This window comes from Aliiglaciecola lipolytica (assembly GCF_018860635.1).
GTDB classification, from domain to species: Bacteria; Pseudomonadota; Gammaproteobacteria; order Enterobacterales; family Alteromonadaceae; genus Aliiglaciecola; species Aliiglaciecola lipolytica_A.
Window position 1 is genome coordinate 26,515 of the sequence record NZ_JAHKPT010000021.1, and the last position, 57,671, is coordinate 84,185.

The window sequence follows — 57,671 nt, forward strand, 5'->3', positions numbered from 1 at the left end:
TTCTCGGGATTGTAGCATGGTCTTTAGGCCATGGGTTTGGCTCGGGGCTAAAGCCACCGACTACAGGATGTATTTCTCGGGATTGTAGCATGGCCTTTAGGCCATGGATTTTCGTCCAGAGATAAACCAATATCGGGGTTTTTCCAACCTATCTCGGGGCTGAAGCCACCGACTACAGGGATGGATTTCTCAAGGTTGTAGCATGGCCTTCAGGCCATGGATTTTCACCATCTCGGGGCTAAAGCCACCGACTACAGGGAAGGTATTTCTCGGAATTGTAGCATGGCCTTCAGGCCATGGATTTTCACCATCTCGGGGCTAAAGCCACCGACTACAGGATGTGTTTCTCGGGGTTGTAGCATGGCCTTCAGGCCATGGAGTGTCCCAAGCCCTATACCTCTTGGGGAAAGCCACCGATATATAAGGCGAGGTCTTTATTTCGCGCAAAAAAATGGGGCTAAAAAGCCCCATTTTTGGTTTTTACTAGCGGTTATGACTTGCCGTGAACACTGATTACAGAGCGTCCTGATGGATCAGCCATATTCTTAAAGCTTTCATCCCACTCTAAGGCTTCTACGGTACTACAAGCGATAGATTTTCCACCGGGTACGCAGTTCGCCGCGCTTTCTTGAGGGAAGTAACCTTCAAAAATGGTGCGATAGAAATAACCTTCTTTGGTATCTGGTGTATTGTGTGGGAAACGAAATTCAGCGGTAGCGAGTTGCTGTTCTGTCACTTCGTTATCAACATAGTCTTTGATGGAATCAATCCAAGAATAACCTACACCGTCACCAAACTGTTCTTTTTGACGCCACAGTACTTCAGGTGGTAAATATTCGCCATTATCAAAGGCTTTACGAAGAATCCATTTTTCCATTTTTCCGTCAAGACACATTTTGTCTTTTGGATTAAGACGCATAGCCACATCAAGGAACTCTTTATCCAAGAATGGAACGCGGGCTTCTACACCCCAAGCTGCTGTTGCTTTGTTTGCTCTTGCACAATCAAACATATGCAGACGGTCTAATTTACGCACTGTCTCTTCATGGAATTCTTTTGCATTTGGTGCTTTATGGAAATACAAGTAACCGCCGAATATCTCATCAGCACCTTCACCAGATAGGACCATTTTGATACCCATAGCCTTAATTTTACGACTCATTAAGTACATTGGTGTAGCAGCACGGATGGTTGTAGTATCGTAAGTTTCAAGATAGTAAATAACGTCACGAATGGCATCAATACCTTCTTGAATAGTAAAGTGAATCTCGTGATGCACAGTGCCTATCATGTCAGCTACTTTCTTAGCCGCCACTAAATCTGGCGCACCTTCAAGACCTACTGCAAATGAGTGTAGGCGAGGCCACCAAGCGTCTGACTTATCTTCGTCTTCTATGCGCTTGGCTACATATTTAGCCGCAATTGCCGAAACCAAAGATGAATCCAATCCGCCTGATAACAATACAGCGTAAGGCACATCTGACATCATGTGAGACTTCACTGATTTTTCAAAAGCCGTTTTTAATTCGTCTAAATCTGTGGTGTTGTCTTTGACTGCGTCATAAGACATCCAATCTCGTTGATAATATTTTTTCAACTCACCGGTTTTGCTCCACAGGTAATGCCCTGGTGGAAATTCTGAAACGGTTTTACATACTGGTACCAATGCTTTCATTTCTGAAGCAACATAGAAGTTTCCATGTTCATCAAAGCCAGTATATAGAGGGATGATGCCAATATGGTCACGAGCGATTAAATACGCATCTTGCTCTTCATCATACAAAATGAAAGCGAACATGCCTTGTAGCTCATCTATAAATTCAATTCCTTTTTGTTGGTACAAAGGAAGAATTACTTCACAGTCTGACTTGGTTTTGAAGTCATAAGGTTGCGCAAGATCTTTTTCTAACGCTTTGTGGTTATAGATTTCACCGTTGACAGCCAGAACGTGATTATTATTTCGGCTAATTAAAGGTTGCGCTCCAGTATCCACGTCTACGATCGCCAAGCGTTCGTGACTCAAGATTGCGCTATTATTATTCCAAATACCTGACCAGTCAGGGCCACGATGGCGTAGCAATTTGGAAAGCTCTAACGCTTGCGTCCTAAGTTCTGATACATCAGTTTTGATGTCCAGAATGCCGAATATTCCACACATAAAGGTTTATCTCTCTTATTTCCAAGTTTAAGGTAAGGGAAAAGTATCGCAAGAATAAGGCTGATAAAGGAAATAACTTTTTCGAACAGCTCAGATTTTTATGACGTATGTCCTTTTCCAACGGGTGAATTTGCCAGTATGAGCAAAAATTGCAAGGATAATATGTAATTTATTTTCAATTAATTAAATTAAGTACGCAAGTTTACAATTAATTCATTGAATTCGATGAAAATAACACCCATATGTAACTTAAGCGTAACAAAACTAATTAACTATCTATCAGTAAACTATTTTGGCAGGCAACTTATATTTTTTCGATTGAAAAGCTGCTCAATAACCCTTTAATCTGTTTTATAGATTACCATGATTTGTTTTAATCATTATTATTAAAAGTGTAAAGGCTGTATTATTTACCCAACTAGCCGGAATTATTAATTAATTGGAGATTTACATGACACAAACTAATCCAAACTTTGAAGACAAAACGGGTCAAAAGGTCCCTTCTGTTACTTTTCGCACTCGCCAAAATGACGAATGGGTTGATGTTACAAGCGACGAGCTTTTTGCTGGCAAAACAGTTGTTGTTTTCTCGCTTCCTGGTGCATTTACACCAACTTGTTCATCTACTCACTTGCCTCGTTACAATGAATTGGCAAAAACATTTAAAGAAAATGGCGTAGATGACATTGTTTGTATGTCTGTAAACGATACTTTTGTAATGAATGCTTGGGCAGCCGACCAAGAAAGCGACAATGTTACTTTAATCCCAGACGGTAATGGCGAATTTACTGACGGCATGGGTTTGTTGGTTGATAAAAACGACCTTGGTTTTGGCAAGCGCAGCTGGCGTTATTCAATGTTGGTAAAAGACGGTGTGGTAGACAAAATGTTTATCGAACCTGATTTACCAGGCGACCCGTTTGAAGTATCTGACGCAGACACTATGTTGGATTACGTCGCACCTGGCGCATTGAAGCCTCAAGCCGTAAGTATTTTCACCAAACCTGGCTGCCCTTTCTGCTCAAAAGCAAAAGCGTTGCTTAAAGACAAAGGTTATTCTTACGAAGAAATCGTTATGGGAGCGGGCGCTACTTTAACTTCGCTTAAAGCCATCACCGGTCGTGATACTGTTCCACAAGTATTTATTGGTGGAAAACACATTGGTGGTAGCGAAGAATTGGAAGCTTATTTCAAATCATAAGTAATGAGCATCGAAGAATAAATTGAAAAACGGGCGTTAGCCCGTTTTTTTTGCATCCGTCCCCGTAGCATTGCCTTTAGGCCATGGGGGGTTCGCTCGCCAATCTCGGTGTTGAAACGATCCATCTCGGGGCTAAAGCCACCGACTACAGATTGTAGCATGGCCTTTAGGCCATGGGATTTTCTCTCGTCAATCTCGGTGTTGAAACGATCTATCTCGGGGCTAAAGCCACCGACTACAGGTGTAGCATGGCCTTTAGGCCATGGGATTTTCTCTCGTCAATCTCGGTGTTGAAACGATCCATCTCGGGGTTAAAGCCACCGACTACAGGTCGTAACATGGCCTTCAGGCCATGGATTTCTTGCTCGCCAATCTCGGTGTTGAAACGATCCATCTCGGGGCTAAAGCCACCGACTACAGGTTGTAGCATGGTCTTTAGGCCATGGGTTCCTCTCAGGGTTTAACCTATCCATCTCGGGGCTAAAGCCACCGACTACAGGTGTAGCATGGTCTTTAGGCCGTGGGGTTTTCGCTCGTCAATCTCGGTGTTGAAACTATCCATCTCGGGGCTAAAGCCACCGACTACAGGTGTAGCATGGTCTTTAGGCCATGGGGTTTATAATGTTAAATAAACGTAGCAATGGGGGATTGGGCTGTTTATAGTATTTTAACTACAGTGTTTATGGCCCATTTCTATGTCAAAATTATCCTTAATTGTCCTCGGACTGTCGCTATTTGTTGTTCAAATTAGCCATGCTAAAAGTCCTGATTGGCTAATTCCGTTCAAAACCTTTTATGCCGAAGAGCTTGGTACAACCGCGGATTGTAAAAGTCCTAAGCCCTTTGTCTACAAAATCTGCTCTTCTGCTCTTAAAAACGACGGCAACGCGGCATACGTTTACCATCACAATCAACCCACAGATACAACAGTGGTGTTATTCCATGGTTTGAGTGATTCACCTTTCTTTTTTGAATCCATTGCTCCTGCTATTCATCAACTTGGTTACACTGTGATTGTCCCGTTGTTACCTGGGCACGGCAAATTAGATGCAGATGATGATATGGAGGACGGCGATTTAGCAAAACGCTGGACCTCTCATGTAGACGAAGTCATGGCATTTGCCCACACTTTAAGCCCGAATGTATACATCGGTGGCTTTTCAACTGGAGGTGCACTTTCAGCGCAACACGTGTTGACTCATCCTGATCAGCAAAAAGGATTAATTTTATTTTCTGGCGCTCTGGCACTAGATGAATCTGTTGAAGGAATGGCAGGGATTTGGGGAATTAAGTCTTTAGCAAAGTTGCTTGATTGGAGTTACCAAACGCAAGGACCTAACCCTTACAAGTACCCTGAAGTATCGCGTCACTCTGCATTTATGTTAACTGATATTATTTTTGACGTTCGCGATAAATTAGCTGACGGAAATGTCCTTAATCTACCGATTTTTTCTGTTCATTCAGAGGCTGATGCAACCACGCCAATTCGAGGTGTAAAAGACTTTATCAAACAAAACGCCGGACAAAGTGAAACATTTTTTATCGATGCCTCCTACCAAGTTTGCCATGCTGATTTAGTGGTAAGTGAATCGCAATTGAATGATATGCAATATGATGCATCTAAAGTTGATGAGTCTGAGTCTTGCAAAGTTCCCAAAGCAAACCCTAAGCATGCAGAAATGATAGCGGCTTTAATTCACTTTCTAAATAACAATAAGTAGTTAATTTATGTCTAAAATGTTTACCTTGTACGGCGCCCAAATGTCACTCTACACGGGGAAGGCTAGAGCTTATCTAACCTACAAAAAAATTCCTTTTCGAGAGGTATTTTCGTCAGTCAAGGTTTACAAATCCATTATAGAACCCAAAACTGGGGTTCGATTTATCCCTGTTGTTGAAACGCCTGAGGGCGAATTTATCCAAGATACAGTGCACATTATTGACGAATTGGAAAAGCGTTTTGAGGGGCATAGCATTTATCCGGCCACTCCCAAGCAACAGTTGGTGTCAGAAATATTTCAATTATGGGGTGATGAATGGTTAGTCATTCCAGCTATGCATTATCGTTGGAACAAAAATAATTTTCCGTTTATATATGAAGAGTTTGGGCGAGTAGCAACGCCTAACATGCCTGCATTTGTGCGTCGTTTTTTTGGTAAAAAATTGGCGAGCAGATTCAAAGGGTTTGTGCCTGTTTTAGGCATTACTGAAAAAACCATTCCGGCAATCGAAGACTGGTTCGAAAATCACGTTTTAGTGGAATTAAACAAGCACTTTTCTACTCACGAATTTCTGCTAGGTAGCCGGCCGTGCGCTGGTGATTTTGGATTATTCGGACCCTTATATGCGCATCTTTATCGTGATCCTGTACCTGGCGCAATTTTAAGGGAAAAAGCCCCGCATGTTGCTAAATGGGTAGAACGGTTACGAAATCCCCCTAAAAATGACGGAAGTTGGCTTGAAGGTGATGCGATACCGGATACTTTGATACCATTGTTATCCCGCATTTTTAAAGAATTTTGGCCTGTTTTGATGCATAGCGTTGAGAGTGTACAAAAATGGATTGTTGAAAATCCAGATGTTGAAAAAATTCCTAGATCCATTGGTTTTCACCAGTTTACCATTGGTGGTATATCAGAAAAACGCGCGATTATGCCGTTTCAACAATGGAAATTGCAAAGGGTAGTGGATGTTTATAACAAGTTTGATGTCGAACAAAAGGCAAACGTTGATAACTTTATAAACGCATCATTTGGCCTAAAGATTGAGGCTTTGCCGATGTCTAAAAGGTTGCAGCGTAAAAATAATAAATTGGTCGTTGCATAGAAAAATGGGGTTGTAGCATGGCCTTTAGGCCATGGGGTTTTCTCTCGTCAATCTCGGTGTTGAAACGATCCATCTCGGGGCTAAAGCCACCGACTACAGGTGTAGCATGGCCTTTAGGCCATGGGTTCCTCTCGGGGTTTAACCTATCCATCTCGGGGCTAAAGCCACCGACTACAGGTTGTAGCATGGCCTTCAGGCCATGGGTTCCTCTCGGGGTTTAACCCAACCCAATTTCGGGGTTGTAGCATGGCCTTTAGGCCATGGATTCCTTTCAGGGTTTAACCTATCCATCTCGGGGCTAAAGCCACCGACTACAGGTTGTAGCATGGCCTTTAGGCCATGGGTTCATCACGGGGTTTTCCCAATCCAATAACGGGGTTGTAGCATGGCCTTTAGGCCATGGATTCCTCTCGGGGTTTAACCCAACCCAATTTCGGGGTTGTAGCATGGCCTTTAGGCCATGGGTTTATCACGGGGTTAACCTAACCCAATTTCGGGTTGTAGCATGGCCTTTAGGCCATGGGTTCCTCTCAGGGTTTAACCTATCCATCTCGGGGCTAAAGCCACCGACTACAGGTTGTAGCATGGCCTTCAGGCCATGGATTCCTCTCAGGGTTTAACCTATCCATCTCGGGGCTAAAGCCGCCGACTACAGGTGTAGCATGGCCTTTAGGCCATGGGTTTACCAATCTCGGGGCTAAAGCCACCGACTACATGCCTAGTTCTTGTTTAAATTGTTTGAACTGTTCTTTTAATTCGGCAAGTTCGGCTTCTAATGTGTCGACCCTTTGTGATAACGAATTTTGTGGTGTTGATGACGATGCGGTGCCCTCTGGTCGCGATTCAAATTCGCTGATCTCAGGCTCTCCTGAAAACAAGTGCATGTATCTTGATTCTCGTTTGCCGGGTTCTCTGGGAAGCTTGGTTACAAGGCATTCGCCATTAAGAGTTTTCATGTATTCAAGATTTTCTTCCACTTCGTCTACATTTTTAAATTCTGCCAGGCGGTTAGTGCGACTGCGTAATTCCCCTGGCGTCTGAGGGCCGCGCAAAAGCAATACACATATTATGGAAAATTGCTGTCGAGTGAGTTTTAGGTCGCCAAACTCGGTATTGCAGAAGCGATGTTGGTATTTCACCACGCGACTACCAAAACCGCTGTGCTCGTTGATTTGTTTTAGTTCTCTGAGTTCGTCAACCGTGCGCTGAACATCACTTTCAGTTAAGTTCATTACTGGATCACGATTACTTTTTTGGTTACAACCTAAGGTTAGTCCATTAATTGATAGTGGGTACTGATCCGGTGTGGTGACTTCTTTTTCAAGGAGTACTCCAATAACACGGCACTGAAGAGGGGTTAATTGCACTAACATTTTATTTCCTTCTATTTCTTGTTCTTTTTTATCGAACGAATACTGCAACTGTTAATTCAGGCAAATTAAAACCATATTCATCTGTTGTTGCGGTCTTAACTAATGGGTCGCTTCCTGTTTGTTGTGCAGGATGCAAACTGAATTGCTGAGCCTGCGGCATGTCAAATTTTACAGAATGAGTATTGTGATTAAAAATAACTATGACCTGTTTGAAATTAGAGTCAATATTTTCTGTATTGGCAGAATTAATGGACATCACTATCAAACCTGTTTTTTGATTAGTGCCGGTATTCAGAAACTTAACTTGCTGAATAATTTCATCTGCGGTTTGCAGATTGAAAAGCGGCGTTGAAGTGCGAATTTTTAGAAAGTCTCTAAATACCTGTGAGGCAAATTGAATTTCTTGAGTTGAAACAACGTCTCTGCCTTGGTTTTGCGCAATTGTTTGAGTAATTACTTCCCAATTGCTTTGGTCTTTTTCGGCAGGGGGTAATCCCACATTATAATTATTCGACTTTTTCCCGAAGTCTACCTTGTTGAACCAATCGCCGTAATCATAACTGTCGCGCAAAAACGATTTGGAGCGCAACAACTCGCTACCCATATGTAAAAAAGGTATGCCTTGTGCCATCAAGGGATAGGCGAGGGACATGATGTGCATTCGGACCCGTTGTTCGGTGGTAGCCTGATGTGCAGTGCGATACTGATTGTTGTCCCATAAGGTTTGATTATCGTGTTTCGACACATAGTTTATGGTATCCGCCGGATCTAGTGCATACCCGGTAGGCGCACCCCCATAATCTATATCACGGCCAAATACATGCTCTCCTTGGGCATTTTCCAGCGGAAAGTTCGCTAAGTTAGCGGCAAGTCCAATACGGGCTTGGTCCATGGAAAGCTGGTATTCCTGCTGCAAGGATTGCGTATCAATTTGGCTTTGCAACTCATTTGGGAACACCAATAAGCCGTTTCCTAAGCCTTGGCCTTTACGAATATCTTGACCTGATAAGAATGACGAACCGCCTCTTACAGCATCCCTTAATCTGTCTGTGAAGGTGCCTATTTCGGTGCCTGCCATTTCAATCTGACTGGCTTGGATGAACTGTGAATTGTTAGCAACTTCACCAAAGTTCCATCCTTCACCATAGAAGTAGGTGTCAGGATCTACCGCTCTGACCGCTTCTCTGGCATGCAACATGGCGCTTTTAGGTTGATGTCCCATGAGGTCGAAGCGAAAACCATCGATTTTATAGTGTTTCGCCCAGGTGACTAATGAGTCTGTCATCAATTTGGCCATCATGACATTCTCAGTCGCAGAGTTTTCACAACAGGTTGATTGTTCAATGGCCCCTGAAATTGGGTCTAGACGGTGATAGTAATTAGGCACAATTTTGTCTAAGACTGATTTTTCAGCCAATCCAGCGGCAAAGGTGTGGTTATACACAACGTCCATTATTACGCGGAAGCCCAATTGGTGGATGTCCATGATCATTTTTCTGAATTCTATAAGTCGTGGAATGCCTTCTGGATTTAACGCGTAGCTACCCTCTGGCACAGTGTAATGATAAGGATCATAGCCCCAGTTGTAATCATCTTTACTGCGGATTAGCCCAATTACTTTTTGAGCCTCGGAGGACGAGGGCGTATAGCTAAGTAAAAGACTTTGCAAGGACAATTCAGGGTTATAGTCGGTATGACAAATTTCCAATTCAGAGGCTAAAACGCACACTTTTTCTAAGCTGTCGTGCATGGAAATGACGTTGTTAGGGATTTCATCTATGGTGCTTAAATCATAGGTGGGGAGCAAGTGGATTGTATTTAGTCCCGCCTTTCTAAGTGCTTTCAAGTGATTGATGGAGTCACTGTTGGATTGACTGAATGCCGCGTATTTTCCAGCTAGATTTGGGTTAGAGAGGTTTTGGTCTGACGCGCTAAAATCTTTAATGCTTGTTTCATATAAAATTAAACTTTCCGGTGAATCGACCACAGGGATATTTTGTTGTTGCCAATTTTCTGGTTGAGTTTGCGGTGAGCTTAAATCCACCACTTGGGAATAGACACTATTGGTGGATAAGCTTAAGGAGTAGGGATCTGTCACCTGTAATACTTCAATCTGTTTCGATTCAGGGTGATAAACCTGAACTTGATAGCGATAGAAGGTTCCTTGCGGAGCATGACTAGTAATGCCACTCCAAGCGCCAGTTTGGGGATCTTCAGTGAGCTCTAATATGCCACTTTCCAACGGGTTTTTATGTTCATCGAACAGGCGAACTTTGACGTTCAGTGCGGTGGGAGCCCAAATCGTGAAACGCGTAGAGCTTCCTAATAGTTGCGCGCCAAAATTATCAATTTCATCTGCATCGTCCTGTTTTGAGGTATATAACGCGTCGAGTAGTTTTGCATTTTGTAGATAAGATAGACTTTCGATATCTGCCAAGTTTGGTTTTTTTGTGTGGTGATTAACGCTGACTACAGCGGCTTGCTGTTTCAGTAGCGATTTTAACTCAGAACGGGGAATGTCCACTTTGTAGGCATAAAAGTGGCTTAAATGTGGGTAGGATTGCGACACCCACTGAGGTGTTTCCACCGCTACTAAATTGAACAGTCTGTCTGCTTTTTTCTTGTCATCTATACTGCCATTTTTCGAAAAGACCAAAGCTGGGTGGGATTTTTTATTCGCTAATAAAATTAAATCGGCGCGAATCCAGTGGGCGGAAAAATCGACCTGCATTGTGCTGTTGTCATAATTAAGTGCTATTGGTTCGCCAACACTACGGTTAGTTTTTGTCGAGCCGCAGGCTGTCAAGATGAGCAGCATGACTAAGCTAATAGTACAAGTATAAATAGTAGGTTTCATGTTAAATCCTGTCTCACTCTCAACGCTTCTATGGGCGTTATAAACGGGCGTTGGTTTTTTAAATAATTGATTCGATTTGCCAATGTCTATTTGGTCAAGCACCTAGTCTATAAGTTCATTTGCTTAGGCGCGAATTACATACGTATGTTGTTTGTAAATAAATGAATTGGTAGGTTTAGAGCTCGTTTTACGCGCCTTTATGGGTAAGAGCAAACTTATAAGATTAGGCAAAATATTTAGTTTATCTGTCATTTTAGGGTCATAAATACTGAGTAGCATCGCCCATTAAGCTGTGCAAAACGATTAGGTTAACGAGCTGATTTTATAAGCTTTTAGTCGTAAAAAACATGAATTTTATATACACCTAATTATTATCTGTTAACCTAATAATCAGCGTGTAACATAAACGTGAATTACATTTTACTTAAGAATATCTTTACATCTGTTTTACCAGTTAGTTATTGAATAATTTCTGTTAGTAACATGCATTATTTCCATCGTTCTACACAGCTAAACCGGCGTGCATGCGCTATTTATTGACAAAAATTAGGAAAAGACTATGTCTAAATCAACTGGAATTGTTAAGTGGTTCAACGCAGAGAAAGGCTTCGGCTTTATTACTCCCGATAATGGCGGAGCTGATGTGTTTGTACATTTCCGTGCTATCGCTAGCGATGGCTACAAAACGCTAGACGAAGGTCAGCAAGTGACGTTCGATATTGAGCAAGGCCAAAAAGGTCCTCAAGCGGCAAACGTGACTGTTTAAAACATCACTGCGAGTCCATATGAAAAACGTCAGCTTAAGCTGACGTTTTTGTTTTTTGGGCCCGGCAATGTTGGTTTGATGAACCCCATGGCCTATAGGCCATGCTACGGATTTTTTGTAGGCGGTGGCTTTAGCCCCGCGGGAACATGCGAGATTCCATGGCCTAAAGGCCATGCTACAAATATTGGGGGTTATCACCTGTAGTCGGTGGCTTTAGCCCCGAAACGCAATACGAACATTCCCACGGGATGAATCCCGTCCTACAGGGGGTTATTCAGCCTCGAGAATATTGGTTTGATGGGCCATGTTACGGATTTTTTTGTAGGCGGTTGCTTTAGCCCCGCGGGAACATGCAAGATTCCATGGCCTAAAGGCCATGCTACGGATTTTTTGTAGGCGGTGGCTTTAGCCCCGCGGGAACATGCGAGATTCCATGGCCTAAAGGCCATGTTACGGATTTTTTGTAGGCGGTTGCTTTAGCCCCGCGGGAATATACAAGATTCCATGGCCTAAAGGCCATGCTACATGGATTGTTGGTATTCTTATTTAAATCCGTTGGGATTATTGGATTGCCAATTCCATGAGTCGCGACACATTTCCGCTAGGCCTTTTTTTGCGGTCCAGTTTAGTTCTTCTTTGGCCAGCTTTGGATCTGCATAACAAGCTGCTACATCGCCACTGCGTCTGGGCACAATATTGTACGGAATGGACTGTCCACTTTGTTTCTCGAATTCTTTAACCATATCCAACACGCTATAACCTTGGCCAGTTCCCAAATTATAGGTCACTAATCCTGCGTTTTCAGTGAGTTTATCCAGCGCCTTTAAATGGCCATTGGCCAAATCTTCAACGTGAATATAATCGCGCACACCGGTGCCATCTGGGGTGTCATAATCGTCACCAAAAACCGATAATGCTTCGCGTTTTTTAGTGGCAACTTGTGTGATGAACGGCATTAAGTTATTCGGAATACCATTAGGATCTTCGCCTATTCGGCCTGATGGATGAGCGCCTGCTGGGTTGAAGTAGCGCAAGATTGCAATATTCCAACTGTTGTCTGACTTAAACAAATCTTGCAATACTAATTCAACCATCAGTTTAGATTGGCCATAAGGATTTGTCGGTTGACCGGTTGGCAAGTTTTCATGCAGCGGCAGGGTAGTTGGGTCGCCGTATACGGTGGCAGATGAACTAAACACAATATTTTTGACATTATGTTTGGCCATGGCTTCACACAAATTCAGTGTGCCATACACATTATTTCGATAATAAAGTAAAGGTTTTTCAACCGACTCGCCAACAGCTTTTAAACCTGCGAAATGGATAACAGAGTCAATCTTATTTTCAGTGAATACCTTATCAAGAATGTTTGAATCTTGAATATCACCTTCTACAAACGCAATTTCTTTCCCGGTTAATTCAGATACTCTTTTTAAGGATTCTGGAGAAGAGTTACATAGGTTATCTAGCACTACGACTTGATCGCCATTTTCCAATAATTGCAACACTGTGTGGCTGCCGATATAACCAGCACCGCCAGTAACGAGTATAGTAGACATGTTATTCCTTTATTTGTGAATCATCAGGTTGTTTCAAATATTTCGCCGATAAGCTGTATTGAAAGGGCTTCAAAATTAGTGGGTAAGCAATGATTATCAGTGCGGCCCAAAGTAACGAAGACCAATCTTGAAAAGTGCGCAGTACAAAAACAAAAAAAGGCACCATAATAAGCAGTTTTATAACGTTAAGAAATAACTTCTCAGGCGCAGTCAGCTTGCTTTCAGCTGCACGAATTTCTACAAAGCGCTCTTTAAGGCTTAAGTTTTGTAGTTGAGGAATTTGACGTGTCGAAAAATAGAATTTCAAAAGCACTACCTTGAGATCTTCGAATTATAATGGCGACATTATACAAACTATTTGGATCAAAAACGCCCCGAAATAATGTTTTTTGTTTCGGGGCGTGATTCAGTCTTTTAAATAAATGTTTTAGCTAAAAATTTATGGTGTTTCTAACACTACAAAATCGTTGGCTTTTCTTCGTCATGATTAAAGGTTTTCTTTTCAGCCAGTTTTTCCCACTTACGTGTTTTCAGGGTTAATAGCCCAACAACAAGCGCGGCGGCTACGGTAATTTGTCCAATACCCCAAAACAGATTTGGCATATCACTCAAATTATCTGGGTCTAGTCCACCGGCTAATAAGCCCGCTGTCACATTACCGATTGAGTAAGTAAGTACAAACACGCCCATCATCTGACCGGCAAAACGTTTAGGCGACAATTTACTCACAGCAGCCAGCGCGACTGGGCTTAAACAAAGCTCGCCCACTGTATGCAAAAAGTAAGTAGCAACCAAGAAATAAGGCGCCGCTTTTAAGCCACTTGCGGCAATTTGTGCAGCAAAGAACATTACGATAAAGCCAGTGGCCATTATCACCAAACCAATGGCGCACTTGATTCCGTATGAAGGCGTTATCATGCGCTTACCCAGATTTACCCATAAGGCGGCAAAGAACGGGGATAAAGTAATGATGAAAAATGAATTAGCGGATTGGAACCAAGCTGGTGGGATCTCAAATGAACCTATCATGCGTTCTGTGTAGTCACGACCGAATAAGTTTAATGAAGAGCCTGCTTGTTCAAAGCCGGACCAGAAGAATATTGAGGCTAAACACACCACAAAGAGCGCACCTAAGGTTCGTTTTTCGTCTGATGACAAGTTACCAAACGCATAGATGCCAGCGTAATAAGCTAAGAAGACAACCGTAATGGCTACTGCTACATATTGAGCAAGGGTGACCGGGTCAATACTCAGCATTCCCGTCATCATCGCAAACGTTAGCACTGCAATACCCACTAAAAACACAGCGATTACTGTCCAGCTTTTCTTTTCCCCAGATGGTGTCATTTTAAGCAGAGGTTCAGCGCCTACGCCACCTAATCGGCCTATGGTGGCACGATATTGCAGTAGACCAATTGCCATACCTACGGCAGCAGCACCGAAAGCGTAATGGTAGCCTGCATTGACCTGCAACCAACCACAAACAAAATACCCAATTAACGAACCTAGATTGATACCCATGTAATAAATGGTATATCCCGCATCACGTCTTTGATCTTCAGGGGCATAAAGCTGACCAACCAAAATACCTACATTGGGTTTTAACAGTCCAGTTCCTATCACCACTAGGATTAAACCAATAAAGAAACTCCAGCTGGCTGGAATGGCAAGCACAATGTGACCACACATGATCACGATACCACCGTACCAAACTGCTTTTTGGCTGCCTATTAGTCGGTCGGCTATCCAACCGCCGGGTAAACCCATGAAATACACTGCACCTGTGTACAATCCATATATTGCAGTAGCGGATGCCACCGTAATTGCCATTCCTTCTTCTTGAATACTGGCGGTCATGAACAAAACTAACAAAGCACGCATGCCGTAGTAGCTCATTCGTTCCCACATTTCAGTATAAAATAGTGTTTGTAGGCCACCTGGGTGACCGAAAAAATCGGGTGTTTTTGAATTCATTGTGTCGCTGCCTTTAGGTGAGTTCATCAGATGCGTTAACGCTAACTTTGCATGTGAACTGCTTTATTTTAATTATTGTTGTTTTTCTCATAGATTGATCCATTGCTTGCATCAAATCACCGAGATGAAAACTTGTAAACCCATTGTTTATACTAGAGCTCTTGTCTGAAAACAAGATTGTCGGTTTTTATTGTGCTTTATTTAAACGAATTTAAAGGAGATTTTCATTTACAGGCTAAGCAGGTTATTAAAAATCTAATTTCCCACCGAGCAGTGCTGTACGATTAATGTGCATTTTAACAACGAGATTGCTCTAAATTAAATATATTCGTGCACAGACTCGGTGCATCAAATTTGGTGCATGCATTCCAAAATGGTAGTAGCTCATTTTTTGGTAACAATTAGAGAATAAAATTGCGCTTAAAAAACAAGCGATTCTAAGCGTTTTTTATTCTGTGTTGCGAAAAACATACAGTTTTTTGATGGGTAAATGTTTTTCCTGTATATTATACCAACGGATAATACGTCGATTGCATTTAGTAACACGATTTTACTGGTTTTCAGCAACTGATATTTGGTATCATCCCCGCGAATTTTCGAAGTAGCGGCGTTACCTATTTATTAGGAATACGAAGGAAAATACGATTTTCTTATAAATATCAAGAGGGTATAACTTGATTCTCATTGAAAACACAAGTTCTGCTGGAACGCTATGCTGCATACAGGCTCGATTATTGCTTCTGCAGCTTTAACGAATTAACAAGGAATCGTGTAATATATGTTTGCCTATTTGGAGTTTGTTCCACTTTTTACTGCGTTTTTTGTAGCGGTAATATTGTTGATTGTAATGACTCCCTTTGCTCATCAACTTGGTTTGGTTGATCATCCTACTGCAAGAAAACAGCACAATGGTATGGTTCCGCTCACCGGTGGTGTGGCCATTTTTGGTGCAGTTTTAATTACTAGTATCTTAACCGATGTCTGGTTTAAAAACGGTTCTCTATTTTTTACCGCATCTTTTTTCATTATTTTGCTAGGTATGCTGGACGACAAGTTCGACTTAAGCGCTAAAGGGCGACTTATGTGTCAGTTCGGTGTGGCCGCAATAATGGCGTGGGCTGCGCAGAATTATATCACCTCGCTAGGCGATATTTTTGGCTTCGGTGACACCTCTTTTGGTTTATTTGGCTATTTCTTCACATTAATTTGTGTGGTTGGTGTTATCAATGCGTTCAATATGATTGACGGTATTGATGGGCTCGCCGGCGGTATGAGCTTGATAGTGCTGCTTGCCGTGGTCTTTTTGTTATTAATTTCCAATAATGGCAACGCCATTATGGCACCTATGATGGTTATTGCAGCCATCGTACCTTTCATGGCATTTAACTTGAGCTGGAAAGGATTCAAAGGTAATAAAATATTTATGGGTGACAGCGGCAGCATGTTCGTTGGACTAACCATTGTTTGGTTGATGGTCGATTTTACCCAAGGTGCAGAGGCGGCTATGCGTCCAATGACCGCGGTGTGGATTATCGGGTTACCATTAATGGACATGGCTGCAATTATGTACCGACGGGCGAAAAAAGGTCAGTCAGTATTGAAGCCTGACCGCCAACATCTACATAATATCTTTATGCGAGCCGGCTTCTCTTCGCGTCGCTCGTTAGCCGCAATCTTGCTAATGGGATGTTGTTATGCCGCGGTAGGAATTTTGTGTGAACTGTATGAAGTTGCCGAATATATCATGTTCTATGGTTTCATAGTGTCGCTATTTATATACAGTTACGTAATTCAAAATATCTGGACTATTTTACGCTTTGTTCGTGGAAAACGAAAAATAGCTCGCTAGAATAGCATCAAGGGCAACCAACAGGTTGCCCTTACTTTTAGTGTTACTTTGCAAACGCATTCTTTGCAAAATCAAGGTGACGCGTTAGTATGAACTGTTGTGGACAAAAGCTAATAATAATTTATGAAAAAACTGAGTAGTTTCTTTTTACTAAGCATCCTTCTTCAAGGCTGTACTTCGATTGACCAACCCATTGCTAGTCGAGCACTTGTAGAGCATGAATTTGTTTCAGACGCTAAGCCTGTGTCATCTGCGCAGCAAGCTATTTTGTCCCAGTCTTCTATGTCTACAAATGTGAAAATCGACGGTAAACCTGCGGTTTTAGGCAAACCTTTTTTCGCGGCCAGCGGTAAAACCTGTCGTAAAGTGCAGTTTATGCTTGATGGTCAACGTGTGTATTGTAAAACCAGTAACGGTGATTGGTACGCAGTTAGCCCTGTTTTAGCCAGCTACAGTGAAGCTACAACAGGAGGAAACCAATAATGTTATTAAATTATCGTGTCGTTTCTGCTTTCCTATCTAGAACAGTACTTTTCATCGCAAGCTCAATGTTTGTAGGTTCCATATTTGCGCAACAAGCACCAACCCAAGAACAACTGCAACAAGCTCAACAGGCTAGCCAAAGTCAACGAGTTGACTTGTCGCAATATATTCAATCAGGTGGCAATAGTACCGGTAGAGGAGGGAGTATCAATTTACCTTCGGATTCTGGCCCTATGCCTGCTGGCGAAGAAGGGCTGCCGCCGCCGTATGGCGCTAACCTGTTCAAAGGTGGTTTTGAAACGGAACGTAGTGATGGATTAAATTCGTCTTATTTAGTTGCCCCTGGCGATAAAATTGCGATTCAAATGTGGGGCACGGTGAACAGTTCAGAAGTGGTTACCGTGGATAATCAAGGCAATATATTCATTCCAGATATCGGCCCGATTAAAGTGCAAGATGTGCCCGCTAGTCGCGTCAACAGCGTAGTGACGCAAGGTATAAAATCAATATACACCAACAACGTGAGTGTGTATGTCAATCTGCTTACGGCAACGCCAGTGAGTGTGTTTGTGGCAGGTCCGGTGCTAAGACCTGGTCAGTACGCCGGTTTGGCGTCAGATTCAGTGTTGTTTTATCTAAAACGAGCTGGTGGGATTGATCCCCATCGCGGCAGTTACCGAAACATTACGGTAATGCGTCAGGGTGAAACGGTGCTAACTTACGATTTATACGACTTCCTAAAAATGGGTAAATTACCTGCATTCTCGTTCAAAGATGAAGATGTGATTTTTGTAGGCGAACAGGGCGCTATGGTGAACGTAGAAGGCGCGGCTAGATACCCATTTAGATTCGAGTTAGAAAAATCAAAACGCTCTGGCACTGCATTAATGAACTATGCTCGACCATTGTCGAAAACCAGTCATGTGGCGATAACCGGTAATCGTGAATCTGGCCCAATTTCAGTTTATTTGCCAGTGAATGAATTCGATCAATTCACCATGGCTGATGGTGATACCGTGTTGTTTAATGATGACATTAGACCGCAAGTGATCAGCGTCCAAATCTCGGGCAGTTATGAAGGACCGTCATATTACGCGGTGGAAAAAGATACTCGTTTACTCGACCTCCTAAGCTATATTGAGATTGACCCGGAACAAGCCAACTATGGTTCGATTTACGTTAAACGTGAAAGCGTGATGGAACAGCAAAAAATGCTGATCAACGAATCCTTAGATCGCCTAGAACGCAGTTTGTTTACGGCCCCAGCTTCAAGCAGCGGCGAAGCGTCAATTCGTGCTCAAGAAGCCCAGTTAGTTTCACAATTTATTGCCAGAGCAAGAAGAATAGAACCTCTTGGCAAAGTGATCGTCTCTGAAAACGGCAAAGTGGCCAATATTCGCCTAGAACAAGGGGATGAAATTGTTATCCCGGCACAAACCGACCTCATTCAAATTGCTGGTGAAGTATTGATGCCCCAAGCGGTGGTATACAACCCAGAAGCGACGGTATCAGACTACATTGCATGGGCCGGTGGATTTAGCGAGCGAGCCGATGATGACCGCATAGCCATTGTGCATGCTAACGGAATTACCAGTTTTGTGTCATCTGATGCTGGCCAACACTGGTACACCGATGATGAAAACGCCACCTTAGAAGCCGGCGACCAAATTCTGGTACTGCCAAAAGTGGATGCGAAGATCATGCAATCCATCAAAGATGTCACCCAAATCATCTATCAAATTGCTGTAGCAGCTAATGCTGCAAGCTAATTGCACAAGCAAGCGTAATTCATGACAACAGTTATTAAACGCAACAAATGGGAAATATGGCGAGACGTCATATTTGCCCTTTTTGCCCGCGAAATTCGCACGGGGTTTAATGATAAGTTTGGTTTGAGTTGGGCGGTGGTAAATCCAATTGCTTTTATTTTTGTACTGTCTTTTATTAGAGGAAGACTGGCCGGAGGTGAAACTCATACTATTCCCACTTTTACCTTTATGGCTATTGGTATCTTACTTATTCAAAGCTTTTTACAAACATTGGGAAGTTCGGCTCGATCAATCAGTAAAAACAAAGCGCTGTTTGCATTTCGGCAGGTGCAGCCAATTAGTGCTGTTTTTGCCAGTGCTTTATTTCAGTTTTTAATTAAGATATTTGTAATAATTGGCATAATCATCATCATGTATTTCATGGGGATGGATTTACACATATCCGATCCACTTTTGTTTTTAGTTTGTTTCTTCCTGTTGTCGATTCTTGCTGTTTCATTAGGGCTTTTATTTGGTATTGCAGAGCTTTTCGTTAAAGAAATTGGCAAAGTAAGAGAATTGCTGACGAGGCCTCTATTTTTTGTATCTGGCGTTTTTTTCTCGCTACAAGATTTTCCTAGAGAATATTGGCACTTCTTAAATTGGAATCCAATACTTCACGCCATCGAATTAACGCGATATTCAGTACACTCTACTTATGGACACGAAGGCGTAAGCTTAGGCTTTTTAGCAAATGTTGTATTAATTTTTGCATTTATGTCTTTGGCGGTTTACCACGTTTCATGGAAACAGGCTATTAGCAGATGATTCGTTTAGAAAATATCACTAAATATTATCCTTCTAAATTAGGTCATCAGTATATTTTTCGAAATGTCACTTTCGATATTCCAGCAGGTCATAATATTGGTATCTTGGGTTCAAATGGAGCCGGTAAATCGACATTGTTTAGACTGCTTGCTGGCAGTGAATATCCGAACAAAGGGAGAATCATTACTGACTTAAGCTTGTCTTGGCCAGTTGCTTTGACCACTGGTATTCACCAGCAAATGACAGGCCGGGAGAATACTAGGTTTATCGGTAAGGTGAATGGTATTGCTGACTTAGACAAGTATGAACAACGAGTGCGAACCTTTGCTGAATTAGGCAAAAAATTTGATTTACCCGTTAGATCTTATTCCAGCGGTATGAAACCCAGATTGGCATTTGCTTGCTCTATTGCTATCGACTTCGATGTATATCTGATTGATGAGGTTACATCGGTTGGCGATGCTAAATTTAGACGAAAAGCCAAAGAGGCCCTTTTGGAGCGAAGTGAAAAAGCAAATGTCATTATGGTCAGCCATGAAATGGATGAAATTAGACAGTTTTGTGATAGTGCTATTGTGCTGCACAAAGGTGAATTAACGTTTTACAACGATCTTGAGCAAGGGATCGAACAATATCAGGCATTATAAGTATGACTAAACAAGCTCAATTAGAATTGGAAAAACGTTTCGGTGATCTCAAAGCTATCCTGACTGATGAGCAATGGTCTGATGCTGACTTTTTACTTAAAAAAGTAGAAGAGCTAGAGTTAACCGACATGTCGTTAGCGTTTAGATTAATGCAACGGGTTAAAAACTTATCTCCAATAGAAGCCAACCAAGCTAAATTGAGAGAGTTGCGGGCTAAAGCATTACTGGAAGAACCTGAGTTGGCGACGTTATCTTCAAACGAACCTAGCAGTCGAAAAGCAATGCTAAAAGATAATGCTGCAAATATAAAAGATAAAATAGTCGTTTTATCAGCTCATCCTAAGTTTCAGAAGTTTACCCGTCCGTTTGCACTTTGCGTGCTTTTACCGTTTTTATTATTTGCTTTTTATCAGGTAATTTGGGCAAGCCCCAGGTATGAAAGCCAAGCTAAACTAATCGTTAAAGAGCCTGATGGCATGGCCACTTTAGACCCTGCAATGGCAATTATGTCAGGATTTGGTGTTTCATCTGGTAGTTTAGATACAGAATTGGTAAAAGCCTTTGTTTATTCAAATGATATGTTGATTTATTTGGAAGATACCTTAGACATATCAAAACACTACAGTAATGCAGAGTTTGATGTTTTTAGTCGACTTGATGATGAAGCAAGTAAAGAAAGTCGGTTAAAGTATTATTTAGATCGGGTACTAGTTGAGGTAGATGAAAAATCTCAAGTCATTAGTGTTTTTGTACAAGCATTTGATCCCGATTTTGCCCATTTAATGAGTAAGACAATTGTTGATAGAGCCGAGTGGTATATAAATGAAATTGGTCACAATTTAGCGAAAAAGCAATTGGAATTTGTGATGTTAGAGCATAAGTTGGTTGAAAAGCGACTTCAGAAGGCTAAAACCGAACTACTCGCCTTTCAACGTCGTCACAATTTACTCGATCCACAAGCAGAAGGAATGGCCTTACAGCAAATAACCTACCAACTAGAAGGGCAAATTGCAGCCAAAAGAACGGAACTAAACGCTCTAAGAAATAGTATGAGTGAAAATGCGCCACAAGTATTGCAAGCTAAATCTCAATTAGAAAGCATGGTAGAGCAGCTTGAAAATGAAAGGGCTAGACTGACTACTGATAAAACCGTGGACACTTCTTTGCCAGATGATGAAAAGAACCTGAGTGTTTCACAAGTCATGGCGAAATTCAGTGATTTTAAAATAAATATGGAGTTAGCACTCCAAGCCTATACTTCTTCTCAGGTTTCTTTAGAGAAGTCGAGAATTGAAGCATATCGTCAATTAAAATATTTGGTTACTGTGGAGTCGCCCACTTTACCCCAAGATGCGAAATATCCAGAAGTATTTTATAACCTCAGTTTATTTTTAGCAGTAATATTGATGCTCTTCGGTATAGGTCGAATTGTAATCGCTACTGTAGCCGAATTAAGATAAACCATAGTGGCGGTTTTACATTAAGTTGTAGAGCAAATTTAATCGTTTTAGATCCAAAAAATTTAAATTTTATAAGGTAATAAATGTGAGAAAAGGAATCGTTTTAGCTGGTGGCTCAGGTACGCGCCTTCATCCCTTGACATCGGTGATCAGCAAACAATTAATGCCAGTGTATGATAAACCGATGATTTACTATCCTATTTCTACCTTAATGTTGGCTGGCATCAAAGATATACTAATTATTTCAACACCAGAAGAGCTACCTAGATTTGAATCTCTATTGGGGACAGGTGAAGCTTGGGGGGTGAATTTTAGCTATGTTGCTCAGCCTTCACCTGATGGCCTTGCACAAGCGTTTATATTAGGTGAAGAATTCATTGGCGATGATCACTGTGCCCTAGTATTAGGTGATAACCTTTACTATGGCCATGACCTGCAATTATCCTTAACTAATGCGAATAAACAAACTACGGGTGCTACCGTATTTGGTTATCATGTTACCGACCCTGAGCGATATGGGGTAGTGGATTTTGATGATGACTGGAAGGCGTTGTCTATCGAAGAAAAACCCCAAAAACCCAAATCAAATTATGCAGTAACAGGCTTGTATTTCTACGATAACCAAGTTGTGGAATTAGCGAAACAGGTAAAGCCTTCCCATCGCGGTGAATTAGAGATAACCGATCTCAATAACTTATACTTAGAGCAAGGTAACTTGAGAGTAGAGTTGATGGGGAGGGGATCTGCTTGGCTAGATACTGGTACCATTGATAGCTTATTGGATGCGTCAAATTTCATTGCCGCGATAGAAAAACGCCAGGGGTTAAAAATATGCTGTCCGGAAGAAATTGCCTTCCGCAAAGGGTTTATTGATGCGGAGCAACTTAAAATGTTAGCAAAACCACTTATTAAAAGCGGATACGGCAAATACCTATCTAAATTATTAACTGAGAAAGTGAAGTAGTATGAAATTAGTAGAAACTAGTATTCCTGACGTAAAAATTATCGAACCTAAAGTATTTGGTGATGAACGTGGTTTTTTCATGGAAACTTTCCGTGATGACTGGTTCAAAGAAAATGTAGCTGACGTAGAGTTTGTACAAGATAATCACAGTAAATCTAAGCATGGCATTCTTCGAGGTTTACATTATCAACTGCAACACACTCAAGGAAAGTTAGTGAGGGTGATAAGCGGCGAAGTGTATGATGTAGCTGTAGATATGCGTAAATCGTCGCCCACATTCGGTAAAAGTTTTGGCATTCTGCTGTCAGCAGAAAATAAAAAGCAATTGTGGGTGCCTGCCGGATTTGCTCATGGTTTTTATGTGACTTCCGAATTTGCCGAGTTTGTTTATCGCTGTACTGATTATTATCACCCTGAGTCAGAAGTTTCTATACGATACAACGATGCTATGCTTGGTATTGACTGGCCTTTGGTAAACGGTATAAAACCGAGTTTATCTGCAAAAGATGAAGCCGGTTTAGATTTTGAATCTGCACCCAGTTTCGATTAATATATCGCGCATTCAATACGAGATTTAAATGACAATAATTGTAATCGGAAAAACTGGCCAGTTAGCGCAAGAATTAAAACTACTAGATGACAATGTAGTTTGTTTAGGCCGCAGTGAAGTCAACATCACCGATCCTGAAAACCTGAACTCAACCCTAAATAAGTATGATGTGGCAGGCATTATTAATGCTTCCGCTTATACCGCAGTAGATAAAGCTGAATCAGAACAACAGCAAGCCTTTGAAATTAATGCTAGCGCCGTAGAGAATTTGGCAAAGGTCGCAAAGCAAAAAGCAGTGCCATTTGTACATGTTTCAACGGATTATGTGTTTTCTGGTGATAAAGGTTCTCCCTATCAGGTTGATGAAGTACATGCACCTATTGGTGCTTATGGAGCGAGTAAAGCTGCGGGTGAGAAGGCCATTCAACAATACGCTGCAGAAGTGAGTTGTATTATTCGAACCAGCTGGGTGTATTCCCAGTTCGGCAATAACTTCGTAAAGACTATGCTCAGATTAATGGCAGAAAAGCCTGAACTTGGTGTGATAGATGATCAAATTGGTTCACCTACATTTGCCAAGGCACTGGCTCATGCTTGTTTATATGCGGTTAATCATAAGGTAACGGGTGTGCATCACTTTACCGATTCAGGAGTATGCAGTTGGTACGATTTTGCCTTGGCGATTCAAGAGTTGGCAATAAAACATGGACTTTTAGAGAAACCCATACCCGTTAAGCCTATTCCCACATCCGCCTATCCCACTCCAGCTAAAAGACCCAGCTACAGTGTATTAGACAAATCAACCCTTAAAGACGCATTTAATGGGCTTCAACCTAAGCATTGGCGTAACGAATTAGAGATTGTGATTCAGCAATTAGCAACTCAAAAACAATTAAAAGATATGAAAAATGACTAAAAATAAAACCCTACTTGTCACTGGTGGAGCCGGATTTATCGGTGCAAATTTCGTATTGTATTGGATGCAGAATAACCCAGAAGATAAAGTGGTAGTGTTAGATGCCCTGACTTACGCAGGAAATCGGGCTAACTTAGTATCCGTAGAATCCAATGAGAAATTTGTGTTCGTGAAAGGTGATATTTGCGACACTGCTTTGGTTGAATCTCTGCTTTTGGAACATGGAATAGATACCATAGTGCATTTTGCCGCTGAGTCTCATGTTGACCGCTCTATCACCGGCCCAGATGCTTTTATTGAAACCAATATTATAGGTACATACAGTTTACTCAAAGCTGCTAAAAAAGTATGGATTGATCTTCCTAAAGATGAAGGGAAAGAAGCAATTCCCCACAGGTTCCATCATGTGAGTACCGATGAAGTCTATGGTAGCTTAGAGCCAAATGATCCGGCATTTACCGAAGATACTGCTTATGCGCCTAATTCTCCTTATTCAGCCAGCAAGGCGGCCAGTGATCATCTAGTACGAGCTTATCATCATACCTATGGTTTAGAAGTGACTACCAGTAACTGTTCCAATAACTATGGCCCATACCATTTCCCAGAAAAACTGATCCCACTGATTATCACTAACATTCTGAATGATAAACCACTTCCGGTGTACGGTGACGGTCAACAAATTCGCGACTGGTTATATGTAGAAGATCATGCCCGTGGTATTGAACTAGTATTAAAAGAAGGCCGCATTGGTGAAAATTACAATATTGGCGGTCACAACGAATGGGCCAATATCGATATAGTTAAACTAGTGTGCAACAAGATGAACCAGGCATTCGCCAATAAGCCTGATTTAATAGTAAAGTATCCTTTGGCAACAAAAGCTGTTGAAGGCAATGCCGAAGCGCTAATAACGTACGTTACCGACAGAGCAGGGCATGATAGACGTTATGCGATAGATGCTACTAAAACTAATAAGGAATTAGATTATAAACCGGCTGAATCTTTTGAAACTGGTATTATGAAAACTATTGAGTGGTATTTAGAAAATAAAAGTTGGTGGGAATTGTTACTTTAAATGAATACCCTCAGTATTTTGAGCTGTATTTAAGTTAATTCCCAACCTTTCCTCTACAGCTCAGACTTCTTGTGGCGGTTAACTGGAAAACTCAATATATTGAGCAGGTGCTTAGTAAGACAGGTACCGTACATATTGGACTGTATTTAAGAAAGTTAAACACTCTATTTTATGTTGCCTACTTTCAGATTGTTGCTAATTTTTCGGGAAATTTATAGTGAAAATTAAAAAATATAGCGGTAAGAATAGATTTCAAATAATCGACCTTATACAAAAGGATAATCTAATAGGATTGGAGTTAGGCATTGCGGAAGGTGTATTTAGCGCAGAAATGATGAAATCAAAGAAATTTATGAGATATTTCGGTATTGATAGATATTCTGACCATCACGATGTGAAAGAGTATCTCGCTGTTCTAAAGAAAATAATGATTCCGCATCAAAACTTTACGCTAATAAGATCCACATTTGATGAAGGGGTTGATTTATTTCCTGATGAGTATTTTGATTTTATCTACGTTGATGGGTATGCGCATACAGGTGAGAATGCTGGTAAAACTATCGAAAAATGGTACCCAAAACTTAAAGTGGGGGGAATCATGGCAGGTGATGATTATCACGATGATTGGCCATTAGTAAAGTTAGTCGTTAATCATGTAGTTGAACAGTTAGGTGTCGAATTAAATGTTACAGAAAATACATCAAAAGAAAGGTACTGTATGTACCCCTCATGGGCTTTTTTAAAACCTAATTTGGGTAATGTTTTTATAGATGAAGAGATAGTGCTTATTTGTACACAAGAAGAAAATAAAAACGTTAGAAAAGATCTAAAAAAATTAAAAGAATGGTCACAAAAATCGAACGGAGGAACTAGTGATAGTTAAGCACGCCTACACCAATGCCATGAAGTATAGAGCACTAGCTAAAAGGGCAAAAAATACAATAAATCAATTAAAAGATAGTAATGTCGGTAGAAAAGTACTTATTTTAGGTACAGGTCCATCGTTAAATGATATCGAATTAGAAAGAATAAATGTGGATGCCGTTATTTATTTAAACAATGCGGTTACGATTAGAAAGCGAATCAAAAATATAAAAGAATACGTTGTAATAACTGACTTTTTGAGGATGACGGAGTTAAGACCACAATTAATATCGGATAGCTCTTTAACCGTGCTTTGTAGTAGTGATAAAATATTCAATCCAAATATTGATAGTAAAATATTCGATGACCCTTTTTTATTTATTTATCCAAAAGTTGATTATGAAGCTACCAGCAAAAGCGTAAATATGGCTGTAAGTCCTTCAAAGTTGCTTTCTGAAGATATACTGGAAGGAATATATTTAGGTAAGTCCGTGGTTTTTCCTGCAATCCAAATTGCATCGTATTTAGGGTTTAGTTCTATGTATCTTGGTGGAGTCGATATGAATCCAAATGAAAAGGTATATTTTAATGAAAACGTTAGAGGTAATTGGTCAGGTTTCAATTATGAAACTGATGGTAAGGAACACATGAGGAATTGTGCAAACTTTTTGATGAAATTAAATAAGAGACTTTATTCTTTAGGCTATAAAGGGGTAAATAAAGAATTGGCAAGATTACCTGTGGAAGTTATTTATGAATGATTTGGATATTCTTTTTTTACTACCAGTATCTGGGTTTGGTGGGGCTGAAATTCATTCATTTGAGTTAGCGAAAAAATTAAAAAATCAGGGGCATAATATCTCTTTTTGTTTTAATTTTAGTGAAGAAAATAAAAAGCTATTTGTGAGTGCATTTGAAGCTGGGTTTTCTTTATATAACCTGCCTATTCACTTATTTGATCATCGTGATATCCAATCATCGGTGAATAGACAATGTGATAGTGCATCTGATTTCCTAAACTCAAAAAAATTTGATTTAGTGATAATACCAGCTCCAAATCCATTTATGTCATTAGGGTTAATTGAAGCTTGTACAAAATCTAATATTCCCAATATTGTTATCTTTCACTTGGTTAGAATGAACACAAATGTCTCAGATGCAATACGTACTCGGTTTCTAAACGCTATCTCCCCTTCTACAAGGCTGGTAAGCGTATCTGATTTCTGTAAGGATGCCTTAAGTTACAACTTCAAAATACCTTCGAATCAAATTGAAGTTATAGAAAATGGAGTAATACTTCAAAAGTTGGACAAGGGTTTCTCTAAAATTAAAGAGGCTTTAGGTGTTGTTAATAAAAGATTAATTATCACTCCTGGAAGGTTTCACCCGCAGAAGAGTTGGGATACATTTATTGAAGCTATACCATTGATTCTAGAAAAACATCAAGATGTTCACTTTCTTTGGTGCGGGGATGGTGACATGGTTTCTCAATTGAAATTACGAGCAAAAGAACTTGGAATCGAGCGCTACATTTCAATTATAGGCTTTATCAAGTTTCCGTATAAATTATATGCACATGCAGATTTAGTTGTTTTACCGACTAGATTCGAGGCTTTTTCTTTACGTTTGTTAGAAGCGATGTCTAGTGGAGTTCCAATCATTACGACTGACGCTTCTTATCAAGATCGAGTAATAAAGCACATGGACAATGGTTTAATTGCTTTAACAGATTCAATTGAATCGTTGGCAGACAATGTTAATTACGCCTTGAGCAACCCTTTTGAGATGAAAGAGATGGGGGCAAATGCAAAAAAGTCATCTACACTTTACACTCCTGATAGGATGTATTCTAGCTACTTTAAACTTATTAATAATTTAATTTCTAGTAAAGCTGATGATCATTGTAACAATGTTGAAGTTTTTTCTACAGTGGAGGTGGACTGCAACACTGGTTCTCTAATGCTGGAAAACGTTAAAGTTGATTTAGTTGACTTTTTTAATCTTAAAACTTGTGATACTCATCAAAAAAGCTCAAAAAAAATAAGATTAATTCTAAATAATTATGTTAAGAATAGTGTGACTATCATTTTTAACATAAGAAATGTGCGCGATATTTATAGGGAAATGATGCACGAATTATCGTCACAGAAGCCTTTGGCTGGTGATATTGTAAATAGCTTTTATTGCGCAGCTTTAGAAAAGCTCACCGAAAACTCAATAAAAAACTTGGAAACTGTTGATTATTTGTTTGAGTCAATAATTTGTAGTGGGGGTGTAAAATCTAAAGTTTTTTTGGGTCTACTGAGAAATATATCTATTTTTAGTAATGAAGCAAGAGAACGTGTAATTTATAAATTCTGTTCACTGAAGATGCTCGATGCTTCTGGAAATAACAATTACTTTGAATTTCTAAAGTCTGTTGAATCAGAAAAAAGTTACTCAGATTTTTGGAATAATGGCGCATGCTTTTATTATTCATATATTGGTAAACCTGAGTTTGGTAAGTTTTTAGCTCCTGCTAAATCGGATCAGAAGGTTGCGATTTTGTTTGCGTCTCATTTTAACTATCCTTTACGGAATGGTTCAGACCAACGCATATATTCATTTGTCGAAAAGTATCACTTAAAGGGTTTTAAAGTTGTACTCGTAACCTTCCATGGGAATGGTCAAAGGGATAGAAGGTTGATATCTGGATTAAAAAACAAATTTGACTGTGATGTTAAAATAATTTATCAAAATAGAGTTCAAATCGACAATTATAAAGATGCCTTCCACTCTTTGAAAGATGGAAACTTTGATATTCACAAGTTTTACGATGAAAAATTACTATTAGAATTCTATAATATATGTAATGTCTACAAACCAGAACTGGTGCATATAAACTACTTTTATTTTGGGTGGCTATCGCTTGCGAGTCAACCTTCAAATAAAGTCAAACTAGTTTTAGATACTCATGATCTTATATCTAAGAGAAGAGCTGTATTCGACAAACTCAGAACTATATCCGCTGGTATCCCTACTCAAACTAGTCAAATTAATCTAGAAAAGATACTGGATTCAAGTAATCAAGCTTTAGAATTTAAATTAGATGACTCTGAGTTGGATTTTTATAATAGCTTTGATCAAGTAATTTTTATTTCTAAATTAGAAATGTCTATTCTTTGTTCTCGTCTAAGTGGGACTGAAAGCTTGTTTCTTCCCTACAGGCCTAAATTCGTCGAAATCGAGAGGAAACAGACTTTAGCTAATAGTAGAACGCGTGCGCTATTTATGGGCTCGAATAATGCCTTGAATATTATGGGAGCCGCTTTGATAGAGAAAATAGCACAGAGAATCAGTGGTTTATATGATTTCGAATTCAGAGTTGTTGGCGATATTTGTAACTCTATGTCAAATATTGATGGGATTAATAAAGGTTACTTTGTTGATGACTTAATTTTAGAATATAGCGCATGTGATTTCACTGTTTGTCCTATACCTTTTGGAACGGGTCAAAATATTAAAATTACGGAGTCGTTAGCCTTAGGTATACCTGTTATTGCTCACAGCGGAGTGGCCTATTCAGCCAACATCATTAATGGAGTAAATGGCTTGGTTTTTTCTACTGTACAAGAATTTTATGAAACTTTAGTAAGGCTGCATAGTGACACTATTTTTATGCAAGAAATAAAAGAAAGTTGTAAAATCTGGGCACTCGAATATTTTGGAGAATAATTAGTGAATAATGATATATATAGTAATTCAAAAGAAATTGAAAATTTAACTAATGCACTTATCGCCACTGATTGCTTCAATGGTCAAAAAGAAGCTTTGCAAATAATTAATGAGATAAAAACAAAAAATTACAAAATCTTGGATTTGTTAGATAATGATAATTTTGAGTTGATAGATGACACAAATTTAAATGTTAAAACTTTAGAGGCTAATGAACTCTTAAAAAATATCGAATATACAAATGCGCAACTGACATGTTCAGAGTTTGAGCGTTGGGAAATGAAAGTCGAAAAACCCACTGGTACACTTAAGCGGAATGGTTGGCATTCATTAGAAGAGTCGAATGTATTATGGGGTAATGGAGGACACTCAACATTAATCATTGAATGTAAGTCTACTAAGCAAGTTTTCCAAGGTTTTTTGATACGAACGTTGCAAGATAGCTTATTGGAATTTAACGAAAACTTTTCCTTGAAAGTAAACTTCTGTAGTAAACAGTATTTCGTAAAAGAGTTAGAAAAAAATCTTTTCATTGTTTTGTTTCTGCTTGAGGAAGATGCAGAGTTAATGGAGGTAGATATCTATTATGCTAATCCATCTTCGCCACTCGAACTAGGTATTGGAGAGGATCAAAGGACTTTGTCTGTTTGCCTTTCTGAAATTATAATATTCGAGCCTAAGGGAGCTTTTCAATGAGTGAACTACAGGTGGGAAATATTAGGATTTCTAATGGAAGAAAATTTACGCTGCTCGGAGGGGTGAATGTCCTTGAATCTGAACAATTTGCCGTAGATTGTTGTGGTAGATATGTAGAGGTTTGTAACGAACTTGAAATACCTTTGATTTTCAAAGGCTCTTTTGATAAAGCAAATCGTTCTTCCATAAAATCTTATCGAGGACCGGGCCTTGAAAAAGGGCTGGAGATTTTATTGGCAGTCAAAAAAAACTTTGATGGTATTCCAGTCATTACAGATGTTCATGAGCCTTGGCAGGTCAAGCCTGTCTCAGATGTTGTAGACGTACTACAACTTCCTGCGTTTTTGGCACGACAGACTGACTTAGTATTTGCGCTGGCTGCTTCTGGAAAGGTTATTAATATTAAAAAGCCTCAGTTCCTTAGCCCGGAACAAATGAAAAACATCGTAGATAAGTTTGTAGAGGCGGGAAATTCGAGAGTCATGCTATGCGATAGGGGTACTCTTTTAGGTTATGACAACCTAGTTGTTGACATGCTGGGCTTTGGTGTAATGAAGAAAGTTAGTGAAAATAAACCTATTGTTTTTGATGTAACACATGCACTGCAAACTCGTAAGTCTGGTGCTCTCGCATCAAGCGGAAGAAGAAGTCAAGTGACTGAGCTTGCCCTTGCTGGAATTTCGACTAGGATTGCAGGATTGTTTTTAGAGTCACACCCAAATCCGAACGATGCAAAATGTGACGGACCTAGCGCGCTGCCACTTTCAATGTTGAAAGATTTCTTGTACCAAGTAAAAGCAGTCGATGACTTAGTAAAAAGTATGCCCATTCTAAATACAGGTAATTGATGAACTTTCATATTGTAATCCCTGCAAGATTCAACTCATCTCGGCTGCCTGGAAAACCGCTTCTAGATCTTCATGGTAGACCTATGATTTGGCATGTGTATCAACGAGCTCTTGAGTCTGGTTTTAAGTCGATAACTATTGCTACAGATGACTCTCGAATTTTCAAAGCTGTTTCATCGTTTGGTGGTAACGTTTTAATGACTAAAGATTACCACGAGAGTGGCACTGATAGGCTGGCAGAGGTAGCAGAGTTAAAGTCTTTTTGTGATTCCGATATAGTTATCAATTTGCAGGGGGACGAACCGCTGGTACCCGCAAAGTGTATAACTAAATTAGCAGATACTTTTCAGAGAAAAACTGAAATTGATATTGCAACTTTAAGTGCTGAAATTACTGATAACAACGATATTTTCAATTCAAATGTGGTTAAAGTTGTGACGGATCTCAAAAGGAAGGCATTGTATTTTTCCAGAGCCCCTATTCCGTGGCATAGAGATAATTTTGAAAAGAATGAAAAACATTTAATATCACGTTATAAAATGGAGCGACACATTGGTATGTATGCCTATCGAGTTGATCAATTAAAAACAATAAGTAAGTTAGCAAAATCACCACTCGAAGAGATAGAGTCGCTGGAGCAACTGAGGGCTATAGAGAATGGTTTGAGGATATATGTAAATAAGCTAGAGTTTCAACCTCCACATGGGGTAGACACTATAGATGATTATGAAAAATTACTTGTTACAATGAGCGATTACAATGACATATAAACATATTGCTGAACGAGTTTTTAAAATTGAATCGGATGCAATTTCTGCTTTAGCTAACAACTTGGATAGTAATTTTACTTCAAGCGTAGATGCTATGTTAAATAACTCTGGTCGGCTCATAGTTTGTGGTATGGGCAAGTCAGGTATTATTGGAAGAAAAATTTCTGCTACTTTCGCCAGTACTGGTACACAAAGCTTTTTTATGCACCCAGGAGAAGCTTTTCATGGTGATTTAGGAATGGTGAATTCAGAAGACATTTTTCTTGCAATTTCAAACTCCGGAGAAACTGATGAAGTATTAAAGCTGTTACCTTTTTTAAAAGAAAATGGTAATTTACTAGTATCTATGACGGGAAACAAAGAATCTACGTTAGCAAAAGAGAGTACTTTTCATCTTGACATATCAGTTCAGAAAGAAGCTTGTCCTTTAGCGTTAGCCCCAACAGCTTCTACTACCGCGACTTTAGCAATGGGGGATGCACTTGCTATCGCCCTGATGGATGCTAGGCGATTTAAACCTGAAAATTTTGCTCGCTTCCATCCTGGGGGCTCGTTGGGACGCCTACTTTTAACAAAAGTGAAGGATGAAATGATCCAGCATAATTTACCTGTAGTGAGTAAGGGTACCTGCTTTGTTGATTTACTACATGTAATTACAAGTGGGGAACAAGGTTTAGCTATTGTTGTTGACGTCAATGGTTACATTGAAGGGGTGGTTACCGATGGGGACGTAAGAAGAGCTATGGAGTCACATAAATCCTCTATCTTCTTAATGACTTCACAGGATTTAATGACATCAGCACCAATTACAATAGGCCCAAATGAGCTTTTGTCCTATGGGATATCAATAATGGATAATAATAATATCAATAAGTTAGTAGTTTCAGTTGATGAAAAGTTGGTAGGTATATTGCGAAAATGATTTGACCATTACAAATCAACCTTCCGTTTTCTCCGGCCTCCCATTTCCACACAACGATTGTTTACCTTCGGGGCTAAACTACCTTACGGAGCTATACAGGGGTTTCCTCGTTTCATATCAGAGATTTGATGGATTAGGTCTCTCATTTACACCTGCGATGCGTAGACTCACGATATCCCATCTGTGAAAGAGAGATAAACAGGCCATCCATGAATGGCGACAGCTCTAGTTGCTGTTCAACCATAATCATGAGGTTACTGCCTTCATGATACCAGCTAACCACGTCACTTCACTTGTTTGCTCCACATTCAAGGTTACATCGCGATAAACGATTGTAATCGGAGATTCTGTAGCAACCGGTTCTGGTTTGGCGCTAGCCACTTTCAGTAATTTGTTGGTCGACCGAGTCCTTCCTTTATACAGATCGCTTTTACGTGCAGAAAAAGTTTTCAAATGAATGTCGTGCTTGACACAATATTTATGAGCGGTTAACTCACTTGATCGATACTCTACAAATATAGCTTCCCACCCTTCTTGAGTTCGACGTTCTCTTCGCATAATGCCCTCGACTGAAAATCAAAAAACATTGTGCAGAATTAAACATCTAATGAATAGGCGGCCTTTGCTAGACGCTCACATAAATAGAGCGTAAAATCTGAAATAGTTGATAATGATATTTTTGTTTGAAATTCTTTACTGAAGGAAATAGTACAGGAGTAAATTATGTAAAGCGTATTGATGATTTAGCGTTCCAGAATATTTTACCTAGTTTGAAGTTTGTTCAGAACACATTTAATATTTTTCACATTAACTCTATAATGGATAAGAATTACATAACAGGTATGTTTATACTTTGTTCGTTTATGAATTAGTGAAATAGCCTCTGAGAATATAGACCATTCTCGAGCTGCAACAGGCTATAATTTGGGTATGCTAGCGCGTCCTGCTTTTGTGAACGGGTAAATACGGTGATAGGTACTCCAAAGAATTCGCTTCTTAGCATTTGGCAGAGTACTGTTATCGGTTTAATATCCATGTCAATTTGAGAGCTCTATGATTTTCCCCTAACCCCGTAGACATTTTTTACTTAGAGTCTGAAGTAAGGTAAAAAGTGTTATGAATAAGAAAGAAGCAGCTTAATAGCTCAGGCGACAACTACCTTGAAAAACGCCGCGACACAAGATTGTAAAAAATATTGCATAGAACCAAACTACAAAGTTTTGTAGTATCTAGTCAGAACTGGATAATGTGCGTCAAATGCTTGGAATGGCTTTAGGAACCTCGACCAATAATGAACGAAAAATTGTTAGAACAATTACAACAAACCCAACATTTACAACGCTCACTTTTTATTCATAATGAGAAAAACCCGTTTCATTGTACTGAAGAGCTGTTCAGTACACTCAAAGAGGCGATAAACAAAAAGACTCCGTTCTCATTGATTCGCTTAGGTGATGGTGAGGGACGAATCCTAGCCTACCCTCGTTTATTTGAAGATGATGTATTTATTTCACAGGTGCTTACATACCAGTTCGGTAAAGAAGTTATTGGTGAGTTGAAAAAAGAAATCGCTGAAGATTTTCTTGCGCCGAGCATGCTGAAACTGCAATCACTAATAAAAAATTCAATTTTAAATGCCGATGTTATTGGCGCTCCGAGCTGGTTACATTTTCGGGAAGCTGTAAATGAAAAGAATATCATTGCACAAACGGCACAGTCTGTGTGCCTTCAGAGTGTCGACCAACTTGTAAGTAAAGACATTCCAATTTTTGATCATTTCATTTTTAAGCCTTTTAATAAAAGTGGCTTTTTCAAGCGCTTGTTAGAAAATCTGGACTGTCTAACTGTTATTTCTCATACCGATATCAGTGACACATTGGTAGATACGTTTGATCTGAAAAGCTGCAACCACATTAAAATCCCTGGGCATCAATCTTTCATGAAGTCCGGGGAGTTTCATTTTCCTACTCGTTACAAAGAAATCGAAAACGAAATACAAGTTCCCGATAGAGGTCACTTGTTTTTTGTAGCCGCAGGTTATCTTGGTAAGCATTATTGCAACATCATCAAGCAAAAAGGTGGTATTGCTATCGATATTGGTTCAATTTTCGACGGATGGACAGGTTTAGGTCGCCCGGATGCTACCGCTAATGAAGAGCAGCGTCTGAAAAAGCCCCGTAAGTTGTATATACACATGGGGCACCATAAAACCGGTACAACATCTCTGCAGTTTTCACTTGTTCAGTCTGAAAACCAGTTAAAAGAAGCTGGGATTTCGTTTTTAAAGCATAACAAAAGTGGCAACTCTTCTGAATTGATCTCAGTTTCTGCTGCACGCAGCAGGATAACAACCAAACTGACTTCTACGTTTTATAATTTAATTCGCGAAGCACCGGAGGGTGATGGCATTATTTCTGCGGAACATCTTTCTTTTATCGAAAACGAAGCTGTAATAGAAGAATTAGCGATGGAATGCAAAAAGCATTTCGATGATGTAGTAGTGATATGCTACCTTCGGCGTCAGGATAAACTTGCTATTTCTTTGAAGCAGCAAGCAGCAAAGCAACCTTTTAGTGGCGCATCACCTAGTAGCGCATTATGTGGCCATGACAATAAAAATGTCTTACCACCACTAACATTTACTCTGTTCAATTACTTAAACTTTGAACAAAAAGTGCAAAAGTGGCAACGCGTATTCGGCGCAAACAAAGTGGTGATAAGAGTTTACGATAAAGAAGTGCTACATGAAGAATGTATTTGCGCTGATTTTTCTAAATTACTAAAACTGAAAACGCCTCTTAAGACTATAAATGTTAACGATGGCCTTGGCGCAGTAAAAACCAAAATTAAACACTTGTTGCTAGAAACCAAAGCGCCCTCTGAGATCATTGACTATTTTGATAAACTAAAGATATCAGACGGCGATTATGAATTACGTAAGGTCGAGCATAGCCACGTTAACTTCATGCGAGCCTTTGCTGAAATAAATAATAGTTTCATACTGGATAGCGAGCTCTTATCAGTATTAAGTAACAATAATCCTGTGACCTACTATGAGCCAGAGCGAGAAGTGGAAGATGTCGTTATCGAATTACTATTAATGGCTGAAAATATCCCACCCGATGTTCGTAACAACTATATCAAGCTATTGAAGGTGTTTAGATGAAAATTTTAGTTGTAGGTGACAGTCACTCTAGATTTATGAACATAACCAGCGAGATGAGAGATTGCTTATCCGTTACCCGAGGACTATCGGTAAGAGTAATGCCAATCTCAGGCGCAACAATAACTGGTTTTGGTAAACGTGCATCAACTTTAGATTCGTATGGTTCGATGGTTGACATATACCATCAATTTAACCCTGATTATGTTTGTTTTGCTCTTGGACAAGTAGACATAGAGCTAGGTTATTTTTACAGAAAAGTAATAAAAGAAGAACAAATTGAGTACAAGAGTTTCATTGACGGTTTAGTAGCAAACTATGCTGAAAAATGTAACGAATTTGTGTCAAGTTTCAATCCGAAAGGGCTGTCGATTAAAGGCGTTAACCTTTCAACCTTAACAGAATCCAGAAGTAAAGCAGTACATTATACAAGTAGAATCATCGCGGAAAACGTGAATGATGACGAACAAAAGAAGCATTTCAATAAGCAGCTTAGGGAATTTTTTCCTTCCAATATAGAGAGAAATTCAGCTCATTTATATTTCAATAAGTCATTAAAGGAAATGTGCTTAGCTAATGGGTTCAACTACTTTGATATTGTCGAGGAAACGAGTGACCTGAATTCTCTTTCGGTTTCTAAGCAGTTCATCCCGTGCAGTGACGATCATCACTTATTGGACTCTTTGTACGTTAGAGAATGTCATTTAATTAATTTAGTAAAATCTCTAAGTCTATGAATATTTTCTTTGATGAGGCTAACCCGGCATTCGGCCTGATAGAAGCCATGGAAATCAACAAATTTGACCTTCCAAGAGGCCGAAACATAGCGATCGATTAATTGAATTTCTACGGCAGCGAAGAGACAAGGATATAATTGCTTGCTTAAAATCTCATGTGGGCACTCTACGCCAGCAATGCTGTATTTGCTAAATTTATTTCGAATTGTGCACAATCGGAAAACTCTAACCTGAGAGTAGTGGTAAGTAATATTTTGTCGAAAATTCAGGCGTAAATGTCCGTTTGCATTTAACCTTACCCTGTTTCAGGTTAGCTGTGCACTGTTGAAATATTAGTTTCTTTGATTCAGGATATTAAGCTACAGCTAAGATAAACTCTTAGCTGCATCCGACCTGTAATAGCTACCGGCAACTATAAATTCCTACTGATTCAAAAATTGTCTTAAATTGTTTCACACCATGTTCGAAAGAATAGTTCTCTTTGGCTAATAATTGACTATTTTCGGCAAAACTTTGCCAAAGTTTTTGGTCATCATATAATTTGATTATTTCATCAACCCACTCTTGCGGCTCTTTTGCGATTAAAGTGTTCAATCCGTTAGTTAGGCCAGTCCCTTCAGCAGCTACATCGCTTAAGACACAGGGTACCTGATAAGCCATCGCTTCTAAAACTTTTCCCTTTATACCTGAACCTGATAGAAGAGGAGCAACAAAAACTCTGTGCTTATGAAATACATCGTCTAGGCTTTTAGCAAACCCGACGATTTCAATATTTTCGCACTCATAGTCATCGAAGGACTTAGGCATTTTACTGCCGTAAACATACAGTTTTATATCTGGACGGCTTGTTAGCAGTAAAGGCATGATTTTTTCTACTAAATATTCTACTGCCTCTACATTTGGTTGGTGGCCATAACCTCCAAGAAATGCTATTCCTTCTCGTTCTTCGAAACTAGGACCTGCAGTTTTACTTTCGAGTACCCAGGGGGTTATATGGAAGTTTCCTTGCTCCAATATATGAGATGCAATAACAGCATGCTCTGTGTTGTTATAACATAAGATAGCGTCTACTTTTTTGCATATATTCAATTCATCTTCACGAGTTTTTATCGCTTTTGATCTATCTTCATCACTTTTTGCCGAGCGTAATTCTCGTAAGAAATGTAGATCTGCGTTATTAAACAATATTGGTATAGATGGTTGAAGACTCTTTATTCTGTCAACAAAGCTCTGTGCAACGTAATATCGAGTAATATAAACAGCATCCATCTCTTTTAAACGCTTTGCTAACATACTATCAATAGATATATAAAAAGGCGCATAGAGCACTTCGACTCCCATTTTTTGAAGCTTGGTAGTCAATTCCCCTAAGTGAGCAAGATTGTCTGTTGTAAACGTCACTTTAAAGCCCAGTGATTGCATCAACTTTATTTCTTGAATGGCGGCATATGATCCTGCATCTCTGCTAGGATCAGGTGCTGTGTAATCAATAACTAGAATACGCTTTTGAATATTACGATCTTTTTCAATCTGCAAGTTCTCAATACTTGCTTGTCCATTGTATCTTACTTCTGATGACCAGCGCTTTGCGAATTTGTTGAAATTAACTACTTGGTTTTTCTTAACACCACTATTGAGATCTCTACCATTAGTCATTCCTTCGAAATGAAATACCTCTGAGCTAGGAACATACAGCGTTGAATATCCTGCTTCTCGCACTTTGAATGCTATATCAGTGTCTTCAAAATATGCTGGGGCTAAATAATCACTAAAACCTTCAACTTTGTCCCAAATATCTCTTCGAATACAAAGTGAAGCTCCACTTAAATAATCAGCATGGCGCATATAGTTATATTCCGGCTTATTTGGGTTGTCACCGTTTCCTACATTCCAAGGATTGCAAGAAGCCCAAACGATTCCGCCAGCTTCTTGTAATGTTCCATCTTCGTTAAGGAGCTTGCTTCCCACAATGCCGCAATCGTCATTCGATGAAATAACTTCGATTAATTCATCTAACCAACATGATGTGACTTCTGTGTCATTATTTAAAAATAAAAGATACTCTCCTTGGCAAATTTCTGCTGCTTTGTTGCAGTTGCGAAGGAACATTAGATTTTTTTCATTTCGGGAGACTATCAGGTTTTCTATATAAATTTCTGCCTCTTCTGTTTCATCAGTAGAACAGTCATCCGCTAAGATCACTTCAAATGGTGTTTTGTTATAAGCAAGTATTAGTGAGGCAATACAATGATAAGTTAATTCAAACTTATTATAAGCGGGAATAATTATGCTTACCAAAGGTTTATCGAATTTAGGTAAGCTTAGTTTGGGGTATTCTTTTCGATTATTCCAACCCTCACACAAAACGCTATGAGCATTATGAATATTGTTAAGAGTAGCCAAATCTAACTTTTCATCGAACCACAATTTTAGTGATTCATATCGAAACGCGGCTTGCGCGCAGTCGCTAATTAATCGTGTTGCCTTGTGAGGGTTTTTAAGGTGCTCTCTGGGAGTAATTATCGGAGAAAATTTTGCATGTCCTTGCCATAAAGCGTTAGAGCTGCCCTCTAACCCTATGGTGTACAGTCGTTCAATTCCATCTAATAATTCAGTTGGAATTGAAACTGATACTTGGTTATTACCTGTAATTACATTCAGATGTTGGAAATAAACGAGTTTATTTCCGGCATTTAGCTGCAAACGAAGATTTGGGTATGCTTGGTCCGACTGAACATTAAAAATAAAGTTGAAAGAATCTTTAAACTTTAAATCCATTTCAAATGTGGGTTCTGTCCTTTCAAAAAGGAAGCTATTACCTTCTACTTTGTCACCAGTTTCTGAACACAATCTAATTGAAAGTTCACCATATTCAGTTATTTTATCGTCGATGAAAACTCGAAATGCATGACAACCATCGGTAAACCCTGCATCTTTTAGATCCTGTCTGAAAAGGGACGCTTCACCAGTACCTATAACTTTGCCATTGATTTCTATTTGAAAAGAAGACGATTCTGATGAAGGAGTGTTATTGAAATACCAACCAGAAAGAAATCCTGCGGTGAAGTCTTCAATCACAAACTGTGCTGTTTCAGACATCCTTTACCTACTTAATTAATGATTTAAAAACCGACGTAATGTATCATTTATAAAATCCATTCAGAAGAGCTGTCAGTGAAATTTCTTGTAATTTAATACCCTTAGCGTTGAATTAAAAACCTTTAAAAATATAAAAAGGTTAAATAGTTGCTATTAACGCTATTCCGGTAGATGAGAATTTGAAATATAAATCAGTTTGGTAGTTATGATGGGGTATCTATTATGTTGTACTTAGGAGTTAATAACTTTGCTTAATCGGCTTAAAAATTCGTTAAAAAGGAAATTATCTAAAGATGCACTGTTACACGTGGATTTTATCATCAGCCAAGGGAATATGGTTTTAATACTAGGATGGGCGGCACATAAAAGTGCAAGTCTTAGTGCTAATATGATCGAAGCCCATTTTAACGGGCAAAAGTTAGAACTTGATTTGTTCACCTTTTCTAGAAGCGATGTGGTTCAACGATTTCAGTTACCTAGCGATAGCAGTTGCCTTGGATTTTTAGCTGTGCTCTCAGGAGTTTCTGGTGATTTAGATAATATATCTCTAAGCCACTCGCAAACCCAGTTTGGTATGTCGAAGTTGAATTTTAAGCAAGCAAATAACGTTACTGAAATCTTAAGCCATGTTCCCGTTCGCCAAGATGAAGCAAAGAAGTTTGTAGAAAATTATGGAATATCTTTAACGGGTTCTAATTCATCCAGTAGTCTGATAATAAGAAATCGAGACAAAGACGTTGAGAAAATAAAAAGCATTTTGCAGGGAGTTGATATTGCTAAAGTAGGTGCTTTAGAAACTTTACATTCTGAAGCGTTACCAGAAATTCATCGCATTTGGAAAGCCAAGCAATCTAAGAATAACAACCGAGAATTAAAGGTTTTTGGTGATGAAATTGACGAGCCGAAAGTGAGCGTTGTCATTCCTCTTTATGGCCGTTACGATTTTATGCAGCATCAGTTAGCTAATTTTGCTGCGGATCCTTTTATGTCTGCAGTGGAAGTTATTTATGTACTCGATGATCCCGCATTACAACGGGAAGTTTTGATTACTGCCCATGGCTTATTTAAAACGTTTAGACACCCGTTTAAGTTAGTTTTGTCTGAACGTAATCGAGGTTTTGCCGGTGCCAATAATTTAGGTGTGGAATTTGCCACATCAGAGCATTTATTGTTACTTAATTCGGATATTTTGCCAAAGCAAAATAGATGGCTTGAAGTTTATCTGGAGCAGTTCTCGTCAATAGATGATGCCGGAATTATGGGGGCAACGCTTACCTATGAGGATGAAACAATTCAGCACGCAGGAATGGAATTCAGAGAAGACTCCCACTATCCAGGAATTTGGATGAATCACCATCCATTTAAAGGCGTACCAGTGGATTTAGTGCCATTGGAAGATGTTTTCCCATCTCCAATTACAACGGGGGCTTGTATGCTAATGACTACAAAATTATATAGGGAGTTAGAAGGCTTTGACCCTATGTATGTGTTGGGAGATTTTGAGGATTCAGACCTTTGCTTAAAAGTCATCGACAGGGGCTTTAAAGTGTATGTATCCGGAAAAATTAAACTCTATCATTTGGAGCGTTTATCCCAAGATTTAGTGGATAGTGGAGATTGGAAATTTAAATTGACCTTAGCAAATGGAGCATATCAAGCAAATAAGTGGCGTAATTTGATTCAGGAGGTCTCTGCATGAGTAGTTTACAAGGGAAGCGCTTATTAATCATTTCTCATGGTCACCCAGACCTGAATAAAGGCGGTGCTGAGATGGCTGCCTACAATATGTTTCAGGAACATCTGAAGCAAGGTGTCGACGCCTATTTTCTAGCACGGACCGATCAGACTCCCCACGGCGGTGCTGCTTTTTCACAGAGAAATAGCGCTCGTGAAATCTTATTTCACACGACTATGGATGATGGCTTTTTATTTTCAAACATCAAAACTCGGCATATGTGGCAGGAGTTTAGAGACTTACTGTTACTTATCAAACCCGATGTAGTTCATTTACATCACTACTTCTTACTGGGAATTGAGATACTTGAAGAAATTAAACTGTCTTTACCAAATGCTAGGATTGTTCTTACTCTTCATGAATATTTAGCCATTTGTCACAACAAGGGGTTGATGGTTAAAACCAATGGTAAACTTTGTTATAAAGCCACTTCACGAGATTGCCATAGCTGTTTCCCTGAAAAACAGCCAGGAGATTTCTTTCTTCGTGAAAAATACATTAAGCGTCTTTTTCAAAATGTTGATCACTTTGTCTCTCCATCAGCTTTTTTAGCCAAACGCTATATTGATTGGGGGATTGACGAAAGTACAATTTCTGTCATTGAGAACGGCCAAAATTGCATTCAAAAAAATACAACCGTAAGTCAAGCGGATAATGATTTCAGACCAGTAAAATTCGCTTTCTTCGGTCAGATTAACCCCTACAAAGGAATTGATGTGTTGATAGGCGCACTAGCGGGGTTAACTAAACAAGTTAAAAAGCAAGTTGTGATAGAAATTCATGGTGCCAATTTAGAGCATCAAACAGGAAGTTATCAGCAAAAAGTTAAAACTCTGATGAATAAATATGGAGCCCGTGTGCATTTTCATGGCGCTTATGAACCGCAGGAGATGCCGTCTATCTTGTCTTCAGTTGATTGGGCAGTTGTACCATCGATTTGGTGGGAAAACTCTCCCATGGTGATTCAAGAGGCATTCAATTGCGGTGTACCTCTAATTGTGAGTGATATTGGTGGTATGAAAGAAAAAGTTGAAGATGGTGTTGACGGGTTGCATTTCAGAGATGGTAGCCCATTTGATTTAGCTGATAAAATGAGTTTGTGTGTAAATGATAGGCGTCTACGAAACCAACTAGCAGCTAATATTAAAGCTCCTATGAGTATCGAAGAGTGTGTAGACCGTCATTTATCAATATATTGCTAGTTTGTTTTTAGCATTGTTCTTTGTGTTTTTGGAATGTAACGGTAATTTAAGGGATTAGAGCTGAATGCTGCGAAGAATCAAGCAAGCCATTGTTCATAAGTTTGCGACTCAAAAAACAACAGGTTTTATCGTTGAGCGACTCGACTGCAATCAAATATCTGGTTGGATTGTTCCCCAAAATGATGACAACCCGAAGGCGTGTAATTTTCAGGTAATTGAAAGTGGTCGGGTAGTTGACATAAAAGTGCGTTTGTTTCATCGAGCTAACTTTGAGGCACAAAACGCTGCGAACCTGTTCGGTTTCAGGATCAGTTTCAAACAACAACTTGTGGATTTGTCTGCTACCTCTTTCTTTTATATTGATGGGCAAAATAGGCTCGAACCACATTTTCTTGCTCAAGTAAGCGTTGCCTTAGCTGAGCCTTCATGCTCAGTGTACTTCCTGAATAAAATGGTTTCCCAGAAACTAGTAAATGCTGAAACTTTACCCTCTAAGGAAGCATTAACTCTTCTAAACTCTTCAGAATCGGGCACAAATAAAAATATCGAAGAAAAGATGACGGAATTACTTTGTAAGGATATTTCAGCATTCCATCTGCAGGCTGGGTTGAAATCTAAAAGTGGTGTTGCAATTACCGGAAAGTCAGGTCATCTTTTTCTTCATGGTGGCTCTAACAAGGTTGATGAGTTATTTCAGAACAATGATATTCATATAGAGAAAGTCCCAAAGTGGTTAGCGTTATTTTCAACCAGAAAAGAAAGAGCAGAAGGAGCAAATTATCGTTATGTTCAGTTTGTCATCCCCGAAAAACAAACCTTAATGACCCAACACTATTATCGGAATATTGACGGTCCTTCTCAATTGCTTAAATCAATAGAAGAATCAGATCGCAGTTTTTATTTCTCAATGGTTGACGCTTTTGCAGAGTACGATGGGAGCGATTTGTTTTTTAAGACAGATAGTCATCTAAATGCAAAAGGTACATATTATTTATTCAAAGAGCTCGTGAAGTATTTGGGCTTAACTTTAGATTCAGAACCTCAGTTTAGAGTTTCAAAACAATTAAGTGGTGATTTGGGCAGAAAGTATTACCCATTTACGTTTTGGGAAGAGTTTGAGACAACTAATGACATACCCAAGTTTGATCGCCAAGTGAAATATAAATTTATTCCTGCTAACAAAGCCCACATGGGAAGGCATATACATTGGGTTAATCCAGACGCTATTTTCGAAAAAAAGGTGTTGATTTTTGGGAACTCATTTTGTGAAATGGGAACTAAACAACATCACTTAACTTGGTGGTTTTCACAATATTTCTCAGAATGTCAATTTGTGTGGTCTGGTGATTTTAACAATAAACTTATCGATAAATTTCAACCTGATATTGTCATTGGGCAATCAATAGAAAGGTTTCTTAGACTTGTGCCTAATTATTAGTCTTTTTCATATCCATCGCTAGCGACACATTCATTCGCTAGCATTTTTCTGCGAGAAGTGCGTTTCGCACTCGCCAATAATAGAGTTTTCAATGAAACAATTAATCTTACATGTCGGTTTACATAAAACCGGAACATCTTCTATTCAATCTTTCTTAATGAAGAATATTGAGATACTAAAAGAACAGGGAACCGCAGTTTATACCCGAAAAGGTAAGGCGGGAGTCCACTGGGTTCCTGCGATGATCAAGAATAAACAGCCTCATCAGGTGAAAATGGTTGCAGACTTCGTGCGTTCAGAACTAGCCAAGGATGACGTTAACCAAGTAATTATTTCGTCCGAAAACTTTACCCAAACAAAACAAGTTAATTATCCAATGATTACGTCATTACTGCCCTCAAACACTCAGCTAGTCATAATTATTTATTTAAGGCGGCAAGACTTACTGAAGCAATCTGTTTATAGTCAGATGGTTAAGCAAGGTACCTTCAGTGGTACTATAAACGAAGATAGTCACTATAATTTTGACCTTTACAAGCAGTGTACAAAGTGGAAAGCACTGACAAATGATATTAGGGTCAGAGTGGTTGAGCGTTCGCAGTTAATTGAAGGCGATTTACTTAAGGATTTTGTTCACACTATTGGATTAAAGTGGAATGAAAAGTTTGAACCGCTAGTAAATCAAATTAATGAATCGTATTGCTCTGATACAATGGAATTTAAACGATTGTTGAATGCAAAAAAGTTACCACCAACAATTAATAAAAAAATAGCTGCAACTTTATCTCAGTATGACAAAGAAAGAAGTGATAATGAGCGCGAAAAAGCGGTCTTTTTTGATTTTAGTGAGGCGAGTAGTTTTTTAGATGGGTTTAACGAGGGGAACAGTGGTATAGCTCGAGAGTTTTTGGGGAGAGAGGATGGGCTGCTTTTTACTGAGATGCCATCTGAAGAGCAACTAAAAAATATTCCTAAATTGTCAGAAAAACAAATATTAAACTTTTCAGCGTATTTGATAAAAAATCTAGTGAGTTAATTTTAAACCTTCTAAGTTAAGTTTCGTTCTTTCAATTCCAACAGCCGATATTATTTTGTCTTATATTATCGGCTACAAGTGGCCAGAACGCTCCACTACTTTAAATTCTATTTCTCAAATGGTGATTTTAGCGGTTAACTCATTTGTTAGGTTTTTAAATTGTTTAAGTCGCTTTTTAACGGGAGTACGTTCCTCTTACTTATTGGTTGCAGGCATCTAATTTTGGAGATCTACTTGCACCATGACTATTTAGCACGCTTAACGGTAAAGAAACATAACTGGTAAGAGTTGCGCCTGATCCAGATAAGGAACTTCTTAAAAAGCCAACTTATATTGCGGTAGGCTCAATTATATTCCGTGTCCAGAATAATTGAATTGTATGAGGGGCTGGCTCATTTGGAACGGAGCAGGCACTACAAATAAGTAAAAAGGCTAAATATCACGCAGTCATGGGACCTTTGACGAGAAGCTTAGTCATGAACCAAGGTGGGGAATGTCCAGCAATTTATAGAGATCCAGCTATGCTTTCCCCTTAAGCGTATAACCCATCGGTAAAAGTTAAGTGTGAAATTGGCTTAATTCCAGCATTCCTAAAGGATAAGAGTTTAAATTTTTTCATTACTTTTTATTGGTTGATAAAATTCGACATGCACAACCATACAATTTTCGGGTATTTACACACAATTTAAATACTAAGTTGCATATAAATGTTGCATATTTATGGCAGTTATATGACATTTCGGTATACTAGCCCGTTTTTAAAATAAGTGTAAATTTCATCCCCAATGATAAGCAGATTGAAAAAAGGACTTTCTAGGCGTATTCGATTAGGTCGAGATAAGTTCAAAGCTCAAAAAAATTCAAAATTAATGTCTTTTTCGGATCTCTATTCCGTTAAACAGAGCAAAGATGCCTTATTGCTAAAAAGTGGCCTTCCAGGCCTTGTTTATGGTCCATTTAGAAATGTTGCGGCCCATAGGTTTCATGTAGAGATGCCAGTTAAAGCTGTTCGACTATCATTAATTGCGGAGTATAACGAAGTTCTAAACTTTAACCATATAGCTATTTGGGCCAGGGATGACAACAATAAGCTGTATAAGGTTACTAGCGATTATGAATGCCAAATGAGTAGTGTCTCTAAGGTGCTCCCCGATCCAACTCAGGCAATGTTAGGGGATGGTGCTAATTCGGTTTCTGTTCATTCTAAACGAGAGATTAAACCATGGTGGATAGTTAAATTCGATAAAGTTCATCATGTGGCTTTCATTGAGTTTTACAATCGTAAAGACAAGTGGGGTGTTCGGTCTAAAAGTATGCTGCTCTCTTGTCTAAATGAAAAAGATAAAATAGTTTTTCAGGCAGGTAATGTCATTAAGAAAGGCGCTAAGCAGGCGTTTTACGATTGGGGATTGCCATTACTGGAAAAATGTACGGATTTTCTTAATTCGAAAGGTTTAAAAAATCAAGCAACTGAAATCGAGCAAAAGTTTGTTGAATATTTAACGGATAACACTATTGACGCCGAGAAGCGCGGGTCATTGTTAACTTGTTTACAAAAGTGTCAAACCTTAATCGAAAGTGACACGCCTGATTTACCTAACGAACTTGATAAAGCGTTAGTTGTCACTGTACCTGCAGATGCGAAGTACCTTAGGGTAATAGGATACCGACGCAAGCTAATGCGTCCTGTAACCCTAAAAGTTAGACTTGACGGTAGCACTTCCACTTTATTAGAAGAACATGATCCTGATTTTATGGAAGCGCATTTTCAAAATAATAAGTGTATTTGGACGCTTCAGCATCCACACATATTTAATATTCCTGTTGAATCGAAAGGGGATATTAAAAAAGTAGAACTATGGTGTGATGATTTTTATAGTGGAGACGCATTTGTTCAGCGTCAAATTCAAGTATCTGCGGATAATAAAACCTGGCAATCCATTGAATCTACGTTTGAACGTTTTGCAGCAAGACTTGCATTACTAACGGCTCAAGAGTGGCTGTTAGGTGAAACTTGGGACCATGTGTTTGTTGAACAATTAGGGCATTTTTTGGCAACTTATCGTATGAGTCAGGCTCGTACAGTGAAGCCTCTTTTAAGAGCCAATAGAGATTTGTTGCCGTCGTTTTACGAGGGCGTTGAGCGGGGGGGAAGCAGCGCTAGTTTTTTGCCACCGGTAATTTACACTCGTCATGGATTAACTATACCTTTTGAACACATCGATTCTGCGTTTTTGGCGGATAGGATGAAACGCTTCACGAACTTCTTAGATGAAAATCTCAACCTACAAGCTTTTCCGTGCTACGGAACTTTGCTAGGTATTCATCGAGATGGAGACTTTCTTCCCCATGATGATGATATTGATTTGGCAGTTATAGTTGATTTACCCGCCGATACTGATTATCTAGATGCTACTAAGCAATGGGCAGAAACTTTGCGACAGTTGGGAGTGCCATGTCGCCCACCCACACCGACTAGTTTAAACTTGCATTGTTATTTCGAAGACTTCGATATGGATTTGTTTATGATTTATCGAATCCCTGACAAGCCAAATCTTGTATGGACACACATGGAAGGTTACCAAACTCGGGAAGTGAAACGCAGTTTATTGGAGCCCATTTCTACATTGGAGTTTTGTGGTCATGAATTTTACGCACCAGCTAAGATAGAAGCGTTTCTTGAGGATCGCTATGGCAAAGGGTGGGTAACTCCGGATCCTACATTTGAGTTGTAGATCCGTAATTTAAAGCAGGAAACATATGTTTTTTAGAAAAAAAGCAACGTCATCTGATACACCAGTTGAGGATGAACAAAAGATTCTTAACGAGGTGAGTAGTTATTTAGCTAACAATCCGCTTAGAGAATTTAAAGGGGTTAAGAGTAACGATCCACTTGTTATTGAGACCAGCAACAAAGCGCGTTTCATTCGCTTAAGCTTGCAGGTTGAGTCTTCATTTCACCTAGATGCAATAGAAATCTTTAATCAAGCTGGCCGAAACGTAGCACCAAATAAAAATACAATCATTAGTTCTACTTACAATGATGAAGAAAAATATAATGGCCAAGGTGCTATAAATGGCAAAAAGAATGGTGGCGCTGGATTTCATACCAAACGTGAACACAATCCTTGGTTAGTAATAGACTTAGGTTCAATCCGCAATTTAGCTAAAATCGTTGTCTATAACAGGGAAGGAGAATTTTTTACTCGAGCTTTGAGCTTGAAAGTGGAAACGTCAAGAGATCTAAGACATTGGCACTTAGTTCATGATAACTGGGGTTTTATAAAAACCTATAAAGACGGTAGTTTGTCAGAATTTGAGCAAGCACTACTCCATGCCGGAATATTGAACCCAGGCCCTCCGGCAGCGTATTTGAAAAAACTAAAAAACCTAGAACAAGATGAAAAAGCCTTATCTTTTCATAGACTAATTAATCAGTTAGTAAAAAGTAAAGGGGTTGCTTTTGGACCTCATGGTTTTATGAAGACCTTTGATTTAAAAACGGATGCGGAAAAAAACAAAGTTTTTCGCGAGCTTTCAATACTACTAAAGTGGTTAAATGAAGAGTTTGGCGTACCGGCTTTTGTGTCTTCTGGGACGCTTTTAGGTTTAGTGCGTGATGGCAAATTAATTGGTCACGATGATGATGTCGATATTTGTTATATTAGTAAAGAACAGGGCGAGCAGGCTATACTTGAAGAAAGAAAAAGGCTTGTTGCATTTTTAACGGAAAAAGGTTGCAGACTTTCCCCTTCTGGTATTGCACATTATTGGTGTACCACGCCAGGCGGATTAAACTTAGATATCTTTACAGGGTTCACCGAAGAAGGTAAGTGCAGCATGAATCCAATAGGAAGAAAAGAAGTTCCTATTGACGCCGTATTGCCTTTGAGTAAACAAAGTATTAACGGCAATATTTTGTATTTTCCACAGAACCCTGAACCCTTATTAGTGTTAAACTACGGTGATAACTGGCGTAACCCAGATCCACTTTGGACGTTTAATTGGGGCAAAGCGAAACAAGATTTTGCGTTTCTTTATTTTTAATTGATTAGAGAATTAATGAGAACAGTAATAACTTTTGGTACTTTTGATGTGTTTCATGTTGGGCACATTAATCTTCTTCAACGCGCTTCTATGCATGGAGATTGTTTAATCGTTGGTGTGTCTACAGATAAACTTAACTTTTCGAAGAAAGGAAGAAATCCTGTATATAACCAAAACGATAGAATGAAGATTATCAACAGTCTTCGCTATGTAAACCTGTGCTTTCCCGAAGAGTCTCTTGAGAAGAAAGCTGAATATATTCAGTATTATAAAGCCGATGTTTTGGTGATGGGGGATGACTGGGAAGGAAAGTTTGATCATTTGAAAGACATTTGTGAAGTGGTCTATTTACCTAGGACGCCATCTATATCCACCACCGAAATCATTGAAGTTATTAGTTCAAGCGCTGAATAGCCATTGGTTTTTTGAGTCAGTTATCATTAATGAATAAGACAATACTTATCCATATTGGCCCGCCCAAAAGCGGCACCTCGGCTGTGCAAAAAGCTCTCAGTAATAATCGCGATCTATTATTACAACATGGGGTAGATTATCCAGAGCATGAAATTGGCCCTAATGGCATAAGTTCTGGAAACCTAACGTCTATTCTTGATTTGGACCAAGATGGTAAATGGAACGTTAGTCGAAGTAAGGTTTCTGACCTTTTAGAGCGATTTAAATTGTCGGAAGCTCACACCCTTTTACTTAGTTCCGAGTATTTTTTTTATTTAACTAATGAAATTGCAGAGCTTATTCCAAATGCGAAATTAATTGCTTATATTCGCTGCCCTTTGGAAACCTTTGAATCGTCGTATAATCAGTCTGTCAAAAGGCATATGCGCACAACACCAGTAGAATTTGGCAAAAACCTTCATCTGACTACTTTAAACTTATTGACAGAGGCCGTTGAAAAACTTGGAAGAAAGCGATTTATATTACGTGCTTATTTGTCTAGCCGTGACTACGATTTGATTGAGGATTTTTGCTCAGCTGTTAATCTGCCCTCTCTAAAATCGTCGAAAAGCAATACCAATAGTTCATATACATTTGATGCGTTGGAGTTCAAGAGGTGGCTTAATCAATTCAACTTAGAAGAAATTGATGGGGCAATCGACCAAGCTTTACAAGCCTACGATGGAGGGGATAAGCAATTTTCTCTTTTACCTGAATCGCTATTTAACCGTTATCAAAAACAATCTCTGGATAATACAAGAGACTTCGTTCATCAATACAAGGTCGTAAATGGTAAAGCGCTTATTTCTTTTTTAAAAAATCGCCAATCTAAGCCATATCATGAACAAAATATAAGTCGGTGCAATGTTAAAGAAATATGTCAGTATTTTATTGAGCATCACCCCCAGGTGTTTGATGACATTTGTGAACGACTAAAGCACCATTCAAGTTCAGATATTCAACATGTTGAAATTATTACACTTTTACTTGAACAGCAGAAATTAAAATCGTCGTTTTTAAGACGGTTAGTTTCATTATTTGGCTAAATAGTCAGGCTGTCTGATGTCTGTTAGTAATTTAAATGTCATATTTTTGTAATTTAAAGTTCATCTAATCTACTTACTCTCTCAACTATTCTCAAAATAACAGTTGTCTGAGTATGAAACATAAAAAAGTGGCCTTTATTGGACGTCCCGGCTTTATTGAAAATAGTTTTAATAAACCAGTAGAAAGTCTATTTAAAGAAGTGGGGTTAAATACCGGCAATCTGGCATTTTGGTATGCAATGAGTCAACATATCGCTGATCCTAAAGATTATTTCGGATGGTCTTTCGACCCTAAAAAAGTTAAGAATGACTACGATGTGCTGGTTTTTCCTGCTGCAAATCAACTCAATCCTGATTGGGATATGGGGGGGTTAGCTGATTTAATTGATAAAGCCGATACGCCTCTACTAATTTGTGGTTTAGGGGCTCAAGCTTCAGATATGAGCAAAAAGTTAAGTTTTAATGCTGGAACCAAGCGCTTTTTAAAAGTGATATCTGAGCGTGCGGTTAAAATAGGCGTAAGAGGCGACTATACCGCTCAGGTGTTAAACGAAAACAATGTTACTAATGTTGAAGTATTAGGCTGTCCGTCAAATTTCACTAACCCTTCGAAAACACTGGGGCAGGATATATCACAAAAGTTTTCAACAATGACTGATGTTGAAAAATTAGTGCTTAATATAGATATTACCCAAAAACTTGCTGAAAAAGTTCGCGTCATGTTTAATTGGACGATGGGGCGCAATACTGAAATTGTTAACCAAGCGCCCCTCGATCTTTTGAAACTTTCCCACAGAGACACTAAACATATCGATACGCAATTGACTAGACGAGTACATAACCTTTTAGCACCCTCAGTTTCGCTTTCCTACTTCAAAAAAATAGTGAGTAATCAGTTTGTATCCTACTTTGATGTAAATGAATGGATGTATCAGCTGCATCAATTTGATCTATCGATTGGAACTAGGCTTCACGGAAATATGCTTGCGTTACAAGCCGGCACGCCTAGTGTATTTATGCCCCACGATTCTAGGACGCAAGAATTAGCAGATATCATGGCTTTGCCTACCTATTCACTTGACAAAGTCACGCGTGCGACTACTTTAGAAACGGTTATTGAGAATGTAAATTTTGATGGTGCTTTGTATGACAAATCTAGACATAAGCTAAGTTTAAAATATAAAAAACTGATCAATGATACTGGTCTAAATGCAAGTGAAGGACTTAAAGCCTTAAGTAAAGGAAAAGAAAAATCATGGCTCGGCTAATTCACGTGAATTTAAATTAACCTATAATCGTTCTCTACTTTTTTTCCCTCCCATTACAAGCTAAAATGCCGCATCTCGCGGTTTCGCCTCTGTATCAAGTATTTTGCTATAGATTAAAAGCTCTGAGCATAACTCTCTTTTCCAAATGTTTTATGCTTGAATGAGTCATTATCAGGATGTTGAATTGATAAAAAACGTTTACATACATGTTGGTCCCCCTAAAACGGGTACTTCAGCAGTTCAAAAGTGGCTGAATAGTAATCAAGATTTTTTAAAAGAAAACGGAATTTTTTACCCTTCTCACAATGTTGATTCTAATGGCGTTAGCTCCGGAAACGTCAGGTCTATCTATGACATTAACGCAAATAAACAATTAAGTTTAAACACCGATAACCTTTCTAAATTGTTGGATGGATTCTACAAAAGTGATTTTACAACTTTGCTTTTATCATCAGAATTCTTTTTCAGAAGAATGGAGGAGCTTAAACGGGCGATTCCAGATGCGAACTTTATTGCATACATAAGAAACCCCATGGAAATTAAGGAGTCGACGTATAACCAATCTGTTAAACGACACTTTCAAGTTCAAACAATAAATGTCGATAGAAGCAAACGCCTGCCTTACATGGATAGGTTTGTTGAATTTATTACACAGTTTAAAGCTGATGATTTATATTTGCGGGTATATGGTGATAAATATTTCAAAAATGGCAACATTGTTTCAGATTTGCTTTCAGTGTTAGGGGTAGATGTGAGAGCTACATTACCCATGGTGAATAGTTCTTATCAGTTTGAAGCATTGGAATTTAAAAGATGGTTTAACCAGTTTGAACTGCACGATTATCAAGTGTTAGTAGACCGAGCACTGCAGGGCTATACAGGGGGAACAAGCCATTACTCCCTTATTCCATCCACAAAATATGTTGAAGATAGTATTTATTATTCCTCTATTATTGAAAATTTCGCGCGAGATTTAAATGCAAGTTGTCTACAGGCATTAGTTGCAGACATGAAATCACCTGTACCGAAACCGTTTTTTAAGCAAGGGTTAAATAAAACGGATTTCTTAGCAGTATGCGATTATTTGCAAAATCAACTGAAAGTTGATTATTACTTACTGGTTAAACAAATACAGAACTCGAAAGCATCTGAGGACAGAACTTTTCAATTGCTATTTATTAACTCATGCGCTTCAAAATACAAATATATGCATCGAGTTTATCAATTGCGTTTTCGGATTAAAAAAGCAATAAATGCATTAAAAAGCATAATCAAATAGTGTCTATCACTTATTGATTACAATTAATTTATAAGAAGAATGTTATTGAATAATAAACCGCGAAAGCACCTAATGCGTGTAATTAAATTTTTTGTAGGACTATTTCCTGCTCAAGTTAGAAAGAGCATGCGAAAAAACATTTGGCTGTTTAATCTTTATAGTAAAAGTTTGCAAAAATCTGGCTTGTTTTATGGTTTTCCTTCACCCCAAAAACTACAAAAACTTTATGTGAAAACGATAAAAAAGCAAAACGCTGAAATAGCTAAAAAACTCGAAAATTGTGATCATAATATTCAAGTTAATTGTTTGGTGGTATTAACCGGTAAATATAAATCCGATAAAAGTACAATTGAAGCGCTATTAAACTTTACAGGTATTCGTCGGGTATATGTTACAGGGCGTCAAAAGTCAGTAGGACAAGTGGCTGATGAGCTAAATCTGTCATCTGGAAATAGCATTTTCGATTTAACCCAATTAGTTGATAATGAACGTTCAATACCACTTTTTATATTGTCTGGCGGAGACCTTGTTCACTCCCAAGCTATTACGCTGATGCATAGCTATTTAGCTGACCCTCAAGAAAACAAAATTGTTTACTGCGATGTGGATTATTATGATAAATCGAACGTGCGTCATTCTGCCGAGTTTTATCCAGATTGGAATCCGGATCTACAGTTAGCTACTGGTTATATAAAAACGGGGGTAATGATAAGTGGTGTTGATGTCGTTAATAGGTTTTGTCACTTCGCGAATAAAAACACATCAACTTCGCTGTTGGCAATTTGGTTGGCTGACAACTATCTGAGAAACTTCTCTATACCTATCGTTCATATTCCATTTAGTTTGGTGCACAAGAGTGTCAAAAATCAAGACAATTGGGAAAAGCAGTTATCAAGTTTAAACTATCCTAAATTCACTTCTAACAATAGTGATAGTAGCGAGGTTGCACAAGTTAAGTGGGATATTTCAGACGGGCCATTGGTTTCCCTTATTATTCCCACTAAAAATGCCAAAGAATTGGTAAAAAACTGTATTGATTCGATTATTTCTAAAACAAGTTACGCTAACTACGAAATTTTGTTGGTGGATAATAATTCAGATGATGCAGATTCATTAGCTTACTTTGAGCAGTTAAATGAAAATGAAGCAAAAGTGCGAGTGTTAAAATATCCCTTTGATTTTAACTATTCCGCGATTAACAATTTTGCAGTAAACCACGCAAACGGAAGTGTGGTTGGCTTAGTCAACAATGATATTGAAGTTATTTCAGCCGACTGGCTTGATTTCATGGTCGGTCATGTCATACGAGAAGATATCGGTTGTGTTGGCGCTAAATTACTTTATCCCGATAATCGTATTCAACATGCCGGAGTAGTGATGGGATACGGGGGCGGTGCAGGTCATGCTCACAAGTATTTTCCTCGTTATCACCCAGGATATTTGAATCGCTTAATTGCATCTCATAATTTTAGCGCAGTGACCGCAGCTTGTTTATTGGTTAAAAAGTCAGATTATTTAGCTGTAAATGGTTTAAATGAAACCGATTTAACTGTCGCTTTTAATGATGTGGATTTTTGTTTGCGGGTTTTGCAGTTAGGTCGAAGAAATCTCTATTGTGCAGAAGCCGTACTTTATCATCATGAGTCTATATCTCGAGGACTTGATGATACTGCACAAAAAAGAGCTCGATTTGAAAGTGAACTGACGTATTTACAAGAAACCTGGCACACTTATATTGTGCATGATCCTGCGTACAACTCAAATTTAACGCTCAAGCGTGAAAATTTTTCAATTAAAGAATAAACAAAGAAAGCCAAATTGAGTAAAGAAAAGGTCTTACCAACAGATATCGCTCCCTCAGCAAGATTCTGTGTGTTAGAAAATGCACAGGTTATTCCCATGAGTCCAGGCAGTAGTCCAGGAAAGGTGAATGGCGGTATTTTGCATCCCAATAAACCGGATTTTGCAGGACAATTTAGAGGAAAGACCGTCTTTCAGAATAGCCAAGAACTTGATCTAGCCACAAACGACGTTTTTCTTGCAAAATGTGACGTGAAAAGCCGCAAAAATAACGGGAAATATCTGTATTTGGGACCTGTGTTCAACAATTTTGGGCATTTTTTGGCGGAGTGCACTCATCGGGCTTGGGGATATGAGTATGTTACACAGGGACTTGGAGAGCCTATTAAGCAAGTTATTGTTCTTCCACAGACGCCGGCTAAGTTTCCTTGGTTGCGGCAATTCAAATTTAAATTACCGTCAATCTTTTTACAAACTCTTGATTATTTGGGGATTCCTGAGAGAAAAATAAAGTATCTGTTTAGTCCATCGACATATGAAAAAATAGTCGTGCCTGAGCAAGCGAGTTTTTTCCGTTCTCAAAAGTCAGTGGGAAGCGCATATTTACAGTTTCTTAATCGCTGTGAACGTCGTAATAATATACTTGGGACAAGGACACAATTTGAAAAAGTCTATGTAAGTCGGATTCATTTTAAATTTCGTGGAGCCTATGCAGCTGAGAGTTACATAGAAAATTATTTTGCAAGCCAAGGTTACCAGATATTCTATCCCCAAGATCATTCACTGCTTGAGCAGCTTGAAATATACAAAAGTGCAAAGGAGATTATATTTGCTGAAGGCGGAGGGTTGCATATATTAGAGTTGTTAAGCGAGCTTAAAGCAAAGATTTATGTGCTCGGACGCCGTCCAATGTGTGATGCTGTGTTTACTTCCATTCTGCGTCCGCGGGTAAAGTCTTTTAAATTTTTCACTCAGGTTACAACGTTACCATCATTATTTATTCCTAAAAAAAGCAATCGAGCGGCCCATGGTTCCGCCATTAGCATGTTAGACCCTCAGTCTTTAGTTGAGTTTCTAACTGCGCAAATAGGGCTTGATACGTCATCATTTTGTCTAAATGATTTTATTCAGATAGCTAAACAAGATATAGAATTGTATCGGACTCATTACCAAAGCCTGCAAACGGAAAATCAACAAGTAAAGCTAAACGCGATGGCATCTTTTGATAAGCAGCTCAAAAAACTACTTGTTGAATAGTATTTCATTAGCTCAGAATTGTTCAATTGAGCTGCTGTCGTTAGAAACTCTGATGTAATGCTCGTTATTTTTGATATACTGCGCGGTCAACGATATATCCCGTAGTTAATATCACCCGAAATAGGCTGTAATCTCATTTGAAAAATCAATTTACCCCAATAACTCGAATTAATTTGGTCGAGCCGATTGATTCTGTCGTCGGCATGGGTGTTTACATTGATGATCACTTAAATTGGGTAAAGCAATCGATTGAGAGTGTTCTTTGTCAAAGTTACCAAGGGTTTCTGCTGGTAATCGTGTTAGACGGTGAAGTTAAAAAAGATGTTTTTAGTTATCTCAAACAACTAAGCACTACGCGGAATAATATCCTGTTAATTGATTCTTCGGTGAATGTTGGTTTAAGTAGTTGTATGAACTACGTCATCGATTGGACATTAAATAATATGCCATCTGCAGAGTTCTTTTTCAGAATGGATGCTGATGACATTTCCCTTTCGGATCGTTTTGAAAAACAAATCAAATTTCTGAAGACGCATCAAAAAACGCAAGTATTGGGCACTTCTTTGGTTGAAATAAACGAGAATGGGAAAAAAGTGGGTAAGCGAAAGCTGCCTAAAAAACACGGTGATATTTTTCGAATTTTACCGAAACGTTGTGCAATCAATCATCCGACTGTCGTCGTTAGAATGGAAGTTTTCCAACAAGGTTATCGTTACCGTGAAGACTTGCAAAACACCCAAGATTATTTTTTGTGGGCTGAGCTTTGTGCTGCGGGCTACAAATTTGCTAACCTTCCGGAGCCACTGCTTGAGTTTAGACGAGTCAATGACTTCTATAAACGTCGCGGCTTGAGCAAATCAATCAATGAATTTAAAGCACGTTTTTACGCTATGAAAGTGTTAAAGCGTTATAGTATTGGCAATATTGTTTACGCTTTTGCGGTACTCTTTTTACGTCTAATGCCTTCCAAAATTGTTAAATTAGCGTATAAGATAGACCGCTACCTTTTGAATAAGCGGGTTAGACACGAGTGATAGGCGCTACCGTCATTTTATACAAACCA

The 57,671-nt window shown here is 39.0% G+C and carries 48 protein-coding genes (1 of these 48 running past the window's edge); 37 read left to right on the forward strand and 11 right to left on the reverse strand.

The features are described from left to right. Positions 1 to 490: 490 nt before the first annotated feature. Entirely contained in the window at positions 491 to 2,158 is a 1,668-nt protein-coding gene (gene asnB / locus KO530_RS08650) for an asparagine synthase B (protein ID WP_216048023.1), read from the reverse strand. A gap of 451 nt (positions 2,159 to 2,609) precedes the next feature. On the opposite strand from asnB, the gene KO530_RS08655 reads away from it, so the two are divergent. Next, positions 2,610 to 3,359, forward strand: a complete 750-nt coding sequence (locus KO530_RS08655; protein WP_216048024.1) for a glutathione peroxidase — start codon at positions 2,610 to 2,612, stop codon at positions 3,357 to 3,359. Here KO530_RS08655 and KO530_RS08660 read toward each other — a convergent pair. Together KO530_RS08660 and KO530_RS08665 are read right to left on the reverse strand one after the other, a co-directional pair. Beyond that, positions 3,344 to 3,520, reverse strand: coding sequence for a hypothetical protein (locus KO530_RS08660; protein ID WP_216048025.1), 177 nt, complete (start codon positions 3,518 to 3,520; stop codon positions 3,344 to 3,346). The genes KO530_RS08655 and KO530_RS08660 overlap by 16 nt on opposite strands. Positions 3,521 to 3,594: 74 nt before the next feature. Next, positions 3,595 to 3,789, reverse strand: coding sequence for a hypothetical protein (locus KO530_RS08665; RefSeq protein ID WP_216048026.1), 195 nt, complete (start codon positions 3,787 to 3,789; stop codon positions 3,595 to 3,597). A 265-nt stretch (positions 3,790 to 4,054) separates the two neighbouring features. Here KO530_RS08665 and KO530_RS08670 point away from each other — a divergent pair, with 265 nt between their 5' ends. Together KO530_RS08670 and KO530_RS08675 are read left to right on the forward strand one after the other, a co-directional pair. Continuing rightward, the gene (locus tag KO530_RS08670; RefSeq protein ID WP_216048027.1) at positions 4,055 to 5,080 is read left to right on the forward strand and encodes an alpha/beta hydrolase; all 1,026 of its coding nucleotides are present in this window, start codon (positions 4,055 to 4,057) and stop codon (positions 5,078 to 5,080) included. A 7-nt stretch (positions 5,081 to 5,087) separates the two neighbouring features. Then, positions 5,088 to 6,185, forward strand: a complete 1,098-nt coding sequence (locus KO530_RS08675) for a glutathione S-transferase family protein (RefSeq protein WP_252729061.1) — start codon at positions 5,088 to 5,090, stop codon at positions 6,183 to 6,185. Here KO530_RS08675 and KO530_RS08680 read toward each other — a convergent pair. The 3 genes from KO530_RS08680 to pulA form a co-directional block, all read right to left on the reverse strand. After that, positions 6,142 to 6,372 (reverse strand): hypothetical protein, encoded by a 231-nt coding sequence (locus KO530_RS08680; RefSeq protein ID WP_216048028.1) that lies wholly within the window; start codon positions 6,370 to 6,372, stop codon positions 6,142 to 6,144. The genes KO530_RS08675 and KO530_RS08680 overlap by 44 nt on opposite strands. A 523-nt stretch (positions 6,373 to 6,895) precedes the next feature. After that, on the reverse strand, positions 6,896 to 7,558 hold the full coding sequence (locus KO530_RS08685; protein ID WP_216048029.1) for a YceH family protein: 663 nt from the start codon (positions 7,556 to 7,558) through the stop codon (positions 6,896 to 6,898). 28 nt (positions 7,559 to 7,586) lie between these two features. Further along, positions 7,587 to 10,415, reverse strand: a complete 2,829-nt coding sequence (gene pulA / locus KO530_RS08690; RefSeq protein ID WP_216048030.1) for a pullulanase-type alpha-1,6-glucosidase — start codon at positions 10,413 to 10,415, stop codon at positions 7,587 to 7,589. A 559-nt stretch (positions 10,416 to 10,974) separates the two neighbouring features. Here pulA and cspE point away from each other — a divergent pair. Then, a complete protein-coding gene (cspE, locus tag KO530_RS08695) occupies positions 10,975 to 11,181 on the forward strand; it encodes a transcription antiterminator/RNA stability regulator CspE (RefSeq protein WP_216048031.1) in 207 nt (68 codons plus the stop codon). A gap of 542 nt (positions 11,182 to 11,723) precedes the next feature. Here cspE and galE read toward each other — a convergent pair. The 3 genes from galE to KO530_RS08710 all read right to left on the reverse strand — a co-directional run bounded on the left by galE (position 11,724) and on the right by KO530_RS08710 (position 14,714). Then, the gene (galE, locus tag KO530_RS08700) at positions 11,724 to 12,740 is read right to left on the reverse strand and encodes a UDP-glucose 4-epimerase GalE (RefSeq protein ID WP_216048032.1); all 1,017 of its coding nucleotides are present in this window, start codon (positions 12,738 to 12,740) and stop codon (positions 11,724 to 11,726) included. A 1-nt stretch (position 12,741) separates the two neighbouring features. Continuing rightward, complete coding sequence (locus KO530_RS08705; RefSeq protein WP_372546577.1) at positions 12,742 to 13,053, reverse strand: DUF6170 family protein; 312 nt, start codon at positions 13,051 to 13,053, stop codon at positions 12,742 to 12,744. A gap of 143 nt (positions 13,054 to 13,196) precedes the next feature. Beyond that, the gene (locus KO530_RS08710; RefSeq protein ID WP_216048034.1) at positions 13,197 to 14,714 is read right to left on the reverse strand and encodes a peptide MFS transporter; all 1,518 of its coding nucleotides are present in this window, start codon (positions 14,712 to 14,714) and stop codon (positions 13,197 to 13,199) included. A gap of 778 nt (positions 14,715 to 15,492) precedes the next feature. Between KO530_RS08710 and wecA the strand changes: the two genes are divergently transcribed. From wecA to KO530_RS08795, 17 genes are all read left to right on the forward strand, one after another. Further along, positions 15,493 to 16,563 carry a UDP-N-acetylglucosamine--undecaprenyl-phosphate N-acetylglucosaminephosphotransferase gene (gene wecA / locus KO530_RS08715; RefSeq protein WP_216048035.1) on the forward strand — a complete coding sequence of 357 codons (1,071 nt, stop codon included), beginning with the start codon at positions 15,493 to 15,495 and terminating at the stop codon, positions 16,561 to 16,563. 123 nt (positions 16,564 to 16,686) lie between these two features. After that, positions 16,687 to 17,046 (forward strand): DVU3141 family protein, encoded by a 360-nt coding sequence (locus tag KO530_RS08720; protein ID WP_216048036.1) that lies wholly within the window; start codon positions 16,687 to 16,689, stop codon positions 17,044 to 17,046. Beyond that, positions 17,046 to 18,815, forward strand: coding sequence for a polysaccharide biosynthesis/export family protein (locus tag KO530_RS08725; RefSeq protein ID WP_216048037.1), 1,770 nt, complete (start codon positions 17,046 to 17,048; stop codon positions 18,813 to 18,815). Before KO530_RS08720 ends, KO530_RS08725 begins: the two co-directional genes overlap by 1 nt. Positions 18,816 to 18,836: 21 nt before the next feature. After that, positions 18,837 to 19,622: an ABC transporter permease gene (locus tag KO530_RS08730; protein WP_216048038.1), complete on the forward strand. Its 786-nt coding sequence runs from the start codon at positions 18,837 to 18,839 to the stop codon at positions 19,620 to 19,622. After that, a complete protein-coding gene (locus tag KO530_RS08735) occupies positions 19,619 to 20,269 on the forward strand; it encodes an ABC transporter ATP-binding protein (protein ID WP_216048039.1) in 651 nt (216 codons plus the stop codon). Before KO530_RS08730 ends, KO530_RS08735 begins: the two co-directional genes overlap by 4 nt. A 2-nt stretch (positions 20,270 to 20,271) precedes the next feature. Next, a complete protein-coding gene (locus KO530_RS08740) occupies positions 20,272 to 21,729 on the forward strand; it encodes a lipopolysaccharide biosynthesis protein (RefSeq protein ID WP_216048040.1) in 1,458 nt (485 codons plus the stop codon). Positions 21,730 to 21,814: 85 nt separating this feature from the next. Continuing rightward, positions 21,815 to 22,693, forward strand: coding sequence for a glucose-1-phosphate thymidylyltransferase RfbA (gene rfbA / locus KO530_RS08745; protein ID WP_216048041.1), 879 nt, complete (start codon positions 21,815 to 21,817; stop codon positions 22,691 to 22,693). Between the two features lies 1 nt (position 22,694). After that, complete coding sequence (gene rfbC, locus KO530_RS08750; RefSeq protein WP_216048042.1) at positions 22,695 to 23,243, forward strand: dTDP-4-dehydrorhamnose 3,5-epimerase; 549 nt, start codon at positions 22,695 to 22,697, stop codon at positions 23,241 to 23,243. Between the two features lie 28 nt (positions 23,244 to 23,271). Then, entirely contained in the window at positions 23,272 to 24,159 is an 888-nt protein-coding gene (gene rfbD / locus KO530_RS08755; protein ID WP_216048043.1) for a dTDP-4-dehydrorhamnose reductase, read from the forward strand. Next, positions 24,152 to 25,234: a dTDP-glucose 4,6-dehydratase gene (gene rfbB, locus KO530_RS08760; RefSeq protein ID WP_216048044.1), complete on the forward strand. Its 1,083-nt coding sequence runs from the start codon at positions 24,152 to 24,154 to the stop codon at positions 25,232 to 25,234. Before rfbD ends, rfbB begins: the two co-directional genes overlap by 8 nt. A gap of 217 nt (positions 25,235 to 25,451) precedes the next feature. After that, the gene (locus KO530_RS08765; protein ID WP_216048045.1) at positions 25,452 to 26,117 is read left to right on the forward strand and encodes a class I SAM-dependent methyltransferase; all 666 of its coding nucleotides are present in this window, start codon (positions 25,452 to 25,454) and stop codon (positions 26,115 to 26,117) included. Continuing rightward, positions 26,107 to 26,859, forward strand: coding sequence for a hypothetical protein (locus KO530_RS08770; RefSeq protein WP_216048046.1), 753 nt, complete (start codon positions 26,107 to 26,109; stop codon positions 26,857 to 26,859). Before KO530_RS08765 ends, KO530_RS08770 begins: the two co-directional genes overlap by 11 nt. Further along, a complete protein-coding gene (locus KO530_RS08775) occupies positions 26,852 to 29,812 on the forward strand; it encodes a glycosyltransferase (protein WP_216048047.1) in 2,961 nt (986 codons plus the stop codon). Before KO530_RS08770 ends, KO530_RS08775 begins: the two co-directional genes overlap by 8 nt. A 3-nt stretch (positions 29,813 to 29,815) precedes the next feature. Then, on the forward strand, positions 29,816 to 30,508 hold the full coding sequence (locus KO530_RS08780) for a hypothetical protein (protein WP_216048048.1): 693 nt from the start codon (positions 29,816 to 29,818) through the stop codon (positions 30,506 to 30,508). Beyond that, on the forward strand, positions 30,505 to 31,356 hold the full coding sequence (gene kdsA / locus KO530_RS08785) for a 3-deoxy-8-phosphooctulonate synthase (protein WP_216048049.1): 852 nt from the start codon (positions 30,505 to 30,507) through the stop codon (positions 31,354 to 31,356). Before KO530_RS08780 ends, kdsA begins: the two co-directional genes overlap by 4 nt. After that, positions 31,356 to 32,126: a 3-deoxy-manno-octulosonate cytidylyltransferase gene (gene kdsB / locus KO530_RS08790; RefSeq protein WP_216048050.1), complete on the forward strand. Its 771-nt coding sequence runs from the start codon at positions 31,356 to 31,358 to the stop codon at positions 32,124 to 32,126. The genes kdsA and kdsB overlap by 1 nt, the downstream gene beginning before the upstream one ends. After that, entirely contained in the window at positions 32,116 to 33,048 is a 933-nt protein-coding gene (locus KO530_RS08795) for a KpsF/GutQ family sugar-phosphate isomerase (protein WP_216048051.1), read from the forward strand. The genes kdsB and KO530_RS08795 overlap by 11 nt, the downstream gene beginning before the upstream one ends. A 246-nt stretch (positions 33,049 to 33,294) precedes the next feature. Here KO530_RS08795 and tnpA read toward each other — a convergent pair whose 3' ends face one another. Continuing rightward, positions 33,295 to 33,606: an IS66 family insertion sequence element accessory protein TnpA gene (gene tnpA / locus KO530_RS08800; RefSeq protein ID WP_216048052.1), complete on the reverse strand. Its 312-nt coding sequence runs from the start codon at positions 33,604 to 33,606 to the stop codon at positions 33,295 to 33,297. 745 nt (positions 33,607 to 34,351) lie between these two features. Here tnpA and KO530_RS08805 point away from each other — a divergent pair. Both KO530_RS08805 and KO530_RS08810 read left to right on the forward strand, forming a co-directional pair. Further along, positions 34,352 to 36,214 (forward strand): GT-D fold domain-containing protein, encoded by a 1,863-nt coding sequence (locus tag KO530_RS08805; protein WP_216048053.1) that lies wholly within the window; start codon positions 34,352 to 34,354, stop codon positions 36,212 to 36,214. Further along, positions 36,211 to 36,948, forward strand: coding sequence for a hypothetical protein (locus KO530_RS08810; protein WP_216048054.1), 738 nt, complete (start codon positions 36,211 to 36,213; stop codon positions 36,946 to 36,948). Before KO530_RS08805 ends, KO530_RS08810 begins: the two co-directional genes overlap by 4 nt. 402 nt (positions 36,949 to 37,350) lie before the next feature. On the opposite strand, the gene KO530_RS08815 is transcribed toward KO530_RS08810, so the two are convergent. After that, complete coding sequence (locus tag KO530_RS08815) at positions 37,351 to 40,026, reverse strand: glycosyltransferase (protein ID WP_216048055.1); 2,676 nt, start codon at positions 40,024 to 40,026, stop codon at positions 37,351 to 37,353. Between the two features lie 268 nt (positions 40,027 to 40,294). On the opposite strand from KO530_RS08815, the gene KO530_RS08820 reads away from it, so the two are divergent. The 14 genes from KO530_RS08820 to KO530_RS08885 all read left to right on the forward strand — a co-directional run. Further along, positions 40,295 to 41,746, forward strand: a complete 1,452-nt coding sequence (locus KO530_RS08820) for a glycosyltransferase family 2 protein (RefSeq protein ID WP_216048056.1) — start codon at positions 40,295 to 40,297, stop codon at positions 41,744 to 41,746. Then, on the forward strand, positions 41,743 to 42,984 hold the full coding sequence (locus tag KO530_RS08825) for a glycosyltransferase family 4 protein (protein ID WP_216048057.1): 1,242 nt from the start codon (positions 41,743 to 41,745) through the stop codon (positions 42,982 to 42,984). Before KO530_RS08820 ends, KO530_RS08825 begins: the two co-directional genes overlap by 4 nt. A gap of 64 nt (positions 42,985 to 43,048) precedes the next feature. Further along, entirely contained in the window at positions 43,049 to 44,422 is a 1,374-nt protein-coding gene (locus tag KO530_RS08830; RefSeq protein ID WP_216048058.1) for a hypothetical protein, read from the forward strand. Positions 44,423 to 44,513: 91 nt separating this feature from the next. Further along, positions 44,514 to 45,458 carry a hypothetical protein gene (locus tag KO530_RS08835; RefSeq protein ID WP_216048059.1) on the forward strand — a complete coding sequence of 315 codons (945 nt, stop codon included), beginning with the start codon at positions 44,514 to 44,516 and terminating at the stop codon, positions 45,456 to 45,458. Positions 45,459 to 46,255: 797 nt separating this feature from the next. After that, complete coding sequence (locus KO530_RS08840) at positions 46,256 to 48,193, forward strand: LicD family protein (RefSeq protein ID WP_216048060.1); 1,938 nt, start codon at positions 46,256 to 46,258, stop codon at positions 48,191 to 48,193. Between the two features lie 25 nt (positions 48,194 to 48,218). Continuing rightward, entirely contained in the window at positions 48,219 to 49,505 is a 1,287-nt protein-coding gene (locus tag KO530_RS08845) for a discoidin domain-containing protein (protein WP_216048061.1), read from the forward strand. A 15-nt stretch (positions 49,506 to 49,520) separates the two neighbouring features. After that, complete coding sequence (locus KO530_RS08850) at positions 49,521 to 49,919, forward strand: adenylyltransferase/cytidyltransferase family protein (RefSeq protein ID WP_216048062.1); 399 nt, start codon at positions 49,521 to 49,523, stop codon at positions 49,917 to 49,919. Positions 49,920 to 49,948: 29 nt separating this feature from the next. After that, on the forward strand, positions 49,949 to 51,004 hold the full coding sequence (locus KO530_RS08855) for a hypothetical protein (protein WP_216048063.1): 1,056 nt from the start codon (positions 49,949 to 49,951) through the stop codon (positions 51,002 to 51,004). A 113-nt stretch (positions 51,005 to 51,117) separates the two neighbouring features. Further along, positions 51,118 to 52,272 carry a polysaccharide pyruvyl transferase family protein gene (locus tag KO530_RS08860; RefSeq protein WP_216048064.1) on the forward strand — a complete coding sequence of 385 codons (1,155 nt, stop codon included), beginning with the start codon at positions 51,118 to 51,120 and terminating at the stop codon, positions 52,270 to 52,272. A gap of 160 nt (positions 52,273 to 52,432) precedes the next feature. Further along, complete coding sequence (locus KO530_RS08865; RefSeq protein ID WP_216048065.1) at positions 52,433 to 53,551, forward strand: hypothetical protein; 1,119 nt, start codon at positions 52,433 to 52,435, stop codon at positions 53,549 to 53,551. Between the two features lie 126 nt (positions 53,552 to 53,677). Beyond that, positions 53,678 to 55,354 (forward strand): glycosyltransferase family 2 protein, encoded by a 1,677-nt coding sequence (locus KO530_RS08870; RefSeq protein ID WP_252729063.1) that lies wholly within the window; start codon positions 53,678 to 53,680, stop codon positions 55,352 to 55,354. Between the two features lie 15 nt (positions 55,355 to 55,369). Beyond that, the gene (locus KO530_RS08875) at positions 55,370 to 56,608 is read left to right on the forward strand and encodes a glycosyltransferase 61 family protein (protein WP_216048067.1); all 1,239 of its coding nucleotides are present in this window, start codon (positions 55,370 to 55,372) and stop codon (positions 56,606 to 56,608) included. Between the two features lie 137 nt (positions 56,609 to 56,745). After that, positions 56,746 to 57,642: a glycosyltransferase gene (locus KO530_RS08880; RefSeq protein WP_216048068.1), complete on the forward strand. Its 897-nt coding sequence runs from the start codon at positions 56,746 to 56,748 to the stop codon at positions 57,640 to 57,642. Next, positions 57,639 to 57,671, forward strand: partial view of a glycosyltransferase family 2 protein gene (locus KO530_RS08885; protein WP_216048069.1) — the 5' end (the start) only. The gene runs 834 nt beyond the window's last position; 33 of the gene's 867 nt are visible here — the first part of the coding sequence; its start codon is at positions 57,639 to 57,641; the stop codon falls past the right edge of the window. Before KO530_RS08880 ends, KO530_RS08885 begins: the two co-directional genes overlap by 4 nt.

What these genes read in the sequence shown, in the direction of transcription:
- kdsB (WP_216048050.1), top strand. Translation starts at nt 31,356, where the DNA reads ATGAACTTTCATATTGTAATCCCTGCAAGATTCAACTCATCTCGGCTG.
- rfbD (WP_216048043.1), top strand. Translation starts at nt 23,272, where the DNA reads ATGACAATAATTGTAATCGGAAAAACTGGCCAGTTAGCGCAAGAATTA.
- KO530_RS08710 (WP_216048034.1), bottom strand. Translation starts at nt 14,714, where the DNA reads ATGAATTCAAAAACACCCGATTTTTTCGGTCACCCAGGTGGCCTACAA.
- KO530_RS08810 (WP_216048054.1), top strand. Translation starts at nt 36,211, where the DNA reads ATGAAAATTTTAGTTGTAGGTGACAGTCACTCTAGATTTATGAACATA.
- rfbC (WP_216048042.1), top strand. Translation starts at nt 22,695, where the DNA reads ATGAAATTAGTAGAAACTAGTATTCCTGACGTAAAAATTATCGAACCT.
- kdsA (WP_216048049.1), top strand. Translation starts at nt 30,505, where the DNA reads ATGAGTGAACTACAGGTGGGAAATATTAGGATTTCTAATGGAAGAAAA.
- KO530_RS08660 (WP_216048025.1), bottom strand. Translation starts at nt 3,520, where the DNA reads ATGCTACAATCTGTAGTCGGTGGCTTTAGCCCCGAGATGGATCGTTTC.
- KO530_RS08675 (WP_252729061.1), top strand. Translation starts at nt 5,088, where the DNA reads ATGTCTAAAATGTTTACCTTGTACGGCGCCCAAATGTCACTCTACACG.
- KO530_RS08730 (WP_216048038.1), top strand. Translation starts at nt 18,837, where the DNA reads ATGACAACAGTTATTAAACGCAACAAATGGGAAATATGGCGAGACGTC.
- KO530_RS08670 (WP_216048027.1), top strand. Translation starts at nt 4,055, where the DNA reads ATGTCAAAATTATCCTTAATTGTCCTCGGACTGTCGCTATTTGTTGTT.
- KO530_RS08735 (WP_216048039.1), top strand. Translation starts at nt 19,619, where the DNA reads ATGATTCGTTTAGAAAATATCACTAAATATTATCCTTCTAAATTAGGT.
- KO530_RS08860 (WP_216048064.1), top strand. Translation starts at nt 51,118, where the DNA reads ATGAAACATAAAAAAGTGGCCTTTATTGGACGTCCCGGCTTTATTGAA.
- KO530_RS08870 (WP_252729063.1), top strand. Translation starts at nt 53,678, where the DNA reads ATGCGAAAAAACATTTGGCTGTTTAATCTTTATAGTAAAAGTTTGCAA.
- pulA (WP_216048030.1), bottom strand. Translation starts at nt 10,415, where the DNA reads ATGAAACCTACTATTTATACTTGTACTATTAGCTTAGTCATGCTGCTC.
- KO530_RS08655 (WP_216048024.1), top strand. Translation starts at nt 2,610, where the DNA reads ATGACACAAACTAATCCAAACTTTGAAGACAAAACGGGTCAAAAGGTC.
- KO530_RS08740 (WP_216048040.1), top strand. Translation starts at nt 20,272, where the DNA reads ATGACTAAACAAGCTCAATTAGAATTGGAAAAACGTTTCGGTGATCTC.
- rfbB (WP_216048044.1), top strand. Translation starts at nt 24,152, where the DNA reads ATGACTAAAAATAAAACCCTACTTGTCACTGGTGGAGCCGGATTTATC.
- KO530_RS08685 (WP_216048029.1), bottom strand. Translation starts at nt 7,558, where the DNA reads ATGTTAGTGCAATTAACCCCTCTTCAGTGCCGTGTTATTGGAGTACTC.
- KO530_RS08855 (WP_216048063.1), top strand. Translation starts at nt 49,949, where the DNA reads ATGAATAAGACAATACTTATCCATATTGGCCCGCCCAAAAGCGGCACC.
- KO530_RS08825 (WP_216048057.1), top strand. Translation starts at nt 41,743, where the DNA reads ATGAGTAGTTTACAAGGGAAGCGCTTATTAATCATTTCTCATGGTCAC.
- KO530_RS08720 (WP_216048036.1), top strand. Translation starts at nt 16,687, where the DNA reads ATGAAAAAACTGAGTAGTTTCTTTTTACTAAGCATCCTTCTTCAAGGC.
- KO530_RS08665 (WP_216048026.1), bottom strand. Translation starts at nt 3,789, where the DNA reads ATGCTACAACCTGTAGTCGGTGGCTTTAGCCCCGAGATGGATCGTTTC.
- cspE (WP_216048031.1), top strand. Translation starts at nt 10,975, where the DNA reads ATGTCTAAATCAACTGGAATTGTTAAGTGGTTCAACGCAGAGAAAGGC.
- wecA (WP_216048035.1), top strand. Translation starts at nt 15,493, where the DNA reads ATGTTTGCCTATTTGGAGTTTGTTCCACTTTTTACTGCGTTTTTTGTA.
- KO530_RS08850 (WP_216048062.1), top strand. Translation starts at nt 49,521, where the DNA reads ATGAGAACAGTAATAACTTTTGGTACTTTTGATGTGTTTCATGTTGGG.
- KO530_RS08835 (WP_216048059.1), top strand. Translation starts at nt 44,514, where the DNA reads ATGAAACAATTAATCTTACATGTCGGTTTACATAAAACCGGAACATCT.
- tnpA (WP_216048052.1), bottom strand. Translation starts at nt 33,606, where the DNA reads ATGCGAAGAGAACGTCGAACTCAAGAAGGGTGGGAAGCTATATTTGTA.
- KO530_RS08775 (WP_216048047.1), top strand. Translation starts at nt 26,852, where the DNA reads ATGAATGATTTGGATATTCTTTTTTTACTACCAGTATCTGGGTTTGGT.
- galE (WP_216048032.1), bottom strand. Translation starts at nt 12,740, where the DNA reads ATGTCTACTATACTCGTTACTGGCGGTGCTGGTTATATCGGCAGCCAC.
- asnB (WP_216048023.1), bottom strand. Translation starts at nt 2,158, where the DNA reads ATGTGTGGAATATTCGGCATTCTGGACATCAAAACTGATGTATCAGAA.
- KO530_RS08795 (WP_216048051.1), top strand. Translation starts at nt 32,116, where the DNA reads ATGACATATAAACATATTGCTGAACGAGTTTTTAAAATTGAATCGGAT.
- KO530_RS08845 (WP_216048061.1), top strand. Translation starts at nt 48,219, where the DNA reads ATGTTTTTTAGAAAAAAAGCAACGTCATCTGATACACCAGTTGAGGAT.
- KO530_RS08680 (WP_216048028.1), bottom strand. Translation starts at nt 6,372, where the DNA reads ATGCTACAACCTGTAGTCGGTGGCTTTAGCCCCGAGATGGATAGGTTA.
- KO530_RS08830 (WP_216048058.1), top strand. Translation starts at nt 43,049, where the DNA reads ATGCTGCGAAGAATCAAGCAAGCCATTGTTCATAAGTTTGCGACTCAA.
- KO530_RS08865 (WP_216048065.1), top strand. Translation starts at nt 52,433, where the DNA reads ATGAGTCATTATCAGGATGTTGAATTGATAAAAAACGTTTACATACAT.
- KO530_RS08725 (WP_216048037.1), top strand. Translation starts at nt 17,046, where the DNA reads ATGTTATTAAATTATCGTGTCGTTTCTGCTTTCCTATCTAGAACAGTA.